Genomic DNA, 56,160 nt, shown 5'->3' with positions numbered 1-56,160 from the left:
AGTAGGTGAACTCGAACTTCTCGTAGAGCGCGCGGGCCGGGGCGAAGAAGTCGGTCGCGCCGGTCTCCAGGCTGAGCCTGCGGTACCCCATGGCGCGGGCCTCGGAGATGATGTGGGCCAGCAGCAGCGAGGCCACGCCGGAGCGCTTGCGGGTGGGTTCGGTACGCATCGACTTGATCTCGGCGTGGCCCTCCTCGATGCGCTTGACGGCGCCGCAGCCGACGAGGGCGTCGCCGTCGTGCGCGGTCCAGAAGGTGACCTCGGGCACCCGCAGTCCGTCGAGGTCGAGGGCGTGCTTGCTCTCCAGCGGGGTGATGGCCCGCATCTCCTCGACGTGCGCCTGAAGGAACTCCGCGATGTCGCGCCCGGAGAGGTCGTCCACTGAGATCTTCATGCGTCTCGCCTTCGCTGTGTTCGTCTGCTTGGTCGTCCGGCCCGGTTCAGGCGCCCGCGAGCAGCCCGCAGGCGAAGAAACCTGGGGCCGAGGACAGGGCCAGGTACGTCTCGTCCGGGCGGATGCCGACCTGGTCGTGGTAGTCGGCCAGGTTGATCATCCAGTCGGAGTTGCCGCAGTGGCCATAGTGTTCCAGGGGGCCGCTGAAGTGCAGCTGTTCCCGGCCGATCCCGGCGATGGTCGCATTGAAGAGCGCGACGGGGCGGTAGAGGTTGGTCGGGAAGACCTTCGTCACGTCACCCGGTACGAGGTCGTGCGCGCCGAGGGCGGCGGCCAGGGCGGTCTGCGCCACCTGCTGGCGGGACAGGAACGAGTCCTGGCCGCGCAGCCCCGCGTGGTCCACGCCGACGGCCGAGGACAGCAGCCGTACGAGGCCGTCGCCGCGGGTCAGCAGGCAGCTGGCGACGGCGTCGCCGAACAGGGCGAACGAGCGGACGCGGTCGGCGTCGTCGGGCGTGTAGTCCAGCGAGACGAGGACGACGTTGCGCACCTCCTCGTCGGCCAGCAGGTCCCTGGCGTGGCGCAGCGCGGCGAGCGAGCTGCAGCACTGCTGGAAGGAGAGGACCACCGGTACGCAGTGGACCAGGCCGAGGGCGCCGAGGATCTCGGCGGCGAAGTCGGGCCGCAGCGAGGCGAGCCGGGCGTCGCTGGTGGCGAAGACGACGCGGTCCACGTCGGCGGGGCGCACCGAGGCGTCGCACAGGGTGGCGCGCACCGTCTCGACGACGTGGTCCTCGACGGGGCCCGCGAAGGCGCGGAAGGTCCCGCAGCCCATGGCGGCGAAGTCGGCGTCCGAGGACTGCTCCTGCCACAGCCGCTCGAAGTCCGGGATGTCATGCGCCTTGCGCTCCAGGGCACCGAAGGTGCACGCGAAGGAGCCGAGGCCGATGGTCGGGTGTGGTGTCACTGTCTCCCGTTTCCATGGGCCCGGACGCGGCGGGGGTACCGCCGCGTCCGGGTGCGCGGTGCCGTGCGCGTCACTTCGCCGCGGCGAGTGCGCAGGCGTCGATCTCGCGGACGACGGAGACGATGCCCTCGACGTCGCCCAGCCTGGACACCCACTCGGGGCGCAGCTGGACGCTGTCGTTCGTCTCCTCCTTGATGTAGTTCACGAGCAGCAGGATGATGTTGAGCGAGCTGATGCCCAGCTCCTCGCGGGTGGTGGCCCGTTCGACGTCCTCGCGGGTGATGCCCGCCGTCATGGTCTGGGTGGCGAGGAAGTCGGCGAACTTCGCGCGGCCGTCGTCAGCGCTCATCGGTCTCGACCTTCTCGAAGGGGACGCCGTTCAGGTTCTTGTCGAGGATGCGGTTGTGGCCGTAGGCGTCCTCGCCGGAGACCAGGACGCTGCCGTGGTAGTCCAGGCTGATCGTGTCGCCGAACTCGCTGAGGCTGTCGACGTCCTCGTAGACCTTCACCGAAGGGGCGACGTAGCGGGAGGCGTAGCCGAGGCGGGTGGTGTCGCTGACGTTGGGCAGCGAGCCGTGGATGCACTTGGCGAGGAAGATGACGAACTGGCCGGGCTTCATCTCCATCTCGAAGACTTCTTCCTCGTCCGGGTTCCAGTCCTTGTCGAGCTGGAGCTCGGAGTAGTCGTAGCCGAAGAAGTCGTGGGACTTGCTCTCCACGTCGTAGTTGAGCGGCTTGGACTCGTCGTAGTACCACTTCTTGTGGCTGCCGGGGATGTAGCGCAGGCAGCCGTTCTCCTTGCCCGCCGGGGAGAACGCGGTCCACACGGTGAGTTCCTGGGTGTAGGCCTGGCCCTCCTCGGTGTACTTCAGGGAAGGCGTGGCGTCCGTGGTGGTCTCGCCCACCACGAAGGTCTCCACCTGGTGCCAGCCGGTGCCCGCGTCGCCGGGCGCCTTCTTGAAGATGTTGGTCTTCCAGCACAGGATGTCGTCGCCGATCAGGCTGCGCAGTTTGTGCACGATCTCGGGGCGGCCGACGTGCGCGGACAGCGTGTCGCAGTCCAGGTGGCGGTCGTAGTTGATGACCGTGGAGTTGTGCGGCTTGTTCTGCGAGGTGACCATCTCGATCATGGCCTGGTTCCACAGCAGTGGAGCCTCTTCCTCGCCGTACAGGTCGAACGGGCCGACGAAGCCGTTCTCCTGGAAGAACTCCACCTGTTCGTCGGTGAGGCCGAGGAACTCGGTCTCGGTCGAGCTTTCAGACACGACGCTGCCCTTCTGTAGCCGGAAATGATCTTCTGCGACCGGAATGGGGGTACGGGGGGGATGGGGCGGGTCCCGCGGCGGTTCACGCGGCGGACGGCGCGCCCTGCTTCAGCTTGTTCTTGGCGAGCAGCCGGGCCGCGTTGCCGTGGAAGAAGAGGTCCCGGTCGGTGTCGCTCATCGACTCGGGGAAGGCCCCTTCCTTCTCCAGCTTCTCCACAAGGTTCACCTGGCGCCCCTGGAGCCGGAAGACCGGCCAGTCGGTGCCGAAGAGGACCTTGTGGTTGATGCCGCGCCCGAACAGCGTGCGCAGGGCCGTGGCGCCGAACGCCTCGTAGCCGCTGACGTCCACGTAGACGTTGGGGCGGTTGTTGCACAGCATCGCGACCTCGTCCGGGTAGTGGACGCTGCCGTGCGCCAGGACGAAGTCGACGCCGGGGAAGTCCTTGGCGGCCCGGTCCACGTAGATCGGCTGGGCGATCTCGAAGTCGAGGACCGGCGAGGTGGCCCCGATGTGCGAGAGCACGGGCAGGGAGTACCGCTCGCAGATCTCGTAGTACGGGTAGAGGGCTTCGTCGGAGAGCTTGTAGCCGCACGGCGGGTACAGCTTCATGCCGTCGAAGCCGTACTCCACGATCGACCGCTCGAAGAGCGCGAGCCCGTCGGCGCCCCAGCGCGGGTCCACGCCCACCAGGACCCGGAAGCGGCCGGGGTGGCGCTCCACGACCGCCCGGTGGTGGTCGATGAGCTGCTCGATGGTATGGGTGCTGTCCCTGAGCGCGTACGTGAAGTCGGGCAGCAGCAGGACGGACTCGGAGATGCCCGCCTCGTCCATCTGCCGCACCAGTTCGTCGCAGTCGGGGTCGGTCAGCGTGCCCGCGTGCATGCGCGCGACCTTGTCCCGGGAGACGGGCAGGCCCTTGCTGGTCAGCGCCACCGTCATGTTGTCCACCACGCCGTCGTTGAACGACCTCGGGAAGCACATCCCGGAGGCCACGTGGGTGTGGAAGTCGATGATCTTCTGCTTCTCGTCCATGGCGTCCCTCAGCCCCGCCGGACGATGTCGATGACGTCCGCCACCGATTCGGCGGCGACGAACGCGTCGACCCGGCCGAAGGCGTCGATGCCGGTCTTCTCCTCCAGGACGAAGACGATGCTCATCAGCGCCAGGGAGTCGACTCCCAGGTCGCCCCTGAGGCTCATCTCGGGGCGCACCCCGCCCTTGGCCGCCTTCTTCGGGATGGCGCCCGCGATGATCCGGCACATCTCTTCGTCGCTCGCTTGGCTCGTGTTCAACGTCCCACTCCGGTCCGTTCGGCGAAGACCCTTCGCGTGACCGCATTGCGGTCGATCTTGAAATTCCTCGTCAGCAGGCCCTCTTCGACGGTCAGTTCCGCCGAGGGCCGGAAGACGGTCCGCGCGATCCTGAGCGCGGACTCCCGCTTCCCGTTCGCCTCCTCCAGGTACGCCTCCACCTGCGCGACCCGGTCCGCGTCCGCCACGTCCTCGACCCAGACGACGCAGTTCAGCAGTCCGCCGCCGTCCGGCGCCGCGACCATCGCCCGCACGCCGGGGCAGGCCTTCTCCAGGGCGAGTTCCAGCTCCTCGGGGTTGATCTTCACCCCGCTGCGCGTGATGATCACGTTCTTCTTGCGGCCCTTCAGCCGCAAGAAGCCCGCGCGGTCGAACTCCCCGAGGTCCCCGGTGACGATCCGGCCGTCGCCGAGGAAGACCGCGTCCTGCGTGCCGACGCCCTCGAAGACGTACCCCAGGCACTGGGGCAGTCCGGTGCGCACGGTGATCTCGCCGTCGTCCGCGACGTCCACGCGCACCCCGTCCACCGGGCGCCCGGCGCTGCCGATCCGGTGCCCGCCGGGCAGGTTGAAGGCGATCCAGCCGATCTCGCTGCTCCCGTAAACCTCGAAGAGCGGTGCGCCCAGGCACTGGAACACCCGCACCGTGCGCGGGGGCACCGGGGCCGAGCCGGTGAGCATCAGCCGCACCCGCGACCCGTACACACCCGTCCAGCGGCGCCCGAGACGGGCCCGCAGCCGGCGGCTGGCCCGCCCGGGGACGAGCGCGTGCAGGGCCGTGGCCAGGAGGTAGGGCAGCCGCTCGCGCGGGCCCGCCGAGCCGACCCGGTTGGCGGGCAGCTCGAAGAAGGACGGCGGCCCGAGGACGACCGTGGGCGCGAGTTCGCGCAGCTTCTGGAGCATCCGCTCCGGGGGGACCACCGTCACGTCGGTGCCGTACCGCACGGCCGTGTACAGCAGGTACCGCTGCTGGAAGTTGGAGAACGGCATCACGATCAGCAGGTCGTCGTCGGCGGTGAGCCGCCACGCCTCGGCGGAGATCCGCATGGTGTTCTCCACCCCCGCTGCGGACATGAGCAGGCCCTTCTTGCTGCCCGCGGTGCCCGAGGAGAAGGCAATGGTGAAGGCGTCCCCCGGCAGGGTCGGTCGCGCACCGGCCGGGATGTCGCGCCGGACGAGCTTCAACGGCCGCGCGGTGAGCGCCGCGACGCCGTCCGGCAGCTCACCATTCGGCAGTTCTCTGGCCGGTCGTTCTCTGTCCGGCTCGGGCGCCCTGGTCGTGAGGACCGCCGCGAGGCGGTACGCGTCGGCGAGGGCCGCCAGCGCCCGGCCGTCGGCGCCCTGCTCCAGCGCCAGGGCCACCGGGACGCAGCCGAGACCGAGCAGGGCCAGGTCCGCGAGGACCCACTCGTAGGAGTTGGGGCCCGTCACCCCCACCAGGTCACCGGCCCGGCACCCGGATTCCCGCAACTCGTCCATGAGTTCCAGGACGTCCTTGTAAATCTCCGGGAAATTCCTCGTTACGAGTTTTCCGGCGAAGGACACGAAACGCATCCGGCGTTCGGGGTGCTCCGCCAAGCTCCGGTACAGGTCATTGATCGAATTCGACACGGAATTATCCCCAGCCGGTGTCGCCGGCCGGGGCGGCGGTCGCGGTCGCGGGAATTCCCCGCTGCCCTGCGGCGGAAACCTCCGCACTGCCCAGGACGGCCACGATGATCGCGATTCCCGCAGCAGTCACCTTGCCGAAGCGATTCACTGTCCAGCCCCTCACTACGTCCGTTGCCGCGCCCTGTCACCGGTTCTCGCGAATTCCGCCGTACCGCGCTGCGGGCCCGCTCACCGTTCTGGCATCAACGTGCCAGGAGCGCGGGCCGAGTAGTGGAGAACCGGTGGAGCATCAAGCTGCATGGCAACTTGATGTCCACGAGAAGGAAAGGGGCAAGCCGGACGAGGGGGAGTCAATCGGGCTGCGGCGTGGAGGACCGTGGCGACGCGGCGGCACTGGCGCGTCACCGCAGGTCACTTGGGCTGTTCCTGCAGAGCGAGCAGGTAACCGGCCTGGAAGCGGCTCTCGGCGTCGAGGGACGTCATGATCTCGGCGACGTGGCGCCGGCAGGTGCGTACGGACATCCCCAGGCGGCGGGCCACGGCCGCGTCGGTCATCCCCGCCGTGAGCAGGCGGACGATGGCCTCCTTGAGGTCGTCCATGATCTCCGGCTGGGCGTCGCCGTCGGCCTCGAAGGGCTCCGCGCTCAGCCACAGGCGCTCGTACGTCTCCACCATGAAGGCGACCACGAACGGATTGCGCACCACCACCGCGCCGTTGGGGTCGGCGGGGTTCGCGAACACCGCGCACTCCCGGTCGAACACCAGGAACCGCATGAACTGGTCGTCCAGCGTGCGCACCTGGGCCCCGCGGCGCGTGACCTGCTCCACGTAGGACTGGGTGCCCCGGCTTGAGCGGGCGGTGTGCTGGTAGAGGACCCGCATCACCACGCCCCGGTCGAGGGTGTCGTAGTCCCGCGGCGCCGCCTCGACCAGCACGTCCTCGCGACGGCCGCCGCCCGGCTGGGCCGTGAGGATCTCCCGGCCGGCCTTGGCCGACAGCTCGGCGATCGCGGCCCGCACGTCGGGGAGGTTGTCGATGGTCTCGATCTGGCGCCGGTTCTCGCGCGCCAGCAGGCTGGCGTCGAAGACCGGCGAGAACGACACCAGGCGGCGCCTGACCTCCTCCACCCGCGCGCGCCGGGTGCGCAGTTCGGACTCCAGGGGGAGCAGTACGCGGGTGGTCGCCTCGTCGGGGGACACGGCGACGAAGCCGCGCCCCGGCCGGTTCACCAGCAGGCCGAGGGCGACCAGGTCGGCCAGCGCCTCCCGGAAGTGCTCCTCGCGCACCTCCAGCTGTGCACACGCCGTCTCCACATCGAGCGCGTCCCCGTCACACCTGCTGGCGTCGAGCATGAATCCGTACACGCGTCGGAGAAGTCCACTGTCCAGGAACTCCCCCGGAACATCCTCATGTGTCTTCAATTTCCGCCTCCTCGCACCCATGGCAACTAAATGCCGTGCAGCAACCGGACACGGGGACGATAAAGCGCGACGGAAGATCCTGTTAAGGCGTGGTCCGACAGATGGACAGGCCCCCCGCGCAAAACGATCACGGGTCTCGCCGGTTCCGGCCAGGCGGGCCGCCGGGGACCGACCCGTACGGCGTCCGGGAGCGTGAAGACCCCAGGTCATCCGGGGGTCTTCACGGCCATGACGAAGAAACACTGCGAAATCAAGACACGGCCCGGCGCCGGACGGCAGGAAAATAACGGCCGGTACCCGTTGGGCGCCAGGATTCTTCGCGTACGGCGGGCCGCTGGCCGGACTTCACCCCCGCCGGATTTCCCCGCTGCCCCGTATCGGGGGCCGGGACGCCCCCGGCGTGCTTCAATCGGCTGCGCGCAAGTACGGGGGTGCTGTGGGGTGCGCGCTGCGAGGCCTGACGTCCGAAGGAGCCACGCCGAAAAACTGTACGCCCGCATCGCCGCGGACCCGCTCTGGTGGCCCGATCAGGTGCGCCGCGAACTGGACTGGTCCGGCGAGGAGTTCGCCGCCGCGCCGGCGGCCCTGACCGAGTTGCGACTGGTCACCGTGGCCCGCACCGCCCCCAGCGGCTGGACGGTGCTGACCCCGGACTCGGCGGTCCACGCCCTGGTCGGCCAGGCGGTGCGCACCTCGCTGCGGGTCCTGGACGAGGTGACGGGCGTGCGGCGCTCCGTCGAGCGCCTGGTCGGCACGTACCAGCCGATCCACCGCCGCAGCGCGACCGAGCCGCGGCTCGACGTGCTGCTCGGCGAGGCGGGTCCAGGGAGCCTTCCGGGAGAGGATGGCGTTCCTGAGCGCCTCGTGCGTGGCCCGGTCCCACAGCCCCTCGCAGAGCCGTACGGGGTGACCGTCCCCCCTGCCGAGGACGGGCCTGTTGCGGTGCATCAGATACCCGGGGGCGGCTTCCGACAGAAGGATGTTCTTCCGCGGGTGACGGTGCCCCGGCACGGTTGAGACGCGCGGCCTCGCTGCTGCCGGTGTCGTTGTCCGGATCGGCCAGGATGCGGCGGGCGACGTTCCGCAGCACTTCCGACGCATGCGGATGCAGTTCGACCTGATCGATCCTCCCTCCCATCACCTTCCGCACGTACTGGAAGCCGTACGACGACTTGCCCTTCGGACGGCCGGCGGCACGGGTCTTGACGGTGGCGTCACGGTTCCTGCGCTGGATCGCGCGCAGTTCCATCTGCGCGCCCCACGCCTCCATGGTGAAACGGTTTTCGTCGGCGGAGTCGTCGAGGTTCCAGGCTCCGTCGTGCCCGTAAGTGACGAGCATCTTCTTCTCGTCGCGCATCTTGTAGCCGGTGTTCAGGCAGTCGACGACGTTGCGGCCGAGCCGGTCCACCGCTGCGGCGACCAAGCCGTCGTACGGGCCCCTCTCGTCACGGAGCCACGGGCCCAGGCTGGGGCGGGTCACGGGATCGGTGGCTCCGGAGACCTCCCAGTCGTCCGCCCAGCCGATGATGTGAGCCCCGACGGAGGCGGCGGCAGAGAGCACGTTCTCGCGCTGGCGCTCAGGCGAAGACGTCGCCAGCTTCACGCGCGACAGCCGCCGCACTCCGAGCAGGCACTTGCCGCATCCGTCGTAGGGTCGTTCGATCGCATTGAGGTCCGTACCGCGCATTTCTTCTCTCCGTTCGAGCGCGCATGGTACGGAGAATCGGCGGCACGACCCACTGAACGATCTTGGTCAGCCCAGGAAGCTGAGACGAACCTGACGGTTGTCTTTAGCCATGTTCGTGTCGACCAGGCACACCGACTGCCATGTGCCCAGTTCCAGTCGGCCCGCGATCACCGGCAGGGTCGCGTGCGGGGGGACCAGGGCCGGGAGCACGTGGTCGCGGCCGTGGCCGGGGTGGCCGTGGCGGTGCTGCCAGCGGTCGTCGGCCGGGAGCAGGGTGTGGAGGGTGGAGAGGAGGTCGTCGTCGCTGCCCGCGCCGGTCTCCAGGACCGCGATTCCGGCGGTGGCGTGCGGGACGAAGATGTTGAGCAGGCCGTCGCGGCCGGAGGCGGCGCGGGCGAGGAACTGTTCGCAGTCCGATGTCAGGTCGGTGACGGTCTCCGTCGAGCCCGTCGTGAGGTGCAGGACCGTGGTGGTGAAGGCGGCAGAAGACATGCTTCCCATCCTGCCGCGCCCCGGGACCGAATCCGCTGAGCGACGGGCACGCGGGAAGTTCCGCGAGCCCGTCGTAGTTGGTAGAAACGTGAACGATATGGCGATGCGGTCGGTGGACGTCGTGGTGATCGGCGCCGGACAGGCGGGGCTGTCCGCCGCCTACCACTTGCGGCACAACGGTCTGGCACCGGACCGCGACTTCGTGGTCCTCGACCATGCGCCGGCCCCGGGCGGCGCCTGGCAGTTCCGGTGGCCCTCGCTGACGTACGGCAAGGTGCACGGCATGCACGCGCTGCCCGGCATGGAGCTGACCGGTGCGGACGAGGAGCGGCCCTCGTCCGAGGTCATCGGCGCCTATTTCGACCGGTACGAGCACGCCTTCGGGCTCCGTGTGCACCGGCCGGTCGACGTCGACGCCGTACGCGAGGGCGGAGGCGGCCGGCTGCTGGTCGAGACCTCCGAGGGTACGTACGCGACGCGCGCCCTGGTCAACGCGACCGGGACCTGGGACCGGCCCTTCTGGCCCCGCTACCCGGGGCAGGAGACGTTCCGGGGGCGGCAATTGCACACGGCCGGCTATCCGGGCCCGGCCGCCTTCGCCGGCCTGCGGGTGGTCGTCGTCGGGGGCGGGGCCTCCGGTACGCAGCACCTGATGGAGATCGCCGAGGTGGCGGCGGAGACCCACTGGGTCACGCGTCGGCCGCCGGTCTTCCGGGAAGGGCCCTTCGGGGCGGACCAGGGTCGGGCCGCGGTCGCCATGGTGGAGGAGCGGGTACGGCGCGGGCTGCCGCCGCAGAGCGTGGTGAGCGTGACCGGGCTGCCCGTCAACGACGCCATCCGCCGCGCCCGCGAGTCCGGGGTGCTCGACCGGCTCCCCATGTTCGACCGGATCACGCCCACCGGTGTCGCCTGGGACGACGGCCGCGGCATCGAGGCCGACGTCATCCTCTGGGCCACCGGCTTCCGCGCGGCCATCGATCATCTCGCCCCGTTGCGGCTGCGGGAGCGCGGCGGGGGCATCCAGGTGGAGGGCACCCGAGCCGTGCGCGACCCGCGTATCCACCTCGTCGGGTACGGCCCCTCCGCCAGCACGATCGGTGCCAACCGCGCGGGACGTGCCGCCGTGCGCGAGATCGTCGCGCTGCTGCGGGACGATGTGCCGGAGGCGCCGGTGGAGGTGCCCGCCTTCGCCTGAGGGCGGGGTGAACGCTCGCGCGCCTCATCCCCCTCCCGCTCCTCCACGGTTCCGGTTGAACTCCGCCACGTTCCGCTGCTGCTCCGCGTAGTCGTCCGTGAAGCGGGTGTCGCCCGGGGCCACCGTCACGAAGTACAGCCAGGGGCCCGGGGTGGGGGTGATCGCCGCGGTCAGCGCCTGTTCGCCCGGGTTGCCGATCGGGGTGGGCGGGAGGCCCTTGTGGGCGTAGCTGTTGTAGGGGCTTGCGAGCTTCGTGTCGCCCGTGGTGGTGTCCAGCGTGCTGCGGTTCAAGGCGTAGTTGAGGGTGGAGTCCATCTGGAGCGGCATCCCCCGGCCGAGGCGGTTGTGGATGACGCGGGCGACCTTGCCCATGTCCGCCTCGGTGTCCGCCTCGGCCTGGACGATGCTGGCGATGGTCACCGTCTGGTACACGGTCACGTCGTTGCGGCGTGCGCCCGCCGTGATGTGGTCGGCGCCGAAGTGCCGGCCCGCCGTGTCGGTCATGTAGCGCAGCAGGCTCTTCGGGGTGGTCGCGGAGGTGACCGGGTACGTCGCCGGGTAGAGGTAGCCCTCGGGGTTCCCCTTCGCGGCGGCCGGGAGCGGCAGGTCCGACGTCGGCGCCGCCCCTGCGGTCGTGCCGGTGGGTACGCCGAGGGCCTGGTCGACGGCCGCGTAGACCTGGGTCGCCCGACGGCCCTCGGGGATCACCAGGGTGCGGGCCGTCTCCTCGGTCTTCGGCCCTCGCGTGAGCAGGGGGACGAGCACCGCTGCGGCCACGGCGAGGACGAGGAGGGAGCCGATGAACAGCGTCAGGCGCCCGCGCCGGGTCAGGCGCCCGCGCCGGGTCAGGCGCGTGCGGCGGCGGGACGGGGTGACCGAAGGCGGGTTGTCCGGGGGCTCGTGCGCCATGCGGGCACGCTAACCCGCGCCGGTCCCGGCCTCGGGGAGGCCATGCCCGGCGGCACGCCTCCCGGTCAGCCCGCCACCGGGGCCATCTCCGTGTCGCGGCGGACCAGTGCCGCGTACCGGCCGTCGAGCCGGAGCAGTTCCTCATGGGTGCCGCGCTCCGCAGTGCGGCCGCCGTCGAGGACGACGATCTGGTCGGCGTCGCGGACGGTGGAGAGCCGGTGGGCGATGGTGATGGTGGTGCGTCCGGCGGAGAGTGCGTCGATGGCCTGCTGCACGGCACTCTCGGTACGGGTGTCGAGCGCGCTGGTCGCCTCGTCCAGGATCAGCACCGGCGGGTCGCGCAGAATCGTCCGCGCGATGGCGAGGCGCTGCTTCTCGCCACCGGAGAAGCGGTAGCCGCGCTCTCCCACGAGGGTGTCGTAGCCGTCGGGAAGCGAGGCGATGTGGTCGTGGATCTGCGCGGCGCGGGCCGCTTCCTCGATCTCCTCGTCGGTGGCGTCCGGCTTCGCGAAGCGCAGGTTCTCGGCGACCGAGGCGTGGAAGAGGTACGTCTCCTGCGAGACGACGCCGACCGCCCGGGCGAGGGTGTCGAAGTCGAGGTCGCGCACGTCGACCCCGTCGAGGGTGACCCGGCCGCCGGTCACGTCGTACAGCCTGGGTACCAGGTAGCTGAGGGTGGACTTGCCGGACCCGGTGGGGCCGACGACGGCCAGTCCGGCTCCCGCGGGAACGGTGATGTCGACGCCGCTGAGGGTGGGGCCGCTCGTCTCGTCGTAGCTGAAGTCCACGTGTTCGAAGCGGACCTCGCCGCGGATCTTCTCCAGGCGCACCGGATTCTCCGGCTCCGTGATGTCGACGGTGAGGTCGAGGTACTCGAAGATCCGCTGGAAGAGCGCGAGGGACGTCTGCATCTGCACCCCGGTGGAGAGCAGGCTCACGGCGGGGCGGAAGAGGCCCTGCTGGAGGGAGACGAAGGCGACCAGAGTGCCTATCGAGACGGCGGGCCCGCCGGACTGGAGGGTCATGCCGGCGGCCCAGTAGATGACGGCCGGCATGGCGGCCATGACGATGCCGATCGTGGACATCCGCCACCGGCCGGCCATGCTGGCGCGCACTTCGAGGTCGACCAGCCGCTCGGACTCCTCGGCGAAGCCCTGGGTGAGCGATGCGGAGCGGCCCATCGTGCGGCCGAGCAGGATGCCGCTGACGGACAGCGACTCGGTGACGGTGGCGGCCATGGCTGCCATCTGCTTCTGCCGCTGGGTGGTGATCTTCTTGCGTTCGCGGCCGACCCGGCGGCTGATCCAGACGAAGACGGGCAGCAGGAGCAGCGAGACGACGGTGAGCCGCCAGTCGAGCGCGAGCATGGCGACGACGGTGGCGATGACCGCGGTGAGGTTGGAGACGAGCGAGGTCGCCGTCGACGTGACGGTGGCCTGCATGCCCCCGATGTCGTTGGCGATCCGCGACTGGACCTCGCCCGTGCGGGTCCGGGTGAAGAAAGCGAGCGGCATCCGCTGCAGCTGGGTGTAGACGGCGGTGCGCAGGTCGTGCATGACGCGCTGGCCGACGGTGGTGGAGATGAGGGTCTGGAGCACGCCGAAGACGCTGTTCATCACGGCGGTGAGGATCATGCCGAGGGCGAGCAGCGTGAGCAGGCCGGTCCGCCCCTGCGGGAGGGCGGTGTCCAGGATCTCGCGCAGCAGGAAGGGCGAGGCGACCGACACCAGTGAGGAGGCGCCGACGAGCAGTCCGACCATCGCGAGGCGGCCGCGGTACGGGCGGAAGAGGCGGAGGATGCGGCGCAGCTCGGCCGGCGGCTGGGCGGCGTCCTTGGGCGGGGGTGTCCACGTGGGTTCGTCGGGCTTCATGGGCTCCTTCGTCGGACGTGCGGCAACGGGCCGGGGCGGGGCCGCCCGGACGCGGGGATCGCGACCGTGACAGTCGGGTCGAATGAGAGCATAGCTCATTGTTACCCATACTCACAATGAACCAGGTCCTGATACTGTTCCTCCCATGGACTCCCCCGACCCCGACGGCGTACTCGCCGAACAGCTGCTGCGGCTGACGCGCAGGCTCCAGCGCATCCAGGGCCGCCAGTTGGAGCCGATCGGCATCACGCCCGCGCAGTTCCGGCTGCTGCGCACCGTCGCCCATTACGACGGACCGCCCCGGATGGCGGATCTCGCGCAGCGCCTCGACGTGGTCCCGCGCGCCGTCACCACGCTGGTCGACGCCCTGGAGGCGAGCGGGAGGGTGCGCCGTGTCCCCGATCCGGACAGTCGTAGGGTGGTCCGGATCGAGATCACGGACCAGGGCATCGCCACGCTCCGCTCGCTGCGCGACGCGCGCCGGGCGGCCGCGGAGGAGATCCTGGCTCCGTTGACCGCCGGCCAGCGCGAGGTGCTCGGCGGTCTGCTGACCGCCCTGGTCGACGGAATGCCGGAGCGCCGCTGCTGACCGGTCACGGGACGCGGCGCCGGGCCGTCGGACCGACGAGCACGCCGAGGAGAACCACCATGCCGCTGCTGGAGCCGGACCCCGACACACTGCGCCCCGGGGCGGTGCGCCCGCCCTCCCACGACCGCGTCCCCGACACGCGGGCGCAGGGCACGCCGGAGGCTCTGCGCGCCGGTCTCACCGCCCTGCTCGGCCCGGAGAAGGTGCTCTGGAAGGTCTCCGACCTGGTGAAGTACGCCTCGGACGCCAGCCCGTACCGGTTCGTGCCCCAGGTCGTGGTCGTCCCCCAGGACCTGGACGACATCTCGGCGATCCTGTCGTACGCGCACGGCAAGGGCCGCAACGTCGTCTTCCGCGCCGCCGGCACCAGCCTCAACGGCCAGGCCCAGGGCGAGGACATCCTCGTCGACGTCCGGCGGAACTGGGCGGGCATCGAGGTCCTGGACGACGGGGCCCGCGCCCGGATCCGCCCCGGGACGACGGTCGTACGGGCCAACGCCGCCCTCGCCCGGTACGGCAGGCTGCTGGGTCCCGACCCCGCCAGCGCCATCGCGTGCACGATCGGCGGAGTCGTCGCCAACAACGCCTCGGGCATGACCGCGGGGACCACCCGGAATTCGTACCGGACCGTCTCCTCGCTCACCTTCGTGCTGCCGAGCGGCACCGTCGTGGACACCGGCGATCCCGCGGCCGACGTGGACCTGGCCCGGGCCGAGCCACGGCTGTGCGAGGGGCTGCTGGCGCTGAAGGCGGAGATCGAGGCGGACGCGGCGCTCACGGCCCGTATCCGCGCCAAGTACGAGATCAAGAACACCAACGGCTACCGGCTGGACGCGTTCCTCGACGGCTCGACCCCGGTGGAGATCCTGCGCGGCCTCATGGTCGGCTCCGAGGGGACGTTCGGCTTCATCTCCGAGGTCGTCTTCGACACCCTTCCGCTGGACCGGCGGATCTCCACGGCGCTGCTGTTCTTCCCCTCGCTGACCGCCGCGGCCGCCGCCGTCCCGCTGTTCAACGAGGCGGGGGCCATCGCCGTCGAGCTGATGGACGGCAACACCCTGCGCGCCTCCGTGAGTGTGCAGGGGGTCCCCGCGGACTGGGCGGGGCTGCCGAAGGAGACCGCCGCGCTGCTCGTGGAGTTCCGGGCCCCGGACGAGGCGGGCCAGGAGGCGTACGAGCGGGCGGCGGCCGATGTGGTGCGGCGGCTGGAGCTGGTCCGGCCCGTCACCTCGGTGACCAACGAGTTCACCCGGGACGCCCGCACCATCTCCGGTTACTGGAAGGCCCGCAAGGCGTTCGTCACCGCGGTGGGCGGTTCCCGCCCCTCGGGTACGACGCTGATCACCGAGGACTTCGCGGTTCCGCCGTCCCGGCTGGCCGACGCCTGCGAGGCGCTGCTCGCGCTCCAGGCGGAGCACGGCTTCGACGCCGCTGTCGCCGGTCACGCGGCGCACGGCAACCTGCACTTCCTGCTGGCCTTCGACGCGGCACGCCCCTCCGACGTCGACCGGTACGCCGCCTTCATGGCGGACTTCTGCCGGCTGACGGTGGAGCGGTTCGACGGATCGCTCAAGGCGGAGCACGCGACAGGCCGCAATATCGCCCCCTTCCTCGAACTGGAGTGGGGCCCGCGGGCCACCGAACTGATGTGGCGCACGAAACAGGTCATCGACCCCGACGGGGTCCTGGCGCCGCGCATCGTCCTCGACCGCGACCCGAAGGCCCATCTGCGCGGACTGAAGACCATCCCGAAGGTCGAGGCGATCGCCGACCCCTGCATCGAGTGCGGCTTCTGCGAACCGACCTGTCCCAGCCACGACCTGACGACCTCACCGCGCCAGCGGATCGTGCTGCGCCGCGAGATGATGCGCCAGCCCGACGGTTCGCCCGTCGAGACGAGCCTGGTCGACTCCTACGGCTACGACGCCGTGGACACCTGCGCCGGTGACTCCACCTGCAAGCTGGCCTGCCCCGTCGGCATCGACACGGGCGCCATGATGAAGGGCTTCCGGCACCAGCGGCACTCCCCGCGCGAAGAGCGGATCGCCGCGCTCGCCGCCAGGCACTTCCGTACGGCGGAGACGGCGGCGCGGCTCGCGGTCGCGGCGGCGAGCCGGATCGACGACCGACTGCTGCAAGGGGTCACCCGGCTCGCCCGCCGGGCGGTGCACCCCGATCTGGTCCCCGAGTGGCTTCCGGAGGTCCCCGGCGCCGCGCCCCGCAAGCTGCCGCGCACCTCCAGGCCCGGGGCGAGCGCGGTCTACTACCCGGCCTGCGTCAACCGCATCTTCGGCAGCCCGGACAGCCATCGCGGTCCGTCGCTGCCGCAGGCCGTGGTGGCCGTGTCGGCCCGGGCGGGAAAGCCCGTCTGGATCCCGGACGACGTCAACGGCACCTGCTGCGCCACCATCTGGCACTCCAAGGGGTACGACTCCGGCAACGCCGTGATGGCCAACCGGATCGTGGAAGCGGCCTGGGGCTGGACGGCCGGCGGGAAGCTGCCGCTGGTGGTCGACGCCTCCTCGTGCACGCTGGGCATCGCCCATGAGGTGGTCCCGTACCTCACCGAGGACAACCGGGCGCTGCACCGCGAGCTGACCGTGGTCGACTCGCTGGTCTGGGCGGCGGACGAGCTGCTGCCGGAGCTGACGGTGGAGCGGAGGTCCCGTTCGGCCGTCCTTCACCCGACCTGTTCCATGGAGCATCTGGAGGATGTGGACCGGCTGCGCGCGGTCGCCGATGCCTGCGCGGAGGAGGCCGTGATCCCGGACGACGCCGCGTGCTGCGGTTTCGCGGGCGACCGCGGGATGCTGCACAAGGAGCTGACGGCGTCCGCGACCGCCAAGGAGGCCGCCGAGGTGCGCTCCCGGGAGTACGACGCGTACCTCTCGGCCAACCGGATGTGCGAGATCGGCATGGACCGGGCGACGGGCCGCTCGTACCACTCGGCTCTGATGGAGCTGGAGTGGGCGACCCGCCCGGGCCCCGCCTGACCCGCCCGGGCCACGCCTGACCCGCGCCGGCCCCGCCTGACCCGCGTCGGTTCAGGCGCGGAGGGCGGCGCGGTCGCCCATGACGACGACCGGGTGCTGCTTCGGGTCGAGGGTGCGCAGCAGCTTCTCCATGGCCTGCTTGGACACGCTGACGCACGCCGAGGTGCCGCTGCCGTGGTCCATGTGCAGCCAGATGCTGCCGCCCTTGGTCTGGCCCTGCGGGCGCGTCGGGTCGTTGGGCGGGGTGCCCTTGACCCGGTTGTAGTCGATGGCGATGACGTAGTCGAAGTCGTGCCAGTGGGACTTGGCCCAGTAGTGCGGGGCCTGGATCGACGCGGTCCGCGTGTACGGGAGGCGGGCGCCCGGATCGGGCAGGACACCGGCCGCGTCGCTGAGGGTGTAGACGCCGACGGGGCTGCGGTTGTCGTTCTCGTGGTGGTCGGGCGTCCAGCCCTTCTTGCCGTTGTGGCCCTTCCACGAGGCGGCCTTGTCCCAGGTGGAGCCGGACTTGGTGTAGAGCACGACGGTGGAGTCGGCGGAGTCCTTGCCCTCACCGTAGACGGCGACGACCTGGCGGGAATCGGCCGGGATCTGCGTCTGGAGCCGGTCGCCCACATCGGGGATGCGCTTCAGATCCTTGACGGGGGCCTTCGTACTGCCCTTCCCGGCAGCCGGTCGCTCGGCGGCGCCCTTCTTCGTGTCCTGTCCGTCCCCGCAGGACGTCAGGGTCGTGAGCAGGACACCACAGGCGGCCGCCGAGGCCACCATCCGAACCGCACCGGCTATACGCATCCGTCCATGCTCGCACCTGGCGATGAACGCGATCGTCCGGTCCGGGCGGCCCCGGCGAATGCGTGCCGAATCTTTACCCGCCCGGGGCGCGCGCGGTCCGCGCGCATCCCACCCGTACCTGAGGCCGCACCCGTATCGGCGGCCGCGTAAAACCGTTTGCCGCGATCCCGGCGACAGGCAAGGCTTGCGCGGTCCGGTTTCCCCCGCCCTCGTATGCCGTGGGCGACCCGGTGCTGCCCCGACGCGCTTCGGCGCCCCGCGGGCCCGACCTCTTCCGATCCTTTGGGATGTCATGCACATTCGCGATCTTCCGTACTCGGACCCCGGCGATCCCGACGTCCGTTCAGGCCCCCGCTTCCTGCTGTGGCTGGGCCGCAACCAGATCCGCGGGCAGCTCAAGTCCTTGTTCTGGGGGCTGCTGCACCAGTGCTCCGTCGCGGGATACCCGCTGACGGTGGGACTCGCCGTGCAGGCGGTCGTGGACCGGTCCGGCGGCAGGCTCGCGCTGGCCTGTGGGCTGACCGCGCTGCTGGGCGTGCTGACGGCGGTGGGCGACGCGATGGTCCACCGGGCCGCCGTCACCAACTGGATCACCGCCGCCGCCCGGATCCAGCAGTTGCTGTCCCGCAAGACCGCCGAGCTGGGCTCCCTCCTGACCCGCAGGGTCGCCGCGGGCGAGGTGGTGGCGGTGTCCACGGGAGATGTGGAGAAGATCGGCTGGTTCGTCGAGGCGCTGTCGCGCTTCCTGGCCGCCGCCACGATCCTCGTCGTCATCAGCGTGGCGCTCGTCGTCTACCTTCCGTCCATGGGCGTTCTCGTGGCGGTCGCCATGCCGTTCCTCGCCCTGTCCGTCCTTCCGTTGCTGCCGCGTGCCACCCGGCGGGCGGATGTGCAGCGCGAAAAGGGCGGCCGCGCCACCGAACTCGCCTCGGACACCGTGGCCGGGCTGCGTGTCCTGCGCGGCATCGGCGGCGAGGAGCTGTTCCTGGACCGCTACCGGCGCGCTTCGCAGGAGGTCCGCGAGGCCGCGGTGCACAGCGCCCGGATGTGGTCGCTGATCTCGGCGGTCCAGGTCCTCCTGCCCGGCCTCCTGCTGCTCGCCCTGGTCGTCCACGGGGCGTCGCTGGCCCGTGACGGCAGGATCGAGGTGGGTCAGCTGGTGACGGTGTACAGCGCGGTGACCCTGGCCCTGTTCCCGCTGCGGAACTTCGAGGAGATCGCGATGGCGTACTCCTTCTCCCGCCCCTCCGCACAGCGCGCCGTACGCGTGCTGTCGCTGAGCCGGAACACCCGCCCGGCCACCGTCGACACCGCCCCGTCCGGCGACCTGTACGACCCGGTCACCGGACTGCTGGCCCCGCGCGGCGCGTTCACCGCGGTCGTCTGCGGCGACCCCGACGAGGCGGGGCGGCTGGCGGAACGGCTCGGCGGGCACGCCCGGCCCGAGGCACCGGACGCCGACGCCCCCGAGCCGCCGTCCGTCCTGTTGGGCGGCGTGCCGCTGGACGAGCTCGAACCGGGCGCGGCACGGACCGCCGTACTCGTCCAGGACAAGGACCCCGTGCTGCTCTCGGGCACCCTGCGCGAACTCCTGGACGTGCCGTCGTCCGGGCAGGTGGCGGCCTCGGCCGCCCTGTCCGCCGCGCAGTGCGACGACGTGCTGGCCGCCCTGGCCCAGGCGTCCCCCGAGCCGGACCGCGAGCCGCTGGACACCCGGATCACCGAACGCGGCCGTTCCCTGTCCGGCGGCCAGCGCCAGCGGCTCGCCCTGGCCAGGTCGCTGCTCACCGACCCGGACACGCTCGTCCTGGACGAGCCCACGTCGGCGGTCGACTCGCACACCGAGGCCCGTGTCGCGGCGGGCGTCAAGGCGCTGCGCGCGGACCGTACGACCGTCGTGTTCTCCTCGTCGCCCCTGCTCCTCGACCTGGCCGACCGGGTGGCGCTGGTGCACGGCGCAACGGTGGTGGCGGTCGGTACGCATCGCGAGCTGCTGCGCACCGAGGAGCGGTACCGCGCCGTCGTCACCCGCGAGACCGACGACGAGACCGCCGCGCACCAGGAAGCGCACCAGGAAATCGAGGAACGGGCATGAGAGGACAGGCAATGACCGGCGTCGCCCCACCGGCCCACGTACCCCCCGCCTACGATCCGGCCGCCCCCGAGACGGCCACCACCCTGCCGGTCGGCCGGCCCGCGACCGTACGGGCCTACGTCCTGGAGCTGATGCGGCGCCATCGCAAGCCGTTCGTCGTGGTGACCCTGCTCAACACGTTCGCGGTGATCGCGTCCATCGTGGGCCCGTACCTGCTGGGCGGGCTCGTGGAGGACCTGTCCGACGGGGTCCGCGACCTGCACCTGGAGCGCACCGCCGCGGTGTTCGCGTGCGCGCTCGTGGTGCAGACCGTGGCCACCCGGATGATGCGGCTGCGCAGCGCCATGCTGGGCGAGGAGATGCTCGCCGACCTCCGCGAGGACTTCCTGGTCCGGTCGGTGCGGCTGCCGCCGGGCGTGCTGGAGCGGGCCGGTACGGGTGATCTGCTGTCCCGGATCACCACCGACATCGACCGGCTCGCCAACGCCATGCGCGAAGCGGTCCCGCAGCTGACGATCGGTGTGGTGTGGGTGGGGCTGCTGGTCGCCGCCCTCACCGTCACCGCTCCCCCGCTCGCCCTGGCGGTGGTCGTGGCGCTGCCGGTGCTGCTCATCGGCTGCCGCTGGTACTTCCGCCGGGGGCCCTCGGCGTACCGCTCGGAGGCCGCCGGCTACGCGGCGGTCGCCGCGGCCCTGGCCGAGACCGTGGACGCGGGGCGGACCGTGGAGGCGCACCGGCTGGGGGCGCGCCGGGTCGCGCTGTCGGACCTGCGGGTCAAGCAGTGGACGGCGTGGGAGCGGTACACGCTGTTCCTGCGGACGGTGCTGTTCCCGGTCATCAGCATCACGTACGCGACGATCCTCGGCGCGGTCCTGCTGCTGGGCGGCTGGTTCGTCATCGAGGGGTGGATGACCGTCGGCCAGCTCACCACGGGTGCGCTCCTCGCCCAGATGATGGTGGACCCGATCGGTCTGATCCTGCGCTGGTACGACGAGTTGCAGGTGGCCCAGGTGTCGCTGGCGCGGCTGGTGGGTGTCCGGGAGATCGAGCCGGACGCGGGCGACGCCTCGGTGTCCCCGGACGGCCGGGACGTGCGCGCCGACGAGGTGCGCTTCGGGTACGTGGACGGGGTCGACGTGCTGCACCGGGTGTCGCTGGACGTCGCGCCGGGCACGCGGCTGGCGTTGGTCGGCCCGTCGGGTGCGGGCAAGTCGACGCTGGGCCGGCTGCTGGCGGGGATCTACGCGCCCCGGGAGGGCGCGATCACGCTGGGCGGCGCGCGCCTGTCGCGGATGGTGACGGAGCGGGTGCGGTCGCACGTGGCGCTGGTCAACCAGGAGCACCACGTGTTCGTCGGTTCGCTGCGGGACAACCTGCGGCTGGCGCGTACGGACGCGGAGGACGCGGAGCTGTGGGCGTCGCTCGCCGCGGTCGACGCGGACGGCTGGGCGCGGGCGCTGGAGCAGGGGCTCGACGCCGAGGTCGGCTCGGGGGGCCTGGTGATCACTCCGGCGCAGGCCCAGCAGATCGCGCTCGCCCGGCTGGTACTGGCCGATCCGCACACGCTGGTCCTGGACGAGGCGACCTCGCTGCTCGACCCCCGGGCGGCCCGCAACCTGGAGCGGTCGCTCGCCCGGGTGCTGGAGGGCCGTACGGTGGTGGCGATCGCGCACCGGCTGCACACGGCGCACGACGCGGACGTGATCGCCGTGGTCGAGCAGGGCCGGATCACGGAGCTGGGCAGCCACGACGAGCTGGTGGCGGCGGACGGGGCGTACGCGGCGCTCTGGCGCTCCTGGCACGGCTGACGGGTCCCGGGGGCCGGCGCGACGGCCCCCGGATCCGGCGCCCGGCCGGCTCAGATGACGTTCATCGCCGCCGCCGCGCCCACGCCCCCGAGGATCATGAAGAGGGGCATCAGCACCTTGATCTCCACCCAGCTGCCGGCCTTGAAGCGCATGGCCTTGGGCGGGCCGATCGGGTACCAGCGCTTGCGGCCCAGCGGGATCGGCCACAGGATCGGGCAGCCCGAGACGGTCAGCGCGTCGCCGATGTCGTGGACGAGGGCGCCGAGCACGATCGGCAGCCCGAGCCAGAGGTATTGCTGGCCGGGGTCGGTGAACAGCCAGTCGGCGCCGTTGCCCGGCTTGTCGAGGACTCCGGCGAGGATCCACGCGCTGGTCGCGCCGAGCAGCCACACCAGGACGTCGCTGGAGACGCGGGCGGCCCGCCAGAGCAGCCCCTCGACGGCGAGGACCAGGTGGACGAAGAGGATCGCGAGGACCCCCCAGCGCCCGCCGGTGTACGCGACGGCGGAGGCGCCCGCTCCGATCAGGACGGCCCAGGCCCAGGTGTGGGTGAGGGTGCGGTGGCCGCCGTTGCGGTGGGAGTCGCCGCGGAGCTTGGTGGCCTTGTAGACGGCGTGCGAGAGCTTGTCGACGATCTCGCACATCCCGCGTGAGAGGGGCCCGAAGGCCCGCGAGATGGTCGCCGACTTGTGGTCGAGGTCGGGGGCGAGCGCGGCGCCCGCGCTGATCAGCGCCCCGACGACCAGGACGGGCCACGGCATGGTGTGTCCGGTGGCCGCCGCCGCGGCGCCCACCCCCAGCCAGGCCGCCGCCCCTGACAGAGAGTGTGCCGGTCCCATCATGACTGCCGAGCCCCCGTAGGTGTCGCCGAGTGCGCCGGGTGGTGCACCCGAGCGCGGGATCCGGCCACCGCCGTTGCGGCGTGGCCGAGTTGAGTGGGAAGCGTATCGTTCGTGATCTTCGGGCCGTCGTCCGGTTCCCTCATCGGGGCGGAAGACAGGCAAGATGGGGGCGTGACCCTTATCGATCAGCTCCCCCCGACCGCCGATCCCGACGCTCTCTTCGAGGCTTTCTCGTCCTGGACCGAGACGCAGGGGATCACCCTCTACCCCGCTCAGGAGGAGGCGCTGATCGAGGTGGTGTCCGGGGCCAACGTGATCCTTTCCACGCCCACGGGGTCCGGGAAGAGCCTGGTCGCGGCGGGTGCGCACTTCACCGCTCTGGCCCAGGACAAGGTCACCTTCTACACCGCGCCGATCAAGGCGCTGGTCTCGGAGAAGTTCTTCGACCTGTGCAAGCTGTTCGGTACGGAGAACGTCGGCATGCTCACCGGGGACGCCTCGGTCAACGCCGACGCCCCGGTGATCTGCTGCACCGCCGAGGTGCTGGCGTCGATCGCGCTGCGTGACGGAAAGTACGCGGACATCGGCCAGGTCGTGATGGACGAGTTCCACTTCTACGCGGAGCCGGACCGGGGCTGGGCCTGGCAGATCCCGCTGCTCGAACTGCCGCAGGCCCAGTTCGTCCTCATGTCGGCGACGCTCGGCGACGTCCGGATGTTCGAGGAGGACCTGACGCGGCGCACCGGCCGCCCGACCTCCGTGATCCGCTCGGCGACCCGTCCCGTACCGCTGAGCTACGAGTACCGGCTGACGCCGATCACCGAGACGCTCACGGAGCTCCTGGACACCCGGCAGTCGCCGGTGTACATCGTGCACTTCACGCAGGCGGCCGCGGTGGAGCGGGCGCAGTCGCTGATGAGCATCAACATGTGCACCAAGGAGGAGAAGGAGAAGATCGCCGATCTCATCGGCAACTTCCGCTTCACCACCAAGTTCGGCCAGAACCTCTCGCGGTACGTGCGCCACGGGATCGGTGTGCACCACGCGGGCATGCTTCCCAAGTACCGCAGGCTGGTGGAGAAGCTGGCGCAGGCGGGTCTGCTGAAGGTGATCTGCGGTACGGACACACTGGGCGTCGGCGTCAACGTACCGATCCGCACGGTGCTGTTCACCGCGCTCACCAAGTACGACGGCACCCGGGTGCGGACGCTGCGGGCGCGGGAGTTCCACCAGATCGCCGGCCGGGCCGGGCGGGCGGGCTTCGACACGGCGGGCTTCGTCGTCGCCCAGGCGCCCGAGCACGTCATCGAGAACGAGAAGGCCGTCAAGAAGGCGGGTGACGACCCGAAGAAGAAGCGGAAGGTCGTCCGCAAGAAGGCCCCCGAGGGCTTCGTGGCCTGGTCGGAGACCACGTTCGACAAGCTCATCCAGTCCGATCCGGAGCCGCTGACCTCGCGTTTCCGGGTCACGCACACGATGCTGCTGTCCGTGATCGCGCGCCCGGGCAACGCCTTCGAGGCGATGCGGCATCTGCTGGAGGACAACCACGAGCCGCGCCGGGCCCAGTTGCGGCACATCCGCCGGGCCATCGCGATCTACCGGTCGCTGCTGGACGGCGGTGTGGTGGAGCAGCTGGACAAGCCGGACGCCGAGGGGCGCATCGTCCGGCTCACCGTGGATCTCCAGCAGGACTTCGCGCTGAACCAGCCGCTGTCCACGTTCGCGCTGGCCGCGTTCGAGCTGCTGGACCCGGACTCGCCGTCGTACGCGCTCGACATGGTCTCCGTGGTGGAGTCGACGCTGGACGATCCGCGCCAGATCCTGGCCGCGCAGCAGAACAAGGCACGCGGTGAGGCGGTCGGGCAGATGAAGGCCGACGGCATCGAGTACGAGGAGCGGATGGAGCTGCTCCAGGAGGTGACGTACCCGAAGCCGCTGAGCGAGCTGCTGTGGCACGCGTACGACGTCTACCGGCGCAGCCACCCGTGGGTGGGCGACCATCCGGTGTCGCCGAAGTCGGTGATCCGTGACATGTACGAACGGGCCATGACGTTCACGGAGTTCACGTCGAACTACGAGCTGGCGCGGACCGAGGGCATCGTGCTGCGGTATCTGGCGAGCGCGTACAAGGCGCTGGAGCACACCATCCCGGACGACATCAAGTCCGAGGACCTGGAGGATCTGATCGCCTGGCTGGGCGAGATGGTCCGTCAGGTCGACTCCAGTCTGCTGGACGAGTGGGAGCAGCTGGCCAACCCCGAGGTGGAGACCGCCGAGCAGGCGCAGGAGCGGGCCGACGAGGTCAAGCCGGTCACCGCGAACGCCCGCGCGTTCCGGGTGCTGGTGCGCAACGCGATGTTCCGCCGGGTGGAGCTGGCCGCGCTGGACCGGGTCCGCGACCTGGGCGAGCTGGACGCGGACGCGGGCTGGGACGAGGACGCGTGGGGCGAGGCGATGGACGCGTACTGGGACGAGTACGAGGAGCTGGGCACCGGCCCCGACGCGCGCGGCCCGAAGCTGCTGAAGATCGACGAGGACGCGGCGCACGGTGTGTGGCGGGTCCGCCAGACGTTCGCCGACCCGAACGGCGACCACGACTGGGGCATCAGCGCGGAGGTCGACCTCGCCGCGTCGGACGAGGAGGGCCGGGCGGTCGTGCGGGTCACGTCCGTGGGCCAGTTGTGAGAGTGGAGAGAAACGGCATGACGAACCCCGCCGAGCGTCTGGTCGACCTGCTCGACCTGGAGCGGATCGAGGTCAACATCTTCCGGGGCCGGAGTCCCGAGGAGTCCCTGCAACGGGTCTTCGGCGGGCAGGTCGCGGGGCAGGCGCTGGTGGCGGCGGGCCGCACCACGGACGGGGACCGGCCGGTGCACTCGCTGCACGCCTACTTCCTGCGTCCGGGCCGTCCCGGGGTGCCGATCGTGTACGACGTGGAGCGCGTCCGGGACGGCAGGTCGTTCACCACCCGGCGGGTGACGGCCGTCCAGCAGGGCCGGACGATCTTCAATCTGACCGCGTCGTTCCACCGCCCGGAAGAGGCCGGCTTCGAGCACCAGCTGCCGCCTGCCCGGGTGGTGCCCGATCCGGAGGAGCTGCCGACGGTCGCCGAAGAGGTGCGCGAGCACCTGGGCGGTCTGCCGGAGGCCCTGGAACGGATGGCGCGGCGCCAGCCGTTCGACATCCGTTACGTGGACCGGCTGCGCTGGACGCGCGAGGAGATCAAGGACGCGGACCCGCGCAGCGCGGTATGGATGCGTGCGGTAGGGCCGCTGGGCGACGATCCGCTGGTGCACACCTGCGCGTTGACGTACGCGAGCGACATGACGCTCCTTGACGCGGTCCGCATCCCGGTGGAGCCGCTGTGGGGCCCGCGCGGCTTCGACATGGCGTCCCTGGATCACGCGATGTGGTTCCACCGGCCGTTCCGGGCGGACGAGTGGTTCCTGTACGACCAGGAGTCGCCGGTCGCGACGGGCGGACGAGGTCTGGCGCGCGGCCGGATCTACGACCGGGCGGGCAATCTGCTGGTGTCGGTGGTGCAGGAGGGGCTGTTCCGGCGGCTGGGCGACGCCCCGCCCGCGTAACTCCCCCGGGCGGTAGGGCTACTGTTCGACTTCCCGATCATCGCAACGGAGGAGCGCGCACGTGGCCACCGTCCTGAACGTGAGTCCCGTCGCCACGGGGAGGAAGCCGCGCAAGGGCGCGCCGGCGCCCGCTCCCGTCTCACCCTTCAGCCATGTCGTCAAGGTCACGGACGTGCCCGCCGGTGAGTCGAGGGTGCTGGCCCACCTGGAGCGGGAGCTGCCGCCGGGCGGCATACCGGCGTACCTCGCCGCCCGCAAGGACGGGGCCCGCTCCTTCGTTCTGTGGGCCGACCCGGAGCGCCGCGCCCGGCTGGCGACGGTCGTCACCGCGTCGGCCGGTGACGGGGTCTCGGCGTACCAGGTGCTGGGCGGTCACGGGGAGTTGCTGGGCGCGGTCGTGCGCGAGAAGGCGTGCTCGGGCAAGGGCCTGCGCACGCGCTGGACGGTCACCCAGACCGGCTGCGCCGAGGCCGTCGGCTACAAGGGCCGGATCTTCTGGTGGTACGTGTGGTGGCTGCTGTACCCGCTGTGGCTGGCGATCGGCGTGGGCAGCCTGGTGAACGGCGGCGGCGATGTGCCACGCGGGCCCCGGCGCATCCGCTGGCGGGCGGCCGGTGAGACGCCCTTCGAGTTCCACGCCGACGGCGAGGTCGTCGTACACGCGCAGTGGACCGACCAGCGGCTGGCGGCGGCGCTGACGGCGCTGGTCACCTCCTTCGACAGCTGGCTCGGCATGCCCTGGGACGACAAGCGGGAGTAGCGGCCGTCACCTCCGGTACCGCTGCGCCACCGCCTCGAAGGCGGCCTTGGGCTCCCATTCCATGTCGGGGTAGGTACGTCCCCGGCGTCCTTCGAGGAGTTTGACGATGCCCAGTCCCGCCCGGTCCAGGTCGTCCCTGGGATCGCCGTCCGGGCGGTGCGGATAGCCGGGGAGGGCGAACAGGAAGACGAAGGCGCTGTCCACTCCCTCGGTCTCGAAGACCTCCAGGAGTTCGTCCAGGTACGCGGCCTGGCCGGCCTCGTCGCGCTCGTGGACGCCGTCCAGCCGTACCGGGGCCTTGGTCAGCGGGTCGTGCTCGACCACTTCGAGGACCCGCCCGCCCCGGTCGCCCGCGCCACGGTAGGCGGCGGTGCCGAAGCCGGTGACGGCGAGCGGCTTCGGGCCGCGGGCGAGGGCGCGGACCGCCTCGCGGAACCGGTCGGCGATCCCGGCGGAGCGGATCAGCTCGTACGTCACGATGTCGAAGGGGGCCCAGTCGACCTGCTCGAACTGGATGGCGGCGTACGTGAGGGGGCCCTGGTAGTGCTCGCGGACGGCGGCCACCGCGTCGCCGAGGAACGCGTTGACGCGCACGCCCAGTTCGCGGATCGCCTCGGCCCGTAGCTCGGGGCGGCTCATCAGGTGCCCGACGCGTTCCTCGGGGCTCTCGCCGGGCAGGAACCCGCGGTTCATCACGCTCAGCTCGACGCCCGCGACGAACACGACGGCGGCGCCCTCCTGCCGGAGCCGCTCCGCTCGTGCGGCGCAGTCGCGGAAGAGCGTGAGGATCCGCTCCGGTTCCAGTTCCAGCGGGTAGGGCGAGAACCAGACCTCCAGGCCGAGTCCGGCCGCGACGGACGCGGCCTGTTCCAGCCGGTCCGGGTCGCCGCCGATGATCTGGACGGCGTCGCAGTGCAGGTCGTCGCGGATAATCGCCAGTTCCCGCCGGACCACCGCGAGGTCGAAGCGCTCGCGCGAGGTGCGGCCGTGCAGGACGAATCCGGTGTCGTACGTCATTCCTCTGGCCCGCATGGTGGGTCCTCTCCGTCGGTCGGGTCCGGCCGAGGTTCGCAGGAAAGATGCGTGCACGCAAGTTTGCGCGCGCGCAGTCTCCGTGGCACGCTGGCGCGGTGACGACACCACCGGGACTGCGGGAGCGCAAGAAGCAGGCCACCCGCGAGGCGCTGCGCGAGGCGGCGCTGCGCCTGGCCGTCGAGCAGGGGCCCGAGCGGGTGCGGGTCGAGGACATCGCCGAGGCGGCCGGCGTCTCTCCGCGCACGTACAACAACTACTTCGCGAGCCGGGAGCAGGCGATCGTCTCGGCCGTCACCGCCGACCGGGAGGCGCGCGTGGCTACTGCCGTCGCGGCTCGGCCGCCTGATGTACGCCTGGCCGACGCCGTCACCGACGCGGTGGTCGAGCAGTACACGGACCCCGGTGCGCACGGTCAGGAGGCGCTGCTGCTCGTCACCACCCGGCCCGCGCTGCGCGCCGCCTTCCTCGACGCCACCGCCGGCATCGAGCCCCCGCTCACGACGGCCGTCGCCGCGCGCCTGGACGACGCGTCGGCTCCGGCCGCCCGCGTCCTCGCCGCGAGCGTCGCCGCCGCCGTCCGCATCGCGCTGGAGGGCTGGATCCAGCCGGCCGGGACCGCCGGGGCTCCGGACGCCGGCGGACTGGTCGTGCCCGCCGGCTCACTGGCCTGCCGGCTCCGCGCGGCACTGGCCCCGCTCGCCCCCGCGTTCGACGCCGCCGAGGGGCGCGTCCGGCCATGAGGCCGGCCCTCCGCGTGCCGCCCCACCTCGGCGGATAGCCCGTCCGGGCGATCCCGGCCATCGGGTGCGCCCCTTGAGGCGAGCCCTCGCGTCCCGGCCGGGCGGCGGCACGGAAGGTGGTCGCGCGCGCTGCTGTGCGGGTCGCGTCCGGCGCCCGGGTGCGCCGAGGAGGCGGGTCGATGACGGCGGACCAGGTGTACGTGGGGCTCGGGCTGATCGTGGTGCTCGCGGTCGGTTCGCAGCTGCTGGCGCGGCGGCTGCGGGTGCCGGCGCTGCTCGTGCTGCTGCCGGCCGGGTTCACCGCCGGGGCGCTCACCGACGACATCGACCCAGAACGGCTGCTCGGCCCCGCCTTCTCGCCGCTGGTGTCGCTGGCGGTGGCCGTCATCCTGTACGACGCCGGGCTGGGCCTGGACCTGAAGCGGCTCAGGGGCCACAACCGGCGGGTGGTGATCCGGCTGCTGTGGCTGGGGGCGCTGCTCACGCTGGTGTCCGCCGCGCTCTTCGCCGTACCCGTGCTGGACATGTCGGCGCAGGCGGCGGTCATGCTCGCGGCGATCCTCGTCGTGTCGGGCCCGACGGTCGTGGGACCGCTGCTCGCCTTCGTGCGGCCCACGGAGCGGCTGCGGCGCATCCTCGTCTGGGAGGGCGCTCTGATCGACCCGGTCGGCGGCATTCTGGGGGCGCTCGTCTTCCACGGGGTCGTGGCGGGCGACCGGCCGGGGTTCGGCAGGGGGCTCGGGCACTTCCTGGCCAGCGCGGCGGTGGGCGTGGGGGCGGGCGCGGCCGGTGCGGCGGTGCTGTGGCTGGTGCTGCGGCGGGTGCGGCTCAGCGAGGAGCTGGCCACGTCGCTCCAGCTGGCCGCCGTGGTCGGGGTGGCGGCGGCCTGCGACGCGCTGCGCGACGACACGGGCCTGATCTCGGCCGTCGTCATGGGGATGGCCATGGCCAATCTGCCCGGCCTCGATCTGCCGGTGCGCCGCCCGTTCTTCGAGACGCTGGTCTCCCTGATCATCGGCCTGCTCTTCATCTCCATCTCCGCGACGGTCACCCCGGCCTCGCTGCGCCACGTGGTGCTGCCCTCACTCGCGCTGACCGCCCTCCTCGTCCTGGTGACCCGGCCGCTCGTCGCCCACCTCGCGGCGGCCCGCACCGACGTACCCACGCGGGAACGGTGGTTCATCGGCTGGATGGCGCCCCGGGGCATCGTCGCCGCGGCCACCGCCTCCACGTTCTCCGCCGAGCTGGCCGGGCACCACATCGCCGGTGCGGAGCGCATCCTGCCCGCGACCTTCGTGGTGATCGTGGCGACGGTGACGCTCTACGGCCTGACGGCGTTCCCGGCGGCGCGGCGGCTCGGGGTGCTGCGGCCCGCGCGGTCCCGGCCGCTGCTGGTGGGCGGGGCGCCCTGGGCGGTGGACCTGGCGTGCGCCCTGAGTGCGGCGGGGCTCGACGTGCTGATGTGGGCGGGCGCGGACGAGGAACGGGCGCGGATCACGGCCGCGGGGCTGAAGCTGGCGCCCGGTGAGCTGTTCGCCTCGGCCACCGGGGCCGGTGCGGAGCTGGAGGGGATCACCTCGGTGCTGCTGCTCACCGGCGAGGACGACTTCAACGCGCTGGCGTCGGTCACGCTCCGGGAGAGCGTCGAGGGGGAGGTCGGCCGGCTCGCCCCGCCCTCCGCGGACCACGGGGTGGTGGCCCCGTACACCGACGGTGTGGCCCTGTTCGGGCCCGGTCTCACCCGGCCCGAGATCACCCGGAAGTACGAGGCCGGGGCGCGGGTGGTGACCCGGCCGGCGGACAGCCCGCCGGCGCCCGGGGAGCACATGCTGTTCGTGGTGCGGCCCGAGGGCCTGCTCGTCCCGGCCACACAGAACGGTCGCCCGGAGCCGGCTCCGGGCGACACCCTTGTTCTGTTGAGAGAGCCCTGAGGCCCGGTCAGACCTTCGCGCGGTGGTGGTCCGGGCCCGCGCAGAGCGCCCAGATGATGAAGATGTCGATGGCGATGAGCACGATGGACCACAGCGGGTAGTACGGCAGCCACAGGAAGTTGGCCAGTGCGCCGAGCCCGGCCAGGACCACGCCCACCGCCCGCGCCCAGAAGGCGCCGGTGAACAGCGCGCAGCCGGCGAGGACGATGACGATTCCGAGGATGAGGTGGATCCACCCCCAGCCCGTCAGGTTGAACTCGAAGACGTAGTTGCGCGTGGCGACGAACACGTCGTCCTTGGCGATGGCCGCGATCCCCTGGAAGATCGCCATTGCACCACCGAAGATCATCAGGACCGCGGCGAACGCGGTCCAGCCCGTGCGGGCGGGATGGTGTGATCCGTCGGTGCCGTGCGGAGCCGCCGGTGCGCTGCCGGTGTTGGCCATGTCGGGCCTCCTTTTCTGGCACGGTCGCCCGGCGTGGGCCAGAGCCGAACCGGACGTTCCGTTTCCAGAGTGTCACGAGGACGCGTGTCCGGCAGAACGGCGGGCAGGGGGCTGACCGGCAGCCCCGCCCCGCTGCCCTCCGGACGCCCGCTTAGGATCACGTCGCAGCCGGCCCGCGCGGGGATGCGGCCCGGCGTCCCACGGAAGGACCTCCCCCATGACCGAGATCGTCCCGGTGTCCGGCCCCGAGCTGGTCACCTACGCCGATGAACTGGCCGCCCTGCTGGTGGAGACCGTCGAGGGAGGCTCGTCCGTGGGGTTCCTGGCGCCCCTGGGCCGGGAGGCCGCCGCCGAGTGGTGGCGCGCCCGGGCCGCTTCCGTGGAGGCGGGGCGGCTTCAGGCGTGGATCGCCCGGGACGGGGAGCGCGTCGCGGGCACCATCGGCCTGGTCCGGGCGGCGCTGCCCAACGCCCACCACCGCGCGGAGGTGACCAAGCTGATGGTCCGCCCCTCGGCGCGCGGGCGCGGGCTCGGCCGTGAGCTGCTGGCCGCGGCCGAGCGCGCGGCGGCCGAGGACGGCGTCACGCTCCTGGTCCTGGACACCGAGAGCGGCAGCCCCGCGGAGCGGCTGTACCGCGCGGCGGGGTGGACGGAGTGCGGTTCCGTACCGGACTACGCGGCCGGCCCCGACGGGGTCCTGAAGCCGACGACTTTCTACTACAAGGCGGTCGGCCGCGTCGCCGATGTGCCCGTGGGGTGAGAATGGGCCGGGAAGAGACCGACGAGGAGACATCCATGACGCTGTACGACATTCCGCTGCGCACCCTCACCGGCGAGCCGACGTCGCTGGGCGACTACCGCGGGCGGGCCGTGCTGCTGGTGAACGTGGCATCGAAGTGCGGGCTGACCCCGCAGTACGCGGGTCTGGAACGGCTCCAGAAGGAGTACGGGGACCGCGGGTTCACCGTGCTCGGTGTACCGTGCAACCAGTTCGGCGGCCAGGAGCCGGGGACCGCCGAGGAGATCGAGACCTTCTGCTCGACGACGTACGGGGTGAGCTTCCCGCTGCTGGAGAAGACCGAGGTGAACGGCGCGGACCGGCACCCGCTGTACGTGGAGCTGACCCGGCTCGCGGACGCGGAGGGTGAGGCCGGGGACATCCAGTGGAACTTCGAGAAGTTCCTGATCTCGCCGGCGGGCGAGCCGGTCGCCCGCATCCGTCCCCGCACGGAGCCGGACGCGCCCGAGCTGGTGGCGGCGATCGAGGCGCAGTTGCCTCAGTAGAGCGTGGCTCAGGCGCGGCTGAGCAGCACGGAGCCCTTGGGGTAGGTGGCATCGCCGCCCACGTTCGCCACCTGGATGAGGACGGGGGTGCCCTCCTTGATGTTGCCGGTCCTCCACGGCGTGCAGTACGGCGAGGTGTGGCCGCGGGTGGTGGCGGTGCGGTCCCAGGTGCCGTCCCGGCCGATGTCCAGCTTCACCTCGATGCTCCAGCCGTCGGCGACGGTGTCGCAGGCGCGGATCGAGTCGCCGGGGGCGGAGCCGTACGGGTCCGCGTTCCACTCCCCGTAGCCACCGAAGACGGCCTCGACCGTCCGGGGCTCGGCGTGCGCCGTCGTCTGCACGGTGACCACGAGCCCGAAGGCCGCCGCCGCGGTCACCGCGATCCGTACCGCACCGGCTCTGGCCATGCCCTGCTCCCTCCATCACCCGGTCACGATCTCCACCGGGAATCTACAGGTACATGGCAGGTGCACACCATCGCGAGTGCTCCACGACCACGGCCCCCGCCTCCCGGAACGTGCCGGTGGGACGGGGGCCGGGGACGACGCCCGGACGGGCCTCGCGACGCGGTCAGCGGATGGGCATGCCCGACAGGGTGCGGGCGATGACCAGGCGCTGGATCTCGCTGGTGCCCTCGAAGATCGTGTAGATCGCGGCGTCCCGGTGCATGCGCTCCACCGGGTACTCACGGGTGAAGCCGTTGCCGCCGAGGATCTGGACCGCCTGGGCGGTGACCTTCTTGGCCGTCTCGCTCGCGTACAGCTTGGACATGGAGCCCTCGGCCGACTCGAACGGCTTGCCGGTGGTGGCCATCCAGGAGGCGCGCCAGACCAGCAGCCGGGCCGCGTCGATCTGGGTCCGCATGTCGGCGAGCTGGAAGGCGACGCCCTGGTTGTCGATGATCGGCCGGCCGAACTGGGTCCGCGTCTTCGCGTAGTCGAGCGCCACTTCGTACGCGGCCCGCGCGGTGCCGACCGCCATGGCGCCGACGGCCGGGCGGGACGCCTCGAAGGTGGCCATCGCCGCGTTCTTCACTCGCTCGCCACCGGTGGCGGCACGCTCGCGGGCACGGGCCAGGCGCTGGTCCAGCTTCTCCTTGCCGCCGAGCAGGCAGTGTCCGGGGACGCGCACGTCCTCCAGGACGACCTCGGCGGTGTGCGAGGCGCGGATGCCGTGCTTCTTGAACTTCTGACCCTGGGAGAGGCCGGGGGTGTCCGGCGGGACGATGAAGGAGGCGTGGCCCTTGGAGCCGAGCTCCGGGTCGACGACCGCGACGACCACGTGGACGTTGGCGATGCCGCCGTTGGTCGCCCAGGTCTTGGTGCCGTTGAGCACCCACTCGTCCTTGGCCTGGTCGTACACCGCGCGGGTGCGCATCGAGGCGACGTCGGAACCGGCGTCGGGCTCGGAGGAGCAGAACGCCGCGACCTTCACGTCGTCGGCGTCCCCGTACATCTGCGGGATCCAGGTGCCGATCTGCTCCTCGGTGCCGTTGGCGAGGACGCCGACGGCCGCCAGGCCCGTACCGACGATCGACAGGGCGATGCCGGCGTCGCCCCAGAACAGCTCCTCCATGGCCATCGGGATGCCGAGGCCCGTAGGATCGAAGAACTGCTGGGCGTAGAAGTCGAGGGAGTAGATCCCGACCTTCGCCGCCTCCTGGATGACGGGCCAGGGCGTCTCCTCACGCTCGTCCCACTCCGAAGCGGCCGGACGGATCACGTCCGCGGCGAAGCCGTGGAGCCAGTCACGGACCTGCTTCTGGTCATCGTTGAGCTCAAGCGTGAACTCGGCCATGTTCCCCTCCACGTACTGCCGTCGAAGCGCTTCGTTACTTGCGGTAACAACAGTCTGTTACCGGCAAGTAGCCTGTGTCAACCGCATGAGACGCCATCCGCACCCCGCCGGGCAGGGTGTTACGTTGCGCAGGCACGACGGACAGGCACGGTCAGGGGTGGGAGAGACGACATGGAGACCACACGACAGGCCGAGCGCCAGCGGACCACGGCCGAGCGCCGCCGCCGAGAGCTGCTCGAAGCCGCCGACCGCGTGGTGCTCAGGGACGGCCCCGGGGCCTCGATGAACGCCATCGCGGCGGAGGCGGGCATCACGAAGCCCATCCTCTACCGGCATTTCGGCGACAAGGGCGGGCTCTACCGGGCCCTCGCCAAGCGGCACACCGACGCACTGCTGAGCGCCCTGCGCGCCGCGCTCGACGCCCCCGCGGAACGGCGCGCCCGGGTCGAGTCGACGCTCGACACCTACCTCGCGGCGATCGAGGCCCGCCCCCAGGTCTACCGCTTCCTGATGCACCCGTCCGACGACTCGGCCCCCGCCCCCGAGCAGGGCTTCGACGTGGGCCGGCACTCCGCACCACTGCTGCGCCGCCTGGGCGAGGAGCTGGCCACGGTGATCGCGGAGCGGGTGGACCTCGGCCCGGACAGCGAGGCGATGGCCCGGATCTGGGGGCACGGCATCGTCGGCATGATGCACGCGGCCGGTGACTGGTGGCTGGGCGAACGCCCTTGCTCGCGCGAACAGTTGGTCCGCAGCCTTGCCGACCTCCTCTGGGGCAGGCTGGCCGGGGCGGGCGACCGCGCGGACGGGCCCGGCTTCTGACGGGCCGCCGGCCGGCTCAGCCCGTACGCGCCCAGGGCGCCCGGCGGGCCGCGCGCAGCACCCTGGCCCGGCGCAGCCCGGTCAGCCGGTCGGTGTAGACCCGGCCCTCCAGGTGGTCGCACTCGTGCTGGAGGCAGCGGGCGAAGAAGCCGGTGCCGTCGATCCGGACCGGCTCGCCCGTCATGGTGACGCCCTCGACCACCGCGTGGTCGAAGCGCGGGGTACCGGCCTCCAGGCCGGGGAGCGAGAGGCAGCCCTCGGAGCCGCGCACCGTGACCCCGTCCGCCTCCACCAGGACCGGGTTCACCACGTGCCCGAGGTGCCGCACGTCCTCGTCGTCGGGGCAGTCGAAGACGAACACCCGTGACGGCACACCGATCTGGTTGGCGGCGAGCCCGACGCCCCGCGCCTCGTACATCGTGGCGAACATGTCCTCGACGAGCCGGGCGAGCGGTGCGCCGAACTCCGTGACCGGTTCGCACGCCGCGTGCAGGACCGGGTCGCCGAGCAGGCTCATGGTGCGGACGATTCCGGAACTGCCGGGGATCGGGCGGTTGCGCATGGCGCTCATCGTACGTTCCACGGGGTGGCCCCGGAGACGCCGGACGACCTGCCGGGGCCTCCGTCAACGCCCCGGCCGCGCTCACCCGGGCGACCCTTCCGGGCCGTCGGCCGCACCGCTGTCCGGACGGGCGCGGGCGGCCGTGGGCGATCATGGGCGGATGGAAGCCCGTTTCCTCGGTATCGCCGAGCTGCCCGCGACCCCCTCCGTGGCGGTCGTCGTCGACGTCATGCGCGCCTACACCGTGGCCGCCTGGGCCTTCGCCCGGGGCGCGGAGAAGATCGTGCTCGCCGGCTCACTGGACGAGGCGCTGGCGCTCAAGGGCCGTCATCCGGACTGGGTGGCCCTCAAGGACGGGGCGCCCGCGCGCGGGTTCGACGCCGTCAACTCGCCGGGGCGGCTGCGCTCACAGGAGCTGGGCGGCCGGACCGTGGTGCAGAAGACCACGGCGGGAACGGTCGGCGCCCTCGCGGTGAAGGACGCGTCCCTGGTGCTGTGCGCCGGCTTCGTGGTGGCGGAGGCGACGGCGCGGCTGCTGCGGGAACGCGGTCGCGACGACGTCACGTTCGTGGTCACCGGAGAGGACGGGCGCGCCGACGAGGACCTGGCGTGCGCCCAGTACATCGCGCGCCGGGCGGCCGGAGAGGCGGCGGACGCGGAGCCGTACCTGCGGCGGGCCGGCGATTCGCGCGCCGCCGCCGAGCTGGCGCAGGGGGTGCGCGCGGGGTCCCACCCCGATGACGTGGCGCTCTGCCTCGAACTCGACCGGTTCCCCTTCGCCATGGTGGCGACGCCCGAGGACTCCCTCATGGTGCTGCGCCCGCACACCTTCCCGTAGAGGCGCCTCGCCGTTCACATATCCGATTGTCGAATACATGCATGACCATTGACGTGCTCATGGCGTCACTCTACGGTCGATGGAAAGCGCTTGCACCCCGCCGGGCGGCAGCCCGTCCGGCCCACTCCCCCCACCTGGAGTAGAAGATGCAGCTCAAGCCTGTTCTCGCATGTGCCGGCCTGCTCGCCGGCTCACTCGCCGTCCTGGGCACCACCGCACAAGCTGCCCCCAGTCCGGAAAACGCTTCCCTGGCGGCCGCCGCGCTGTACGTGGCGCCGGACGGTACCGCCGACGCCGCCGGCACCGAGTCGGACCCCACCACGCTCGCCTCGGCGATCAGCCGGGTAAACGCCGGCGGCACGATCTACCTGCGCGGCGGCACGTACCGCTACGGGCAGACGGTCACCGTCCCGCCGGGCAACGACGGCACATCGGGCGCCCGCACCACCATGGCCGCCTACCCGGGCGAGCGGCCGGTGCTCGACTTCTCGGAGATGAGCGAGGACCCCGCCAACCGCGGGCTCGCGGTGAACGGCGACTACTGGCACATCGACGGCCTCACCGTCGAGCACGCCGGCGACAACGGCATCTTCGTCGGCGGCAGCGACAACGTCATCGAGCACGTCGTGACCCGCTTCAACCACGACTCGGGACTCCAGATCTCCCGGATATCCTCGGACACCCCCGACGACGAGTGGCCGGCGAACAACCTCGTCCTCAGCTCCGAGTCCCACGACAACGCCGACTCCGACGGCGAGGACGCGGACGGGTTCGCCGCCAAGCTCACCGCGGGCCCCGGCAACGTCTTCCGCTACGCGGTCTCGCACAACAACATCGACGACGGCTGGGACCTCTACACCAAGACGGAGACCGGTCCCATCGGCCCGGTGACCATCGAGGACTCCCTCAGCTACGGCAACGGCACCCTCTCCGACGGCACCGTGAACGAGGACGGCGACCGCAACGGCTTCAAGCTCGGCGGCGACGGGATCAAGGTCAACCACATCGTGCGGCGCAACATCGCCTACAACAACGGCCACCACGGCTTCACGTACAACAGCAACCCCGGCTCCATGACCGTGTCCGACAACGTCGGCATCGACAACGAGGAGCGCAACTTCTCGTTCGACAAGGGAACTTCGGTGTTCCGGGACAACACCTCCTGCCGCAGCGGTGACGGCTCCAACGACAAGACCGTCGGCGACGCGGACGGCTCCAACCAGTTCTGGACCGGCTCGAACGGCTCCCGGTGCTCCGCCTACGACGGGGCGATGGACTGGTCGTTCGCCTCCGACGGCCGCCTGGTCGTCTCGTTCGGCGGGACCGTGGTCACTCCGTGACACGCGACGACGGCGGTGCCGGGGCGGCCCGCACCCGGCACCGCCGTCGTCTCACTCCTCGCGCAGGGCCGTGACCAGGTCGCGGGGCAGCCCGTGGGTGTCGTGGAGGTAGTGAAGGTCCTCCTCCGTCAGCGTCCCGCGGAACCGGGGCCGGGCCAGCACCTGCCGCCCGCGTTCCAGCAGCCGGTCGAACCGGCGCTCCTCGTCGGCCAGCACGCGCAGCACCTCGCCGGGTTCCACGTCCTGCCGGAAGTGGTCCAGGGTGTGCCGGACCGGCTCGGGCGGCAGATCGCCGAGCGTGCGCGAGGGGTCCTCGCGCCGGAGCACGGTCAGAGCCCGTCGCAGCAGGCGGCGCAGCACGTAACCGCGTCCGGTGGCGGCCGGGCGGACCCCGTCACCGATGACGGCGACGGCGGAGCGCAGATGGTCGCAGACCAGCCGCAGCGCGGGCTCGTCCAGCGGCCACAGGGGCGGTACAAGCCGGCGCCAGGGGTCGAAGACATCGCACTCGAACACCGAGCGCCGGCCCTGGAGCAGCGAGGCCAGTCGTTCCAGACCGAGCCCGGTGTCGACATTGCGCTGCGGGAGCGGCACCAACGATCCGTCGTCGAGCCTGCGATGGCTCATCGTGACGTGGTTCCACACCTCCACCCAGCGGTCGTCCCCCGTGGGCGTGGACACGGGCGGCCCCTCGCCGCTCCACAGGAAGATCTCCGAGTCGGGGCCGCACGGCCCGGTCGGCCCGTTGGACCACCAGTTGTCCTCGACGGTCGGCTCCACGGGGACGCCCAGCTCCTGCCACATCCGCAGCGAGGCGGTGTCGCGCTCGGTGCGCTCGTCCCCGGCGTACACCGTGGCGCAGAGCCGGCCGGGGTCGATGCCCAGGCCCTCGGTGAGCAGCTCGTATCCCCATTCCAGGCTGCGCGGGCCCTCGTAGTCGCCCAGCGACCAGCTGCCGAGCATCTCGAAGACGGTGAGGTGGGTGGCGTCGCCGACCTCGTCCAGGTCGGTGGTGCGCAGGCACCGCTGCCGGTTGACCAGCCGGCTGCCCAGCGGGTGCGGGCGGCCCTCCAGGTACGGGGTGAGGGGATGCATCCCGGACGTGGTGAAGAGCACGGGGTCGCCGGGCGGCGGCAGCAGGGTGGAGCCGGTGACGCGGCGGTGGCCGCGCTCCTCGAAGTACTCCAGGAAGATACGGGCGAGCTGTTCGGTTTCCACGGGGCGGGCTCCTTCGCGGGTGGCGGGAAGGCGCCGGAGAACGGGGCCGTTCGGTCACCCGGCCGGGAAGGAATCACCGCGGCACCACCGACGGACCGTTTCCGGTCGCCGGGGGAAGGGAAGGTCAGACGGCGGCAACCGGCGAGCTGGTCGCTCGCGCGGTCGCGGTGGTGGTGATGCCGTTGACGTCCATACGCCGACGGTAACGCGCCCCCGGCCGCCCGTGCACCCGGATTCCGTCGCCGGCGGGCCCATGGAGAACGCGACGGCCCGCTCACGCGTCCTCCATTCCAAGGGAACTCCACGTGCCGGACGGTGCCGCCGTGCGGTCATGGTGCCGGACATCGATAGGCTGGGCGGCGGACCGATGCAAGGAGGATCTAGGACGATGGCAGGCAACACGGAGCCGTTGTCGCCGCGGGCCAAGCTGGCCGTGACGGCGGGCAAGGCCGCTGCGGCGGTGTCGCGGGCGGCCGGGCGGGGCAGCGGATCGGTGATCGGCGGCCGGGTGGCGCTCAAGCTCGACCCCGACCTGCTCGGGCGGCTGGCGCAGCACCTGGACGTGATCCTCGTCTCGGCGACGAACGGAAAGACGACCACCACCCGGCTGATCGCCGAGGCGCTGCGCGCCGCGGGCCCGGTCGTGTCGAACGCGCTCGGCGCCAACATGCCCGCGGGCATCACGTCGGCGCTGGCCGGCGGATCCGACGCCCAGTACGGCGTGATCGAGGTCGACGAGAAGTACCTCGCCGGGGTCGCCCGTGACACGACGCCCAAGGTGATCGCGCTCCTCAACCTCTCGCGCGACCAGCTGGACCGGGCCGCGGAGACGCGGATGCTGGCCGAGAAGTGGCGCGAGGGGCTGTCCGGCTCCAAGTCCGTGATCGTCGCCAACGCCGACGACCCGCTGATCGTCTGGGCGGCCTCCTCCTCCCCCAACGTGGTGTGGGTCGCGGCCGGACAGGCGTGGAAGGACGACGCCTGGTCCTGCCCGTCCTGCGGCGGGGTCATGCAGCGTCCCGGCGACGACTGGTTCTGCGGCGAGTGCGGTTTCCGGCGTCCGCCGCCGAGCTGGGTGCTGCACGGCGACTACGTGCTCGACCCGCACGGTTCGGCGTGGCCGATCCACCTCCAGCTCCCCGGCCGCGCCAACAAGGCCAACGCCACGAGCTCGGCGGCCGTCGCCGCGGTCTTCGGGGTGCCGCCGCAGGTGGCGCTGGAGCGCATGTACCAGGTGCAGGCCGTCGCCGGCCGGTACGACGTGGTGAGCTTCCTCGGCCGTGAGCTGCGGCTCCTGCTGGCGAAGAACCCGGCGGGCTGGCTGGAGACGTTCTCGCTGATCGACCCGCCGCCGACCCCGGTGATCCTCTCGGTGAACGCGCGCGGCGCGGACGGCACGGACACCTCGTGGCTGTGGGACGTCGACTACACCCAGCTCGCGGGCCACCCGATCTTCGTGCTCGGCGACCGCAAGCTGGACCTCGCGGTCCGCCTCGAAGTGGCCGGACTCGACTTCCGGGTCTGCGAGAACCTGGACGAGGCCGTGCAGCAGGCTCCGCCCGGGCGCATCGAGGTCATCGCCAACTACACCGCCTTCCAGGACCTGCGCCGCCGTGTCGGCAACTGACCCCGGCCCCGGGCCCCTCCGGAGAGGACGAAGCATGAGCAACAACAGCCTGCGGCTGGTGTGGGTGTACCCGGACCTGCTGAGCACCTACGGCGACCAGGGCAACGCCCTGGTGGTGGAGCGCCGGGCCCGCCAGCGCGGCCTGGACGTGGCGCGCGTCGACGTGCGCAGCGACCAGCCGGTGCCCACGTCGGGCGACATCTATCTGATCGGCGGCGGCGAGGACCGGCCACAGCGGCTCGCGGCGGAGCGGCTGCGCCGCGACGGCGGGCTCTCCCGGGCCGCGTCCAACGGCGCGATCATCTTCTCGGTCTGCGCCGGCTACCAGATCCTCGGCCACGAGTTCATCAACGATCTCGGGGAGCGCGAGCAGGGCCTCGGTCTGCTGGACGTGGTCTCGACGCGCGGCGAGGGTGCGCGGTGCGTCGGCGACGTGCTCGCGGACATCGACCCGCAGCTGGGCCTTCCGCCGCTGACCGGGTTCGAGAACCACCAGGGCGTCACGCACCTCGGGCCGACGGCACGGCCGTTCGCCCGGGTGCGGTTCGGCCGGGGCAACGGCACGGGCGACGGCACGGAGGGCGCGTACAACGACACCGTGTTCGGCACGTACATGCACGGTCCGGTGATGGCGCGGAACCCCATGATCGCGGACCTGCTGCTCAAGCTGGCCCTCGATGTGAACGCGCTCCCGCCGACCGACGACCGGTGGTACGAGGCGCTGCGCGCGGAACGCGTCGCGGCTGCCACGCAGCCCGCCTGACCAGGCATTTCACTGGTTGTCCGATGAGTGGCGCATGGCTCGGATGAGCGGCGTCCAGCAGGCGGACGCCCGGTTCGGTCCCGCCACCCTGCGCCGGTAGGGTGGCGGGGATCCAACCGGACGACGTGGTCCGGTCGTCGGCCCACGTTGCAAAGGTTTCCCGGGCAATGCGAATTGGTGTGCTCACCTCCGGCGGCGACTGCCCCGGCCTCAATGCCGTCATCCGGTCCGTCGTCCACCGCGCTGTGGTCGACCACGGCGACGAGGTCATCGGCTTCCACGACGGGTGGCGGGGCCTCCTGGAGTGCGACTACCGCAAGCTCGACCTGGACGCCGTGGGCGGCATCCTCGCCCGCGGCGGTACGATACTCGGCTCCTCCCGGGTCCAGCCGGCGCATCTGCGCGGGGGCGTCGAGACGGCACGGGGCCATGTGCGCGACCTCGGGCTCGACGCGATCATCCCGATCGGCGGCGAGGGCACCCTCAAGGCGGCGAACCTGCTCTCCGAGGCGGGGCTGCCGATCGTCGGTGTGCCGAAGACCATCGACAACGACATCGCCTCCACCGACGTGACCTTCGGCTTCGACACCGCGGTCGGCGTCGCCACCGAGGCGCTGGACCGGCTGAAGACCACCGCCGAGTCGCACCAGCGCGTCATGATCGTCGAGGTCATGGGCCGCCACACCGGCTGGATCGCGCTGCACTCCGGCATGGCGGCCGGCGCGCACGCCGTCGTCGTCCCGGAGCGTCCCTTCGACATCGACGAGCTGACCGAGGTCGTGGGCCGGCGCTTCTCGGCCGGCAAGAAGTTCGCGATCGTCGTCGTCGCGGAGGGCGCGAAGCCGCGCGAGGGCTCCATGGAGTTCACCTCGGGCGCCACGGACGTCTACGGCCACGAGCGCTTCACGGGCGTGGCCACCCAGCTCTCCGTCGAGCTGGAGCAGCGCCTCGGCAAGGAGGCCCGCCCGGTGATCCTGGGCCACGTCCAGCGCGGCGGCACGCCGACCGCGTACGACCGCGTCCTCGCGACCCGGTTCGGCTGGCACGCGGTCGAGGCGGCGCACCGCGGTGAGTTCGGCATGATGACCGCGCTGCGCGGCACGGACATCACCCTGGTGCCGCTCGCGCACGCGGTGGAGACCCTGAAGACGGTCCCGGCCGCCCGGTACGCCGAGGCGGAGTGCGTGCTCTGAGCGACACCCCGGCACGAGACCGCCCCCGGCCGCAAGATCGGCCGGGGGCGGTTCTAGTCTGGTCGGGACAACCAGCACGAAACAGGGACGTCCCGGCGTTCCCATCGGGAGTGAACAGATGGATCACAGCGGGCACGGCATGAACATGGACCTGCCGCCGTTCACGCTGGGACGGGGGCTCCACTTCTCCGCGGACCCGTTCTTCCTGATCGGCTGCGTCCTGGCGGTGCTGCTGTACGGGTACGGGGTGCTGAGGCTGCGGCGGCGCGGGGACGAGTGGCCCGTGGGGCGCACGGTCCTGTTCGTGATCGGTGTGCTGACGATCGCGCTGGTGATGTGCACCCGGCTCAACGACTACGGCATGGTCATGTTCAGCGTTCACATGGTGCAGCACATGGTGATCAGCATGCTGTCGCCCATCCTGCTGCTGCTGGGCGCGCCGGTGACGCTCGCGCTGCGGGCGCTGCCGGTCGCGCCGCGCGGCACGAAGGGGCCGCGCGAACTGCTGCTGATGCTCCTGCACAGCCGGTACATGAAGATCGTCACCCACCCCGCGTTCACGATCCCGCTGTTCATCGCCAGCCTGTACGGCCTGTACTTCACGCCGCTCTTCGACCACCTGATGGGCTCCACGGCCGGGCACCTCGTGATGATGGTGCACTTCCTGGCGGTCGGCCTGTTCTTCTTCTGGCCCATCATGGGTGTCGACCCGGGTCCCCACCGCCCCGGTTACGTGATGCGGATGCTGGAACTGTTCGCCGGGATGCCGTTCCACGCGTTCTTCGGGATCGCCCTGATGATGGCCTCCACGCCGATGGTGGAGGTGTACAAGAACCCGCCGGCCTCGCTCGGCATCGACGCGCTGTCCGACCAGAGCGCGGCGGGCGGCATCGCGTGGGCGTTCAGCGAGATCCCCTCGGTGGTGGTCCTGGTGGCCCTGGTTTTCCAGTGGTACCGCTCGGAACAGCGGACGGCGAAGCGCTCGGACCGCGCGGCGGACCGCGACGGGGACCAGGAGCTCCAGGCGTACAACGCGTATCTCGCCTCGTTGCAGGCGCGCGGACAGTAGCGGCGGACCCTCCTTTCGGGTGACGATGGCCTTTACGGCCGCGCGGCCGATGAGGAGGGTGCGCGCATGTCCGGATCCACGAAGACGATGGGAATGCTCACCGCAGGCGCTCTGGTGGCGGTGACCGCGTACACGGTGGCCCTGGGGAGCAACGGCTGGCTCTGGTTCGGCTGGGTGATCCTGGGGCTGATCACGATCGGGATGGTGGCTACGCGGGAGACCTGAGGCGGTCCAGCTCCTCGACGATCGCCTCGCGCACGGCGGCGTGCCGGGGGCCGAGCGCGTGGTTGTCGTCGCTCCAGCGCTCGCGCGGGTAGAGCCACACCGGCCTGCCCACCTGCTCCGGCGGCTCCCAGTCGTAGCGGGGCCACACGTGTGCGTGCAGGAACGGGGCTGTGTTCCCGAGAATCTCCAGGTTGACCCGTCGGAAGCCGGGGTCCAGCCGCTTGCAGGCCCGTTCGACGGCCTCGCCGAGGGTGTCCATGTCTGCCAGGAAGGCCGGCCGCCGAACGCGCGGAAGCTCGGACAGCCGCTGCACGGCGGGGTCGTCCACCAGCAGTACGGAGTATCCCGGCAGGAACTGAACGTCCCCGATCGCGGCGAACCCCGCCTTCAGCCTCCGGAGCACCGTGGGATTCCCGCCCCGGAGCGCGGTGCCGATCCGGTCCTGCCGCCAGTCGTCGGTCATGGGCGACGACTGTACCCACCGCCGGGGCCGCTCCGGGCTCCGGGCACCTCCCGGCCCAGGCGGTTCCGCGCTCCGGGCACCTCCCGGCCCGGGCGGTTCCGCGCTCCCGGCACCTCCCGGCCCGGGGACTGGAGCGCTCCCACGCACTGTTCCGAGCCCGCCCGGCGAGGATCGGGCAACGTTACGCAGAGGTGAACCGGCGCATACGGTGACCGGCCGCAACCGGTTCCGTCCGGGCCTCGCGACCGGGCGGCCCCTCGCGCGGGCCCTGCGGCTGTTACGCACACATCCGGCCCCGGCGGACCATGATGCGAACGCCGCAAACGCCCCGGGCAGCCGCGATGGCCCCTGCCTCTCCCGTCACTCCCGGTGCGTTTCGGCGCGGGAGCGAACGTTGCCGCCGGGCCGGCCGAACCGCCGACGAGTCCGGCCGACACGCCTCTGCCCTGCGCTTCGTCGCCACGGACGCAGCGTGGAACCCGTCACCGCTCCGTACGCACATCTCACACCGGGTGACCGCACGACTGCTCACCACACGGCGCGCTCCGGACGCCCGTGCGACCCCTCGCATGCGATTGCGAACGACCGCCAGGGACGCGGCAGGGGTGCCGCCATGCCTGGTTACCTGCAGTTACCTGGGCGGCAACTCCCCTGCGACCGGTGTCCGTTCGACGTGTGGCGCCGTTCACACGGCCGTAAGCCAGTTGCGCTTTAACTCTTGACAGGTGCCTGTCGCCACGCCACCTTGGGAGCGCTCCCACAATCAAGACTTGCACACTCCACCCCCTCCCCTTCTCCCCCAACGCCGTTGAGCCGCAAGGGCGTTACGGGGCGCAGCCGCGCTCCCCGTGACGATCCGCGCTGCCCGGCAGAGGAAGGCGTTTGTCATGAGCTTGGTGAAGCGTTGTAGGCCCCGCCGCACCACGGGGCTCCCGGCCCTCGTGGTCGGCGCCCTCGCCCTGACCACCGGCCTGGCCGGCGGGCCGGCGTCGGCCGCGTCGCAGGACACACTGCACGACCTCGCCGCAGCCCAGGGCAAGTACTTCGGCTCCGCCACCGACAACCCCGAGCTCCCCGACGCGGCCTACGCGGCGAAACTGGGCTCCGAGTTCGGGCAGATCACCCCCGGCAACTCCATGAAGTGGGACACCACCGAGCCCACCCGCGGCCAGTTCGACTTCACCAAGGGCGACGTGGTCACCGACTTCGCCCAGGAGCACGGCCAGACCGTGCGCGGGCACACCCTGGTCTGGCACAACCAACTGCCCGGCTGGGTGGGTGCGCTGCCCTCCACCGAGGTGGAGAAGGCCATGACCGACCACATCACAGCGGAAGCCACCCACTACCGCGGCGAGGTGGCCGCCTGGGACGTGGTGAACGAGCCGTTCAACGAGGACGGGACCTTCCGGACCAGCCCGTTCTACAACGCCATGGGCAAGGACTACATCGCCAAGGCCCTGCGCGCGGCACGCGCCGCCGACCCGGACGCCAAGCTGTACATCAACGACTACAACGTCGAGGGCAAGGGCGCGAAGAGCGACGCGATGTACGACCTCGTGAGCGATCTGCTCGCCGACGGCGTCCCGCTCGACGGGGTCGGGATGCAGGCGCACCTGGCGACCCAGTACGGCTTCCCGTACCAGATGCAGGGGAACATGCAGCGGTTCGCCGATCTGGGCCTGGACGTCGCCGTCACCGAGCTCGACGTGCGCATGCAGCTTCCGGCGGACGCCGCCAAGCTCGCCACCCAGTCCTCCTACTACGCGCAGGTCGTCGACGCCTGCCTCGCCGTCGAGCGCTGCGTCGGCATCACGGTCTGGGACTACACGGACAAGTACTCCTGGGTGCCGAGCACCTTCCCGGGCGAGGGCGCCGCCAACCTGTACGACGACAACCTGGCCCCCAAGCCCGCCTACGCCGCCGTGCGCACCGCCCTGGGCGACGAGGACGGCGGTGACGACGGGGGCGACGACGGCTCCACGCCGGGCACGCTGAAGGTCCAGTACCGTGCCAACGACACCTCGGCCGGTGACAACCAGATCAAGCCCGGCCTCCAACTCGTGAACACCGGCAGCGCCTCGGTCAGCCTCCCCGCCGTGACCGTCCGCTACTGGTTCTCCGGCGACAACGGCGCCTCGACGTACGGCAGTTGGTGCGACTGGTCACCGATTGGCTGCTCCACGATCACGCACCGGGTGGTGGCCGCGAGCACCCCGAAGGCCGGCGCCGACCGCTACCTCGAAGTCGGCTTCGCGAGCGGCACCCTCGCCCCGGGCGCGTCGACCGGCGAGATGCAGCTGCGCCTGAGCAAGACGGACTGGTCGAACTTCGACGAGTCCGACGACTACAGCCACGGCAGCGGCGCCTCGTACGCGGACGCCTCGAAGGTCACCGTGTACGTCGGCGGCGAACTGGTCTGGGGCATCGAGCCCTGATCCCGGGGCCCCGCTCAGGCTCCCGCTCCCCCGCGCGAACCCGCGCATGAACCCGCCGCACCCCGTCCCCACCGCTTCCCCTCCTCCCCTCCCCCTCGACGACACCCGCCACTGGAGGATTTGTGTCGATATCACGTAGAACGTTCAGCAGCGCCCTCGGCGGCAGCGTGCTGGCCATCGGTCTGGTGCAGGGCACCGCGGTCGCCAAGCCCGCCTCGGCGCAGGCCGGTACCGGAGCCCGCGCGGCCGCCGCCGGCGACGACCCGTACACGCAGGCGTTCCTCACCCAGTACGCCAAGATCAAGGACACCGCGAACGGCTACTTCAGCCCCGACGGTCTCCCGTACCACTCGGTCGAGACCCTGATGGTCGAGGCACCGGACCACGGCCACCAGACGACGTCGGAGGCCGTCAGCTTCTGGATGTGGCTGGAGGCGGCGTACGGCAGGGTGACCGGTGACTGGGCGCCGTTCAACGCGGCCTGGGCAGTGGCCGAGAAGACCATCATCCCGCAGCACGCGGACCAGCCCACCAGTGACTCGTACAAACCCTCGGCACCCGCGACCTTCGCGGCCGAGCACCCGCTGCCGAGCGGCTACCCCTCCGCGATGAACGGCTCGGTGCCGGTGGGCAGCGACCCGCTGTCGGCCGAGCTCGCCTCGTCCTACGGGACGATGGACGTCTACGGCATGCACTGGCTGATGGACCTGGACAACATCTACGGCTACGGAAACAAGCCGGGCACCGGCGGCGAGTCCGGGCCGGGAGCCGGCGCCTCCTTCATCAACACCTACCAGCGCGGTGCGCAGGAGTCGGTGTGGGAGACCGTGCCGCAGCCGACCACCGACCTCTTCAAGTACGGCGGCCCCAACGGGTATCTCGACCTGTTCGTCGGGGACTCCAGCTACGCCAAGCAGTGGAAGTACACCAACGCGCCGGACGCCGACGCCCGCGCGGTGCAGGCTGCCTACTGGGCGTACCGCTGGGCATCGGAGCAGGGCAAGGAGAGCCAGGTCGCCGCGTCGGTGGCGAAGGCCGCCAAGATGGGCGACTACCTCCGCTACGCCATGTTCGACAAGTACTTCAAGCGCATCGGCGACTGCACCGATCCCAACTCCTGCCCGGCCGCCTCCGGCAAGGACTCCCAGCACTACCTGCTGTCCTGGTACTACGCCTGGGGCGGGTCCGCGGGCAGCGGCGGCGGGTGGGCCTGGCGCATCGGTGACAGCGCCTCCCACCAGGGCTACCAGAACCCGCTCGCCGCGTGGGCGCTGTCCAACGTGCCCTCGCTCACCCCCAAGTCGGCGACGGCCAAGTCGGACTGGTCCAAGAGCCTGACCCGGCAGCTGGAGTTCCTGACCTGGCTCCAGTCCAGCGAGGGCGCCCTCGCGGGCGGCTGCACCAACAGCTGGGAGGGCAGCTACAGCGCGCCCCCGGCCGGCACGCCCACCTTCTACGGGATGGCGTACGACTGGCAGCCGGTCTACCACGACCCGGCGAGCAACAACTGGTTCGGCTTCCAGGCGTGGGGCATGGAGCGCGTCGCCGCGTACTACTACGTGACCGGCAACGCGACCGCCGAGGCGGTTCTCTCGAAGTGGGTCGCCTGGGCGTCGAGCGAGACGACCATCGGCGCCGACGGCAGCTTCCGCTTCCCCTCCACGCTGAACTGGACGGGCGAGCCGGACACGTGGAACGCCGCGTCGCCCGGTGACAACTCCGGCCTGCACGTCTCGGTGGTGAACTACGCCAACGACGTCGGCGTGGGTGCCGCGTACGTCAAGACGCTCACCTACTACGCCGCCAAGTCGGGCGACCAGGACGCGGCGGCGCTCGCCAAGGCCCTGCTGGACGCGATGGCGCTGAACACCACGGACAAGGGCATCTCGGTGCCGGAGACCCGGCTGGACTACAACCGGTTCGAGGACGAGGTGTACATCCCGTCCGGCTGGTCGGGCACCATGCCCAACGGCGACCCGATCCGGCCGGGTTCGACGTTCATCGGTATCCGCAGCTGGTACAAGGACGACCCGGACTGGCCGAAGGTGCAGGCCTACCTGGACGGCGGGGACGCGCCCGTCTTCACGTACCACCGCTTCTGGGCGCAGGCCGCGCTCGCCCTGGCCTTCGCGATCTACGCGGAGCTGCTGGTGGAGGGCGGCGGTGAGCCGGGCGGTGACACCGAGCCGCCCACCGCACCGGGCGGCCTCACGGTGACCGCGACCACCAAGGACGGCGTCTCGCTCTCCTGGTCCGCGTCCACCGACAACGTCGCGGTGACCGGCTACGACGTGTACCGCAACGGTGTGCTGGCGGGCAACGCGACCGGGCGGACGTTCACCGACTCCGGGCTCGCCGCCAACACCGAGTACACCTACGCGGTCGCGGCGCGGGACGCGGGCGGCAACACCTCGGCGCTGTCGGACGCGGTCCTCGCCAAGACGAAGACCGGCGGCTCGACCGGGACCGGCGCGGTGAAGGTGCAGTACAAGAACAACGACTCCTCCGCGACCGACAACCAGATCCGGATGGGCATCCAGCTGGTGAACTCGGGCAGCGCGCCCATCGACCTGTCGACGGTGAAGGTCCGGTACTGGTTCACCGCGGACGGCGGACCGAGCACCTTCGGCACCTACTGCGACTACGCGGCGCTCGGCTCCTCCACCATCACCCACACGGTGGTCGCCGTCTCCAGCCCGAAGACCGGCGCCGACCGTTACCTGGAGGTCGGGTTCACCGGCGGCGCCGGCACGCTGGCCGCCGGGGCGTCCACCGGTGAGATCCAGCTGCGGCTCAACAAGAGCGACTGGTCGAACTTCAACGAGGCGAACGACTACAGCCGGGCCACCAACACCTCGTACGCGGACTCCTCGAAGGTCGGCGCCTATGTCGCCGGCGCCCTTGCCTGGGGTGTCGAGCCGTGACAGGCCGCCCGCTGCCGGCGCTGGCCGGGACGGCCGCCGCCCTGGTCCTGGCCGCCGCGTCGATGCTGACCGGCGCGTCCTCGGCCCCCTCCGACGACTACAGCCGGACCGCCGTCAGGGCCTTCACCGACGCCCCGGAGGCCGGGGCGTACGTCAACGGCGCCCTGTCCTCGGGCACCACCCCCTGACCGGCTGAACCACCGGTCACCCCACCACTCCCGATGGCGGGTCAAACACTCACCCCGCTGAACCCGCCATCGGGCAGCACCCCCCATGAACCCGTCTGCGGGGAGTTTCCGCAGACGTACGAGAGGAGCACGGAGCCGCAATGAGTACCAGAGGCACCATCAAGCAAGGTCTGCGCAGGAGGCTGGCCGCAGCCTCCGCCATGGCCATGGGCGCGGCCCTGGCAGTGGCGATCCCCACCACCGCCGACGCCGCGGCTGCCCGGGTCGACAACCCCTACGTGGGCGCCAAGGCGTACGTGAACCCGGACTGGTCCGCCAAGGCCGCGGCCGAGCCCGGCGGCGCGGCCATCGCCAACACGCCGGCCTTCGTCTGGATGGACCGCATCGCGGCCATCGGCGGCACGCCGGGGGCAATGAGCCTGCGCGACCACCTGGACACCGCCCTCGAGCAGGGCGCGAACCTGTTCCAGGTCGTCATCTACGACCTGCCGGGACGTGACTGTGCCGCGCTGGCGTCCAACGGTGAGCTCGGCCCCACTGAGCTCGACCGGTACAAGAACGAGTACATCGACCCGATCTCCGACATCCTCGCCGACCCGGCGTACGCGAACCTGCGGATCGTCACCATCATCGAGCCGGACTCGCTGCCCAACATCGTCACGAACGCGGGCGGCACGGCCGGTTCGACCGACGCCTGCGCCACGATGAAGGCGAACGGCAACTACGAGAAGGGGATCGGCTACGCCCTGCACACGCTGGGCGCCATTCCCAACGTCTACAACTACGTCGACGCCGCCCACCACGGCTGGCTCGGCTGGGACAGCAACATGGCCCCGGCGGGCCTGGAGTTCAAGAAAGCCGCCACCTCCGAGGGCGCCACGGTGAACGACGTCTCCGGGTTCATCGTGAACACGGCGAACTACTCGGCTCTCAAGGAGCCGAACTTCAAGGTCACCGACTCGGTGAACGGCACCACGGTGCGCCAGTCCAAGTGGGTCGACTGGAACTACTACGTCGATGAGCTGTCGTTCGCCCAGGCGCTGCGCACCCAGCTGGTGGGCCAGGGCTTCAACTCCAACATCGGCATGCTGATCGACACCGCCCGCAACGGCTGGGGCGGCGCCGACCGGCCCACCTCGGCGGGCCCGCTGACCAGCGTGGACGCCTACGTCAACGGCGGTCGCGTGGACCGGCGCATCCACGCCGGCAACTGGTGCAACCAGAGCGGTGCCGGCATCGGTGAGCGTCCCACCGCCGCCCCCGAGCCCGGGATCGACGCCTACGTGTGGGCGAAGCCCCCGGGGGAGTCGGACGGCAACAGCGCCCCCGTCGAGAACGACGAGGGCAAGGGCTTCGACCGGATGTGCGACCCGACGTACGAGGGGAACGGGCGCAACGGCAACAGCATGACGGGCGCGCTGCCGAACTCGCCGCTCGCGGGTCACTGGTTCTCCGCGCAGTTCCAGGAGCTGGTGCGTAACGCCTACCCGCCGATCGACGGCAGCGGCGAGAACCCCGGCGGTGGCGACGACGACACCCAGGCGCCGACCGCTCCCACGGGTCTGACGTCCACGGCGAAGACCAGCAGCAGCGTCTCGCTGTCCTGGTCGGCGTCGAGCGACAACAAGGCGGTGACCGGCTACGACGTGTACCGGGGCTCCACCAAGGTGGGCTCGACCACCACCACCTCGTACACCGACACGGGTCTGTCGGCCTCGACCGCCTACAGCTACACCGTCAAGGCGAAGGACGCGGCCGGTAACGTCTCGGCGGCCTCCTCGGCCCTGTCCGTCACCACCTCCGCCGGGGGTGGCACCGGAACGGGCGCGCTGAAGGTCCAGTACAAGAACAACGACTCCTCCGCGACCGACAACCAGATCCGGTTCGGTCTCCAGCTGGTCAACACGGGCAGCAGCGCGGTGGACCTGTCCACGGTGAAGCTCCGCTACTGGTTCACCCCGGAGTCCGGCTCCTCCACCTTCGGCACCTCGTGCGACTACGCGGTCCTGGGCTGCGGGAAGCTGAGCCTGGCGGTGAAGTCGGGCGGTTCGGCGGCCGGGGCCAGCCACTACCTGGAGGTCTCCTTCGGCAGCGGCACCCTCGCGGCCGGCGCCTCCACCGGTGAGATGCAGCTGCGGCTGAACAAGAGTGACTGGTCCAACTTCAACGAGGCGGACGACTACAGCCACGGCACGGGCACCTCGTACGCCGACGCCTCCAAGGTCGGCGTGTACACGGCCGGTGCGCTCTCCTGGGGCACCGCGCCCTGAACAACCCGCCGGATGATCCGGTGATTCCCTCCCGGCCCCGCCACACCCGTGGCGGGGCCGGACCCCTTTCGGCGCATCCGCACAAGTGAGCGACGGGTTTTTGTTATGGTCTCCGGCCGGGCCGCATCTCCCAGGTGTGCGTGAAGCCAGAACAGGACTCCGGAAGAGTGAGCACAGCATGGGCCAGGACCGCGAACGGGCGTTGATCAAGGCGGCACGGGCCGGTGACGGCGACGCCAAGGACCAGCTCGTCGCGTCCTGTCTTCCGCTGCTCTACAACATCGTCGGACGCGCGCTGAACGGCCACGCGGACGTGGACGACGTGGTGCAGGAGACGGTCCTGCACATGCTGCGTGCCCTGCCCGGCTTGCGGAACCCGGAGAGCTTCCGCTCCTGGCTGGTGGCCATCGCGATGAACGAGATACGGGGGCACTGGCGCGACCGGCAGTCCGCCGCGATCCCGGTGGAACCCCTGGCCACCGGCCACGACCGGGTCGATCCGGCGGCGGACTTCGTGGACGTGACGATTCTGCGGCTCGGCCTGTCCGGACAGCGCCGGCAGGTCGCCGAGGCGACCCGGTGGGTGGACGAGGACGACCGGGCGCTGCTCTCGCTGTGGTGGCTGGAGGCGGCGGGCGAGCTGACCCGGGCCGAGGTGGCCGCCGCGATGAACCTGTCGCCCGAGCACACCGCCGTACGCGTGCAGCGGATGAAGGCCCAGCTGGACACCGCCCGGGTGGTGGTGGGCGCGCTGGCGGCCCAGCCCCGGTGCGTCCTGCTGGACGACATCCTCATCGGGTGGGACGGGGCCCCCTCGCCGCTGTGGCGCAAGCGCATCGCACGGCACGCGCGCGGCTGCACGGTCTGCTCCGGGTTCGGCTCGGGGCTGGTGCCTGCCGAGGGCCTGCTCGTGGGCCTCGCCCTGGTGCCGCTCGCGATGGCCGGGGCGGGCCGGAGCCCCCGGCTGACCGAGGTCGCGGCCGGTACGCCGCTCGCCGCACCCACGCGGCCGGGCCGGGCGGCGCTGCGACGGGACCAGGCGCGCCGCCGCCGGCGGAACGCCGTGGTGGCGTCCGTCGTCGCGGTGGGCGTGCTGGGGGCCGGGGGCGCCGCCGTCCATCTGTCGACGGGTGAGGACGGCGGCGACGAGGTCTCCGTCGCGACCGCCCCCGAGACCGACGGCTCCGTCACCGCGACCGCTTCCGCCGAGGCGTCCGCTTCCGCGACGCCGTCCGCCTCGCCCTCGCACTCCGCCGCGGGCCCGAGCCCGAGCGCCACGAAGACGAAGGAACGGGCGAAGCCGAGGAAGACGGCCCCCGCGACCAGCCGTCCCCCGGCGGCGGAGACCCCCGCCGCGACCCGGTCGGCCCCGGCCCGGCCCACGCCGAGCCCGCCGTCGGACGCGGAAGAGGTGCTGGCCCTGGTCAACACGGAGCGCGCGAAGGAGGGCTGCTCGCCGGTGACCGGCAACGACGAGCTGACGACCGCCGCGCAGCGGCACTCCGAGGACATGGCCGCGCGGGACTACTTCTCGCACACCTCGCAGGACGGCTCGGGCCCCGGCGAGCGGATCACGGCCGCCGGCTACCGGTGGAGCACGTACGGGGAGAACATCGCCAAGGGGCAGCGGACGCCGGCCGACGTGATGAACTCCTGGATGAACAGCCCGGGCCACCGGGCGAACATCCTGAACTGCTCGTTCAAGGAGCTGGGCGTGGGCATACAGGACAGCCCCGGCGGCATCGTCTGGACCCAGGACTTCGGCGCGGGGATGTGAGACCGCGGCGTCGCCGCGCGGGTGCGGGGTACATGTCTCCATCATCGACCCGCTGATGCCACCGGACCGGGGAGAGACCGTGTTCTACTACGTCCTCAAGTACGTCGTTCTCGGGCCGGTGCTGCGGCTGCTGTTCCGGCCGGTCATCGAGGGCGCGGAGCACGTTCCGGACCACGGCGCCGCGATCGTGGCGGGCAACCACCTGTCGTTCTCCGACCACTTCCTGATGCCGGCGATCCTCAAGCGGCGGATCACGTTCCTGGCCAAGGCGGAGTACTTCACGGGCCCGGGCGTGAAGGGCCGGCTGACGGCGGCGTTCTTCCGCAGCGCGGGCCAGATCCCGGTGGACCGGTCGGGCAAGGAGGCGGGCCGGGCCGCGATCCGCGAGGGCGTCGGAGTGCTGGAGCGGGGCGAGCTGCTGGGCATCTATCCGGAGGGCACGCGCTCGCACGACGGGCGGCTCTACAAGGGCAAGGTCGGGGTGGCGGTGATGGCCATCCGGGCGCAGGTGCCGGTGGTGCCGTGCGCGATGGTCGGCACCTTCGAGATCCAGCCGCCCGGCAGGCGGCTCCCCCGCCTCAAGCCCGTCGCCATCCGCTTCGGCGAACCGCTGGACTTCTCGCGCTACGCGGGCCTGGAGCATGAGAAAGCGGCCGTCCGGGCGGTGACCGACGAGATCATGTACGCGATCCTGCGGCTCTCCGGCCAGGAGTACGTGGACGAGTACGCCGTGAAGGTGAAGGAGGCGGCCCGGGACGGGCGGCCGGGCCGGTTCCCGAAGCGGCGACGCCGAGAGCGGATGCGCGAGCGGTGAACGCCCCTGGCCTGGGAGCGGGTCGTCCGTAGCGCCCCGGGGCCGCGTCAGCCCGCCTGCGCCAGGTCCATCGACATGAGCCCGCGCAGGCCGTTCTCCAGGGCCTCCGGGCCGGTGTCGCCGAACATGGCGAGCTGGGCGATGAACCCCTGGGCGGTCGCGATCAGAGCCCGGGCGACGTGCTCGTCGGGCACGTCCGCCCGGAGCACCCCGGCCTCCCGGTACAGCCCGACCAGCTCGGTCCAGGCCCGGCTCAGCCCCCCGAACGCCTCGGAAAGGGTGGCCGCCAGCCGCTCGCTGCGCAGGGTCTCGGACCACACCTGGATGATCAGCCCCGCGTACGCCCGGGGCTCAAGGCCCCGTTGCGCTTCGAGGCCGTCCGCGAACAGGCCCCGCGTCACCCGGCCGATCAGGACGTCCGGGGTGGGGACGGGAGTGTCCCGGGCCGCTCCTTCGAACGCCCGGCGCACCCCGTCGACGGCCTCGGTGGCGATGGCCGCGATCAGGTCCTCCTTGCCGCTGAAGTAGCGGTAGACCGCTCCCGCCGACAGGCCGGCCTCCTTCAGCACGTCCTGCATCGAGGTGCCGTGGAAGCCGGCACGGGCGAAGCAGCGCGCGGCGCCGTCGAGGATCTGTCTGCGGCGGGCGTCGAGGTGCGCCTGGGATACACGGGCCATGCGGCCAACCTAAAACGAACATTCATTCTTGACAAGCGACCGCGGCGGGGCGACAGTGGCGATGGCATATAAAACGAACGATCATTCTCTTTGAATCGAGGCCCTCACCATGTCCCTCACCCCGAACCGCCGCCTGCTGGTGGTGGTCCTGCTGGTTCCGCTGGTGGTGACCCTCGCCCTGTGGGCCTTCACCTGGCCCGCCGCCCGGACCGCACCGCGCGACCTGCCGGTCGGGATCGCCGGAACCGCACCGGCCGCCGACCGGCTCCAGCAGCGGTTCGAGGAGCGCGACGGGGCCTTCGATGTGCACCGGTACGGCTCCGAGGCCGCGGCCCGGGCCGCGATCGAGGACCGGACCGTCTACGGCGCGGTCGTGGTGACCGCCGAGGGCCCCGAGCTGCTGACCGCGAGCGCGGGCGGCACGGTCATCGCCCAGCTGCTGCGCGAGGCGGTGACCGCCGGAGCCCCGGCCGGATCCGAGGTGCCGGTCACCGACGTGGTGTCCGCGCCCGCCGCCGATCCGAGGGGTGCCGTGCTCGGCGCGAGCCTCCTGCCGCTGGCCATCGCGGGGGTCGCCGCCGGTGCGGCCGTCACCCTGCTGCGGCTGCGCGGGGCGCGGGCCGGGGTCGCGCTGCTCGGCGTGGCCGTCGTGGTGGGGCTCCTGGCCACCGCCGTGACGGACAGCTGGCTCGGCGCCCTCACCGGCGACTGGTGGAGCGAGGCCGGGACGATCGCCCTGATCGTGCTCGCCGTCGGAGCGCCGGTCGCGGGCCTCGCCGCCCTGCTGGGGACACCGGGCATCGGGATCGGCTCGCTGCTCATGGTGTTGCTGGGCAACCCGTTCTCGGGAGTGACCAGCGCGCCCGAACTGCTCCCCCGCCCGGTCTCCGTGATCGGCCGGCTGCTGCCGCCCGGGGCGGGCGGGTCCGCGCTGCGCTCGGTGGCGTTCTTCGACGGGGCCGCGGCGGCCGTCCCCGCTCTGACGCTCGGCGTGTGGGCGGCGCTGGGGCTGGTCGCGGTCCTCGTCGGCGGGCGCCGCCGTACGGCCGCGGACACCACGGCGCCGGAGCCGGTACGGGAGCCGGCACTGGCCGGCTGACCATGCTCAGGAGCGCGCCCCCGTCCTGGTGGACA

The 56,160-nt window shown here is 71.5% G+C and carries 49 protein-coding genes and 1 pseudogene (1 of these 50 only partly in view); 28 read left to right on the top strand and 22 right to left on the bottom strand.

Features of this window, described 5'->3' with window-relative positions; translation table 11 throughout:
- The 8 genes from ACN6LM_RS08055 to ACN6LM_RS08020 form a co-directional block, all read right to left on the bottom strand.
- Positions 1–394, bottom strand: partial view of a GNAT family N-acetyltransferase gene (locus ACN6LM_RS08055; protein WP_445064576.1) — the 5' portion only. The gene continues 62 nt to the left of window position 1, outside the view; 394 of the gene's 456 nt are visible here — the first part of the coding sequence; it begins with the start codon at positions 392–394; the stop codon falls past the left edge of the window.
- A gap of 46 nt (positions 395–440) precedes the next feature.
- Positions 441–1,361, bottom strand: coding sequence for a hypothetical protein (locus ACN6LM_RS08050; RefSeq protein ID WP_445064575.1), 921 nt, complete (start codon positions 1,359–1,361; stop codon positions 441–443).
- A 70-nt stretch (positions 1,362–1,431) separates the two neighbouring features.
- A complete protein-coding gene (locus ACN6LM_RS08045) occupies positions 1,432–1,710 on the bottom strand; it encodes a hypothetical protein (RefSeq protein WP_445064574.1) in 279 nt (92 codons plus the stop codon).
- On the bottom strand, positions 1,700–2,626 hold the full coding sequence (locus ACN6LM_RS08040; protein WP_445064573.1) for a chlorinating enzyme: 927 nt from the start codon (positions 2,624–2,626) through the stop codon (positions 1,700–1,702). The genes ACN6LM_RS08045 and ACN6LM_RS08040 overlap by 11 nt, the downstream gene beginning before the upstream one ends.
- An 82-nt stretch (positions 2,627–2,708) precedes the next feature.
- On the bottom strand, positions 2,709–3,659 hold the full coding sequence (locus tag ACN6LM_RS08035; protein WP_445064572.1) for an amidohydrolase family protein: 951 nt from the start codon (positions 3,657–3,659) through the stop codon (positions 2,709–2,711).
- Between the two features lie 8 nt (positions 3,660–3,667).
- Positions 3,668–3,919: an acyl carrier protein gene (locus tag ACN6LM_RS08030; RefSeq protein ID WP_445064571.1), complete on the bottom strand. Its 252-nt coding sequence runs from the start codon at positions 3,917–3,919 to the stop codon at positions 3,668–3,670.
- Positions 3,916–5,547 carry an AMP-binding protein gene (locus tag ACN6LM_RS08025; RefSeq protein ID WP_445064570.1) on the bottom strand — a complete coding sequence of 544 codons (1,632 nt, stop codon included), beginning with the start codon at positions 5,545–5,547 and terminating at the stop codon, positions 3,916–3,918. Before ACN6LM_RS08025 ends, ACN6LM_RS08030 begins: the two co-directional genes overlap by 4 nt.
- A 411-nt stretch (positions 5,548–5,958) precedes the next feature.
- Positions 5,959–6,969, bottom strand: coding sequence for a LuxR family transcriptional regulator (locus ACN6LM_RS08020; protein ID WP_445064569.1), 1,011 nt, complete (start codon positions 6,967–6,969; stop codon positions 5,959–5,961).
- 441 nt (positions 6,970–7,410) lie between these two features.
- Here ACN6LM_RS08020 and ACN6LM_RS08015 point away from each other — a divergent pair, with 441 nt between their 5' ends.
- Entirely contained in the window at positions 7,411–7,986 is a 576-nt protein-coding gene (locus tag ACN6LM_RS08015; RefSeq protein WP_445064610.1) for a hypothetical protein, read from the top strand.
- 226 nt (positions 7,987–8,212) lie between these two features.
- Here the strand turns inward: ACN6LM_RS08015 and ACN6LM_RS08010 are convergent.
- Positions 8,213–8,656 (bottom strand): annotated as a pseudogene (locus tag ACN6LM_RS08010) (recombinase family protein); the annotation flags it as partial.
- Between the two features lie 66 nt (positions 8,657–8,722).
- Complete coding sequence (locus ACN6LM_RS08005) at positions 8,723–9,148, bottom strand: secondary thiamine-phosphate synthase enzyme YjbQ (RefSeq protein WP_445064568.1); 426 nt, start codon at positions 9,146–9,148, stop codon at positions 8,723–8,725.
- Positions 9,149–9,251: 103 nt separating this feature from the next.
- Between ACN6LM_RS08005 and ACN6LM_RS08000 the strand changes: the two genes are divergently transcribed.
- The gene (locus ACN6LM_RS08000) at positions 9,252–10,343 is read left to right on the top strand and encodes an NAD(P)-binding domain-containing protein (RefSeq protein ID WP_445064567.1); all 1,092 of its coding nucleotides are present in this window, start codon (positions 9,252–9,254) and stop codon (positions 10,341–10,343) included.
- 24 nt (positions 10,344–10,367) lie between these two features.
- Here the strand turns inward: ACN6LM_RS08000 and mltG are convergent, their stop codons facing one another.
- Together mltG and ACN6LM_RS07990 are read right to left on the bottom strand one after the other, a co-directional pair.
- Entirely contained in the window at positions 10,368–11,252 is an 885-nt protein-coding gene (gene mltG / locus ACN6LM_RS07995) for an endolytic transglycosylase MltG (protein WP_445064566.1), read from the bottom strand.
- Positions 11,253–11,317: 65 nt separating this feature from the next.
- Positions 11,318–13,123 (bottom strand): ABC transporter ATP-binding protein, encoded by a 1,806-nt coding sequence (locus ACN6LM_RS07990; protein ID WP_445064565.1) that lies wholly within the window; start codon positions 13,121–13,123, stop codon positions 11,318–11,320.
- Between the two features lie 145 nt (positions 13,124–13,268).
- Here ACN6LM_RS07990 and ACN6LM_RS07985 point away from each other — a divergent pair, with 145 nt between their 5' ends.
- Positions 13,269–13,712, top strand: a complete 444-nt coding sequence (locus ACN6LM_RS07985) for a MarR family winged helix-turn-helix transcriptional regulator (protein WP_445064564.1) — start codon at positions 13,269–13,271, stop codon at positions 13,710–13,712.
- Positions 13,713–13,771: 59 nt separating this feature from the next.
- On the top strand, positions 13,772–16,705 hold the full coding sequence (locus ACN6LM_RS07980) for an FAD-binding and (Fe-S)-binding domain-containing protein (RefSeq protein WP_445064563.1): 2,934 nt from the start codon (positions 13,772–13,774) through the stop codon (positions 16,703–16,705).
- Between the two features lie 51 nt (positions 16,706–16,756).
- On the opposite strand, the gene ACN6LM_RS07975 is transcribed toward ACN6LM_RS07980, so the two are convergent.
- A complete protein-coding gene (locus ACN6LM_RS07975) occupies positions 16,757–17,473 on the bottom strand; it encodes a L,D-transpeptidase family protein (protein ID WP_445064609.1) in 717 nt (238 codons plus the stop codon).
- Between the two features lie 316 nt (positions 17,474–17,789).
- On the opposite strand from ACN6LM_RS07975, the gene ACN6LM_RS07970 reads away from it, so the two are divergent.
- Entirely contained in the window at positions 17,790–19,592 is a 1,803-nt protein-coding gene (locus ACN6LM_RS07970; RefSeq protein ID WP_445064562.1) for an ABC transporter transmembrane domain-containing protein, read from the top strand.
- An 11-nt stretch (positions 19,593–19,603) separates the two neighbouring features.
- Positions 19,604–21,400, top strand: a complete 1,797-nt coding sequence (locus ACN6LM_RS07965) for an ABC transporter ATP-binding protein (protein ID WP_445064608.1) — start codon at positions 19,604–19,606, stop codon at positions 21,398–21,400.
- Between the two features lie 50 nt (positions 21,401–21,450).
- Here the strand turns inward: ACN6LM_RS07965 and ACN6LM_RS07960 are convergent, their stop codons facing one another.
- Positions 21,451–22,242 carry a metal-dependent hydrolase gene (locus ACN6LM_RS07960; protein WP_445064561.1) on the bottom strand — a complete coding sequence of 264 codons (792 nt, stop codon included), beginning with the start codon at positions 22,240–22,242 and terminating at the stop codon, positions 21,451–21,453.
- A gap of 171 nt (positions 22,243–22,413) precedes the next feature.
- Between ACN6LM_RS07960 and ACN6LM_RS07955 the strand changes: the two genes are divergently transcribed.
- From ACN6LM_RS07955 to ACN6LM_RS07945, 3 genes are all read left to right on the top strand, one after another.
- The gene (locus tag ACN6LM_RS07955) at positions 22,414–24,927 is read left to right on the top strand and encodes a DEAD/DEAH box helicase (protein ID WP_445064560.1); all 2,514 of its coding nucleotides are present in this window, start codon (positions 22,414–22,416) and stop codon (positions 24,925–24,927) included.
- A gap of 17 nt (positions 24,928–24,944) precedes the next feature.
- Positions 24,945–25,829: an acyl-CoA thioesterase gene (locus ACN6LM_RS07950; RefSeq protein ID WP_445064559.1), complete on the top strand. Its 885-nt coding sequence runs from the start codon at positions 24,945–24,947 to the stop codon at positions 25,827–25,829.
- Between the two features lie 61 nt (positions 25,830–25,890).
- Positions 25,891–26,589 carry a hypothetical protein gene (locus ACN6LM_RS07945; protein ID WP_445064558.1) on the top strand — a complete coding sequence of 233 codons (699 nt, stop codon included), beginning with the start codon at positions 25,891–25,893 and terminating at the stop codon, positions 26,587–26,589.
- A 6-nt stretch (positions 26,590–26,595) separates the two neighbouring features.
- Here the strand turns inward: ACN6LM_RS07945 and ACN6LM_RS07940 are convergent, their stop codons facing one another.
- Positions 26,596–27,621: a hypothetical protein gene (locus tag ACN6LM_RS07940; RefSeq protein WP_445064557.1), complete on the bottom strand. Its 1,026-nt coding sequence runs from the start codon at positions 27,619–27,621 to the stop codon at positions 26,596–26,598.
- Positions 27,622–27,668: 47 nt separating this feature from the next.
- Between ACN6LM_RS07940 and ACN6LM_RS07935 the strand changes: the two genes are divergently transcribed.
- Both ACN6LM_RS07935 and ACN6LM_RS07930 read left to right on the top strand, forming a co-directional pair.
- Positions 27,669–28,364: a TetR/AcrR family transcriptional regulator gene (locus ACN6LM_RS07935; RefSeq protein ID WP_445064556.1), complete on the top strand. Its 696-nt coding sequence runs from the start codon at positions 27,669–27,671 to the stop codon at positions 28,362–28,364.
- A gap of 179 nt (positions 28,365–28,543) precedes the next feature.
- A complete protein-coding gene (locus ACN6LM_RS07930; RefSeq protein WP_445064555.1) occupies positions 28,544–30,295 on the top strand; it encodes a cation:proton antiporter in 1,752 nt (583 codons plus the stop codon).
- Between the two features lie 7 nt (positions 30,296–30,302).
- Here the strand turns inward: ACN6LM_RS07930 and ACN6LM_RS07925 are convergent, their stop codons facing one another.
- Positions 30,303–30,740, bottom strand: a complete 438-nt coding sequence (locus ACN6LM_RS07925; RefSeq protein WP_445064554.1) for a DUF7144 family membrane protein — start codon at positions 30,738–30,740, stop codon at positions 30,303–30,305.
- Positions 30,741–30,957: 217 nt separating this feature from the next.
- On the opposite strand from ACN6LM_RS07925, the gene ACN6LM_RS07920 reads away from it, so the two are divergent.
- Together ACN6LM_RS07920 and ACN6LM_RS07915 are read left to right on the top strand one after the other, a co-directional pair.
- Positions 30,958–31,500: a GNAT family N-acetyltransferase gene (locus ACN6LM_RS07920; protein ID WP_445064553.1), complete on the top strand. Its 543-nt coding sequence runs from the start codon at positions 30,958–30,960 to the stop codon at positions 31,498–31,500.
- 35 nt (positions 31,501–31,535) lie between these two features.
- Positions 31,536–32,024: a glutathione peroxidase gene (locus tag ACN6LM_RS07915; protein ID WP_445064552.1), complete on the top strand. Its 489-nt coding sequence runs from the start codon at positions 31,536–31,538 to the stop codon at positions 32,022–32,024.
- An 8-nt stretch (positions 32,025–32,032) separates the two neighbouring features.
- On the opposite strand, the gene ACN6LM_RS07910 is transcribed toward ACN6LM_RS07915, so the two are convergent.
- Positions 32,033–32,431, bottom strand: a complete 399-nt coding sequence (locus ACN6LM_RS07910; protein ID WP_445064551.1) for a hypothetical protein — start codon at positions 32,429–32,431, stop codon at positions 32,033–32,035.
- Between the two features lie 163 nt (positions 32,432–32,594).
- On the bottom strand, positions 32,595–33,821 hold the full coding sequence (locus ACN6LM_RS07905; RefSeq protein ID WP_018105241.1) for an acyl-CoA dehydrogenase family protein: 1,227 nt from the start codon (positions 33,819–33,821) through the stop codon (positions 32,595–32,597).
- 171 nt (positions 33,822–33,992) lie between these two features.
- Between ACN6LM_RS07905 and ACN6LM_RS07900 the strand changes: the two genes are divergently transcribed.
- Entirely contained in the window at positions 33,993–34,643 is a 651-nt protein-coding gene (locus tag ACN6LM_RS07900) for a TetR family transcriptional regulator (RefSeq protein ID WP_445064550.1), read from the top strand.
- Positions 34,644–34,659: 16 nt separating this feature from the next.
- Here ACN6LM_RS07900 and def read toward each other — a convergent pair whose 3' ends face one another.
- Positions 34,660–35,214 (bottom strand): peptide deformylase, encoded by a 555-nt coding sequence (gene def / locus ACN6LM_RS07895; RefSeq protein ID WP_445064549.1) that lies wholly within the window; start codon positions 35,212–35,214, stop codon positions 34,660–34,662.
- A gap of 151 nt (positions 35,215–35,365) precedes the next feature.
- On the opposite strand from def, the gene ACN6LM_RS07890 reads away from it, so the two are divergent.
- Both ACN6LM_RS07890 and ACN6LM_RS07885 read left to right on the top strand, forming a co-directional pair.
- Positions 35,366–36,043, top strand: a complete 678-nt coding sequence (locus ACN6LM_RS07890) for a 2-phosphosulfolactate phosphatase (RefSeq protein WP_445064548.1) — start codon at positions 35,366–35,368, stop codon at positions 36,041–36,043.
- Positions 36,044–36,189: 146 nt separating this feature from the next.
- The gene (locus ACN6LM_RS07885; protein WP_445064547.1) at positions 36,190–37,383 is read left to right on the top strand and encodes a right-handed parallel beta-helix repeat-containing protein; all 1,194 of its coding nucleotides are present in this window, start codon (positions 36,190–36,192) and stop codon (positions 37,381–37,383) included.
- A gap of 51 nt (positions 37,384–37,434) precedes the next feature.
- On the opposite strand, the gene ACN6LM_RS07880 is transcribed toward ACN6LM_RS07885, so the two are convergent.
- Entirely contained in the window at positions 37,435–38,601 is a 1,167-nt protein-coding gene (locus ACN6LM_RS07880) for an alanine--tRNA ligase-related protein (RefSeq protein WP_445064546.1), read from the bottom strand.
- A gap of 388 nt (positions 38,602–38,989) precedes the next feature.
- Between ACN6LM_RS07880 and ACN6LM_RS07875 the strand changes: the two genes are divergently transcribed.
- The 5 genes from ACN6LM_RS07875 (at position 38,990) to ACN6LM_RS07855 (ending at position 43,478) form a co-directional block, all read left to right on the top strand.
- Positions 38,990–40,228, top strand: coding sequence for a Mur ligase family protein (locus ACN6LM_RS07875; protein ID WP_073968916.1), 1,239 nt, complete (start codon positions 38,990–38,992; stop codon positions 40,226–40,228).
- 34 nt (positions 40,229–40,262) lie between these two features.
- Complete coding sequence (locus ACN6LM_RS07870; RefSeq protein ID WP_073865163.1) at positions 40,263–40,991, top strand: type 1 glutamine amidotransferase; 729 nt, start codon at positions 40,263–40,265, stop codon at positions 40,989–40,991.
- A 167-nt stretch (positions 40,992–41,158) separates the two neighbouring features.
- Complete coding sequence (locus ACN6LM_RS07865; protein WP_164398849.1) at positions 41,159–42,184, top strand: 6-phosphofructokinase; 1,026 nt, start codon at positions 41,159–41,161, stop codon at positions 42,182–42,184.
- A 118-nt stretch (positions 42,185–42,302) separates the two neighbouring features.
- Positions 42,303–43,253: a cytochrome c oxidase assembly protein gene (locus ACN6LM_RS07860; RefSeq protein WP_445064545.1), complete on the top strand. Its 951-nt coding sequence runs from the start codon at positions 42,303–42,305 to the stop codon at positions 43,251–43,253.
- A 66-nt stretch (positions 43,254–43,319) separates the two neighbouring features.
- Positions 43,320–43,478, top strand: coding sequence for a hypothetical protein (locus ACN6LM_RS07855; RefSeq protein WP_203600147.1), 159 nt, complete (start codon positions 43,320–43,322; stop codon positions 43,476–43,478).
- On the opposite strand, the gene ACN6LM_RS07850 is transcribed toward ACN6LM_RS07855, so the two are convergent.
- A complete protein-coding gene (locus ACN6LM_RS07850; protein ID WP_445064544.1) occupies positions 43,462–43,941 on the bottom strand; it encodes a diadenosine tetraphosphate hydrolase in 480 nt (159 codons plus the stop codon). The genes ACN6LM_RS07855 and ACN6LM_RS07850 overlap by 17 nt on opposite strands.
- A gap of 887 nt (positions 43,942–44,828) precedes the next feature.
- On the opposite strand from ACN6LM_RS07850, the gene ACN6LM_RS07845 reads away from it, so the two are divergent.
- From ACN6LM_RS07845 to ACN6LM_RS07820, 6 genes are all read left to right on the top strand, one after another.
- Entirely contained in the window at positions 44,829–46,376 is a 1,548-nt protein-coding gene (locus ACN6LM_RS07845) for an endo-1,4-beta-xylanase (protein ID WP_445064543.1), read from the top strand.
- Positions 46,377–46,543: 167 nt separating this feature from the next.
- Positions 46,544–49,300, top strand: a complete 2,757-nt coding sequence (locus tag ACN6LM_RS07840) for a glycoside hydrolase family 48 protein (protein ID WP_445064607.1) — start codon at positions 46,544–46,546, stop codon at positions 49,298–49,300.
- On the top strand, positions 49,297–49,488 hold the full coding sequence (locus ACN6LM_RS07835; RefSeq protein WP_445064542.1) for a hypothetical protein: 192 nt from the start codon (positions 49,297–49,299) through the stop codon (positions 49,486–49,488). The genes ACN6LM_RS07840 and ACN6LM_RS07835 overlap by 4 nt, the downstream gene beginning before the upstream one ends.
- A gap of 140 nt (positions 49,489–49,628) precedes the next feature.
- Complete coding sequence (locus ACN6LM_RS07830; RefSeq protein WP_445064541.1) at positions 49,629–51,758, top strand: glycoside hydrolase family 6 protein; 2,130 nt, start codon at positions 49,629–49,631, stop codon at positions 51,756–51,758.
- 178 nt (positions 51,759–51,936) lie between these two features.
- A complete protein-coding gene (locus ACN6LM_RS07825) occupies positions 51,937–53,535 on the top strand; it encodes a sigma-70 family RNA polymerase sigma factor (protein ID WP_445064540.1) in 1,599 nt (532 codons plus the stop codon).
- Between the two features lie 79 nt (positions 53,536–53,614).
- Positions 53,615–54,349, top strand: coding sequence for a lysophospholipid acyltransferase family protein (locus ACN6LM_RS07820; RefSeq protein WP_445064539.1), 735 nt, complete (start codon positions 53,615–53,617; stop codon positions 54,347–54,349).
- Between the two features lie 47 nt (positions 54,350–54,396).
- Here ACN6LM_RS07820 and ACN6LM_RS07815 read toward each other — a convergent pair whose 3' ends face one another.
- Positions 54,397–55,026, bottom strand: coding sequence for a TetR/AcrR family transcriptional regulator (locus ACN6LM_RS07815; RefSeq protein WP_445064538.1), 630 nt, complete (start codon positions 55,024–55,026; stop codon positions 54,397–54,399).
- Positions 55,027–55,135: 109 nt separating this feature from the next.
- Here ACN6LM_RS07815 and ACN6LM_RS07810 point away from each other — a divergent pair, with 109 nt between their 5' ends.
- On the top strand, positions 55,136–56,125 hold the full coding sequence (locus ACN6LM_RS07810; RefSeq protein WP_445064537.1) for an ABC transporter permease: 990 nt from the start codon (positions 55,136–55,138) through the stop codon (positions 56,123–56,125).
- The last annotated feature ends 35 nt before the right edge of the window (positions 56,126–56,160 follow it).

The organism is Streptomyces sp. SAS_281 (assembly GCF_052542855.1).
Note: the sequence above shows the minus strand (reverse complement) of the source record. Positions and strands in the feature narration are given on the sequence as shown.

Bases quoted from the DNA above. Each gene is read 5' to 3' on its own strand.
- ACN6LM_RS08045 (WP_445064574.1), bottom strand. From the start codon at position 1,710: ATGAGCGCTGACGACGGCCGCGCGAAGTTCGCCGACTTCCTCGCCACC.
- ACN6LM_RS08035 (WP_445064572.1), bottom strand. From the start codon at position 3,659: ATGGACGAGAAGCAGAAGATCATCGACTTCCACACCCACGTGGCCTCC.
- ACN6LM_RS08005 (WP_445064568.1), bottom strand. From the start codon at position 9,148: ATGTCTTCTGCCGCCTTCACCACCACGGTCCTGCACCTCACGACGGGC.
- ACN6LM_RS08000 (WP_445064567.1), top strand. From the start codon at position 9,252: ATGCGGTCGGTGGACGTCGTGGTGATCGGCGCCGGACAGGCGGGGCTG.
- mltG (WP_445064566.1), bottom strand. From the start codon at position 11,252: ATGGCGCACGAGCCCCCGGACAACCCGCCTTCGGTCACCCCGTCCCGC.
- ACN6LM_RS07990 (WP_445064565.1), bottom strand. From the start codon at position 13,123: ATGAAGCCCGACGAACCCACGTGGACACCCCCGCCCAAGGACGCCGCC.
- ACN6LM_RS07985 (WP_445064564.1), top strand. From the start codon at position 13,269: ATGGACTCCCCCGACCCCGACGGCGTACTCGCCGAACAGCTGCTGCGG.
- ACN6LM_RS07980 (WP_445064563.1), top strand. From the start codon at position 13,772: ATGCCGCTGCTGGAGCCGGACCCCGACACACTGCGCCCCGGGGCGGTG.
- ACN6LM_RS07975 (WP_445064609.1), bottom strand. From the start codon at position 17,473: ATGGTGGCCTCGGCGGCCGCCTGTGGTGTCCTGCTCACGACCCTGACG.
- ACN6LM_RS07970 (WP_445064562.1), top strand. From the start codon at position 17,790: ATGCACATTCGCGATCTTCCGTACTCGGACCCCGGCGATCCCGACGTC.
- ACN6LM_RS07965 (WP_445064608.1), top strand. From the start codon at position 19,604: ATGACCGGCGTCGCCCCACCGGCCCACGTACCCCCCGCCTACGATCCG.
- ACN6LM_RS07960 (WP_445064561.1), bottom strand. From the start codon at position 22,242: ATGATGGGACCGGCACACTCTCTGTCAGGGGCGGCGGCCTGGCTGGGG.
- ACN6LM_RS07950 (WP_445064559.1), top strand. From the start codon at position 24,945: ATGACGAACCCCGCCGAGCGTCTGGTCGACCTGCTCGACCTGGAGCGG.
- ACN6LM_RS07940 (WP_445064557.1), bottom strand. From the start codon at position 27,621: ATGCGGGCCAGAGGAATGACGTACGACACCGGATTCGTCCTGCACGGC.
- ACN6LM_RS07935 (WP_445064556.1), top strand. From the start codon at position 27,669: ATGCGTGCACGCAAGTTTGCGCGCGCGCAGTCTCCGTGGCACGCTGGC.
- ACN6LM_RS07930 (WP_445064555.1), top strand. From the start codon at position 28,544: ATGACGGCGGACCAGGTGTACGTGGGGCTCGGGCTGATCGTGGTGCTC.
- ACN6LM_RS07925 (WP_445064554.1), bottom strand. From the start codon at position 30,740: ATGGCCAACACCGGCAGCGCACCGGCGGCTCCGCACGGCACCGACGGA.
- ACN6LM_RS07920 (WP_445064553.1), top strand. From the start codon at position 30,958: ATGACCGAGATCGTCCCGGTGTCCGGCCCCGAGCTGGTCACCTACGCC.
- ACN6LM_RS07915 (WP_445064552.1), top strand. From the start codon at position 31,536: ATGACGCTGTACGACATTCCGCTGCGCACCCTCACCGGCGAGCCGACG.
- ACN6LM_RS07910 (WP_445064551.1), bottom strand. From the start codon at position 32,431: ATGGCCAGAGCCGGTGCGGTACGGATCGCGGTGACCGCGGCGGCGGCC.
- ACN6LM_RS07905 (WP_018105241.1), bottom strand. From the start codon at position 33,821: ATGGCCGAGTTCACGCTTGAGCTCAACGATGACCAGAAGCAGGTCCGT.
- ACN6LM_RS07900 (WP_445064550.1), top strand. From the start codon at position 33,993: ATGGAGACCACACGACAGGCCGAGCGCCAGCGGACCACGGCCGAGCGC.
- def (WP_445064549.1), bottom strand. From the start codon at position 35,214: ATGAGCGCCATGCGCAACCGCCCGATCCCCGGCAGTTCCGGAATCGTC.
- ACN6LM_RS07890 (WP_445064548.1), top strand. From the start codon at position 35,366: ATGGAAGCCCGTTTCCTCGGTATCGCCGAGCTGCCCGCGACCCCCTCC.
- ACN6LM_RS07885 (WP_445064547.1), top strand. From the start codon at position 36,190: ATGCAGCTCAAGCCTGTTCTCGCATGTGCCGGCCTGCTCGCCGGCTCA.
- ACN6LM_RS07875 (WP_073968916.1), top strand. From the start codon at position 38,990: ATGGCAGGCAACACGGAGCCGTTGTCGCCGCGGGCCAAGCTGGCCGTG.
- ACN6LM_RS07870 (WP_073865163.1), top strand. From the start codon at position 40,263: ATGAGCAACAACAGCCTGCGGCTGGTGTGGGTGTACCCGGACCTGCTG.
- ACN6LM_RS07865 (WP_164398849.1), top strand. From the start codon at position 41,159: ATGCGAATTGGTGTGCTCACCTCCGGCGGCGACTGCCCCGGCCTCAAT.
- ACN6LM_RS07860 (WP_445064545.1), top strand. From the start codon at position 42,303: ATGGATCACAGCGGGCACGGCATGAACATGGACCTGCCGCCGTTCACG.
- ACN6LM_RS07855 (WP_203600147.1), top strand. From the start codon at position 43,320: ATGTCCGGATCCACGAAGACGATGGGAATGCTCACCGCAGGCGCTCTG.
- ACN6LM_RS07850 (WP_445064544.1), bottom strand. From the start codon at position 43,941: ATGACCGACGACTGGCGGCAGGACCGGATCGGCACCGCGCTCCGGGGC.
- ACN6LM_RS07845 (WP_445064543.1), top strand. From the start codon at position 44,829: ATGAGCTTGGTGAAGCGTTGTAGGCCCCGCCGCACCACGGGGCTCCCG.
- ACN6LM_RS07830 (WP_445064541.1), top strand. From the start codon at position 49,629: ATGAGTACCAGAGGCACCATCAAGCAAGGTCTGCGCAGGAGGCTGGCC.
- ACN6LM_RS07825 (WP_445064540.1), top strand. From the start codon at position 51,937: ATGGGCCAGGACCGCGAACGGGCGTTGATCAAGGCGGCACGGGCCGGT.
- ACN6LM_RS07815 (WP_445064538.1), bottom strand. From the start codon at position 55,026: ATGGCCCGTGTATCCCAGGCGCACCTCGACGCCCGCCGCAGACAGATC.
- ACN6LM_RS07810 (WP_445064537.1), top strand. From the start codon at position 55,136: ATGTCCCTCACCCCGAACCGCCGCCTGCTGGTGGTGGTCCTGCTGGTT.